This is a genomic window from Nocardioides sp. Z21_20, assembly GCF_059766585.1.
Genome location: NZ_JCBAJX010000016.1, coordinates 1 through 57,319 on the forward strand (window position 1 = coordinate 1; position 57,319 = coordinate 57,319).

Consider the following 57,319-nt stretch of genomic DNA (forward strand, 5'->3'; position numbering starts at 1 on the left):
ATCCGCTGGGCATAGACGTCGACAATGAACGCGACGTAGGTGAACCCCGCCCACGTCCTCACATAGGTGAAATCGGTGACCCACGTGCGGTTGGGGGCCGCGGCGGTGAAGTCCCGGTCGAGCAGGTCCCCGGCGCGGGTGCCGTCCTTGGCCGGGATCGTGGTCCGCACTCCCTTGTCACGCCTGACCCCGAACAGGCCCAGCGTGCGCATCGCGCGGTCAACGCTGCCGGCCGAGGCGTCGGGCAGCGCGTTGCGACGCAGGTAGGCGGTCATCTTGCGGCGCCCGTAGAGCCCTTCGGGGCTCAGTTTGCGCACCACGACACCCTCGGCGTCGATCTTGGTGGTCCAGGCGATGTCACGCACCGCGTGGACGACCCGGGCATCGGTGATGGTCCGCGCCGCAACGGCGCGTCCTGAGTACTTCCACGCTCGATAGGTCCGCGCGGCGATCTGGCAGCCCTGCTCGCGCAGGACCCGACAGATCGACTCGACCGCGTGGCCGCGGCTCTCATGGTGTCGACGAAGCCCATGATCAGCGGTTGCGGGGGTCGAGTTCCCGGACGAAGAAAGTTGTAGCCCCGCGGAGAATCTCGACGTCCTCGCGCAGCCGGCGGTTCTCGGCCTTCAGCGCCTTGATCTCAGCCAGCTCCTCGCTGGTCGGGCCCTGGCGGCGGCCACCGTCGATGTCGGCCTGGAGCGCCCAGCGGCGCACCGACTCCTTGCCGACCCGAGCTGCTTGGCCACAGCCGCTGCCGCGGCAGTCAGCGAGGAGTACTCGCCGCGATGGTCATTGACCAGCCGCACCGCTCTGGCCTTCAACTCATCATCGATCTTCTTCGGCATGGTGCTCATCCTCCTGGACTCAAACAGGAGCGGCATCAAACTTGGGGCGCTTCAACTCGGCGAAACCGGCCTGATGGACTCCTCCATCGTCACAATGATGCACGGCGTCCGCGGCTTCTTCCGGTTCGCACACATCGACGGTCTGATCACTACCGACCCGGCCGTCTACGCACGCCTTCCCAAGGTCCAACACGACGAGTCCCGCACCCAGGGACTCGACCGACTCGAACTCATCCGCTTCCTCCAAGTCGCCCAGCCCCTCACGGTGCACCACGGGGCGCTCGCATTCCTCCTCGGCATCAACGCCCTGCGCGCATCCGAAGCCGCCGCGGTACGCATCGAGGACTACGCGGAAACGCTGCGGGAACACCGAGTCCTGCACCTGGTCGGCAAGGGCAACAAGCCCGCCACCATGCCAATCACGATCCCCCACGCACGACCGAGCACTACGACCGTGCCCGCGGAAACCTCGACCGACACGGCGTCCACTTCCTCACCGCCTACGTCGCTGGAGTGTGAACGTCCTGCGTCCCGTGCGCCCAGAAGGATATGTGCCCCTTTCCGAGGGAAGACAAGGCTTTGTCGCTGACACGTCGCGACGTTTCCTCGTTTCCCCCCGGCGATTCAGGCCATTCGACTTCAGGACGCGATGTAGGCCAGCATTGCCCCATGGCAGCCGGCGCGACGATGCACACGTTCGAGATCGAGCTGGCCGACATGGATCGGGGCGTCTACGAGCAGTTCACGCTTCGGGCGGCGCGGCATCCGTCAGAAACCGATGCGTACCTCGTGACGCGTGTGCTCGCCTACTGCCTCGAATACGAAGAGGGCATCGCGTTCAGCGAGGGGATCTCGGCGGCCGCCGACCCGGCGGTGCTCGTGCGCGACCTAAGCGGGAAGCTGCTGGCCTGGATCGAGGTTGGGGCGCCCGAAGCCGCGCGCCTTCACGCGGGCAGCAAGGCTGCTGAGCGCACGACCATCTACACGCACCGCGACCACACCAGGGTGCTGGCGCAGTGGGCGGGCGCGAAAATACATCGCGCAAGCGAGATCGTCCTGCACAACTTTGATCCCGGGTTCATCGATTCCGCCGTGGACGCGATCGAGCGCCGCAACGCGCTCACGCTCTCTGTTACCGAGCGGCAGCTCTACCTCGAACTAAATGGCGTGCACCTTTCGTCGGCGGTCCACGATCATCCGATCAGTTAGTGGCGCGGGCTCCCCTGGCTGGCGGCCCCGCTGTTGCCGAGCAGCACTTCATCGGTGCCAGCAGGGCACGCCCACTCCGCCGCGAAAGCGCTATCGCGCGCTGCCCTCCTAGTACCGCCGACGCCGCTTCAAACGCACATTGTGTACCGCAGCTGCCGGGCAAGGCAGCGGGCGGCATTGGTCGCTTTTGTCAGTCAGGTTCCGTGTTGCGGCTGGCCCCGGGGTCCTCTTCTGGTTCGAACGAGTTGGGTTCACCCATCGTCAGTTCGATGCCCTCCCCGCCACCCTCACCGTCCAGCGGGTCGCGCTCGGCGTCGTCCTGATCTTCGGGCGTCTGGGACTCCGATCCTTCAGCAGGCTGCTTGCTCATAGCTTCACCATCTCCTTTGTGCCTGATAAGACGCTCGCGCCGACCGACCTGCACGTCAAGTCCTACGGCGGAACGACGCACCATTGGCCTAGGCAGGGACTAACAGTGCCGCGAAACCTCCGACCGCCGGCGAGTCGTTCGGAGGGCCTCGCACTGGTTGCCAGTGCGTCCTGTCGCCGCGAGTCGGACGTGCGGATCTGCCGATGAGCGTGCCCTCTGCCAGGCACCCTTCGTCACGCCTTACCGGCAGACACGAACCGGCTCGTTGTCAGAAGCGGGCACGAATACGACGCGCTGTCCCAGCGCCTCGAAGACTGCGCGGTCCGCCGACTCCATCGTCAGCACTCCCGCTTGATGAGGGTCACCCCACTCAGCCGGTGGACCGCTCCCCTCCTGGTTGTAAAGCGGAGGACTGGCGTGCCACCAGCGCCCGTCGATACGGACGTTCTCGACCCCACAGTGCGTGTAAACGCTGATGAACGACGTGGCGCTGGGCTCATCGGTGGACGCTGGTGCCGTCGTCGGCGTGCTGCTGATGCAGCCGGTTGAAAGCACCGCAGAGATGAGCACGGCGGCGTAGCGAATGCAGTGCGTCGGTCTGCCCACGACCTTTCGACGCATCCGCTGCACTGACGGTTCCCGTTCTCTTGACCGACAACGCCGGTATGTTGCGCTCTTTAGCTCCCCGGAACCAGCGCTTCGTCCCAGTGCTCGCGCTCGGCCGGCGGAGAGAGCCGGACGCTCGCGTACAGGTCACGTCCCTCCCCCGCACCTCCATGTCCGCAGCGGGGCACACGCCAGATCTCCGGTAGCGGCAGGCTGGCCCGTACCTCGAATCCTCCGGACTCGCCAGGCCCGGCGGACAGCTCGCCGCCGACGGCCTGCGCCCGGCCTGTCATCCCGGCGATCCCGAAGCCGGCCGATGTCACGATCGAGTCCGGTCGCGCAGGCCCGTGATCGACGACCGCGATCCGCAGCCGGTGGCCGTCCTGGTCGAGTCGGACGGTCGCGTGCTTGGCCATCGAGTGTCGAATGACATTGGTCAACGACTCCTGAATGATCCGATAGGCCGCCTCGGCCATGTGGCACGCAGCTCATGGAGCGTGGCTAGGCTCGTGTCCGACAGGCTGGGTGTTGCTCAGCCCCAGGCACTCTGCTAAGCCGTTCAGATGACGGAGGGCAAGGGTCCGCGGCGAGAAACGGTCGAGCTGCGGGTCCACGGAGTCCACGGCACCTCCCCCGCAGCGATGCTCGGTCTCGACATGGGCGAGGTGCGCCAGGTCGCCGGCGACAACCTGACCGGCGTGTACCGGTCGAGGAGCGGGGAGATTCCCTACCGCACGCTGGAGGGTCTGCCGGTCGCGGTCGAGGCGTACTCCTGGGGCACGCTCAGCTCCGGCGTACGAGGCTTCCTCGGCTGGGTCCAGCGGGCGCTGTGGCTGTTGTTGCTGCCGTTCGCGCTGGCGAATCTGGCGTACTGGGCACGGCTCCAGCTCGCGTCGTGCGGGCGGACGGCGCTGTGGAGCGCTCGACTGACCCGGCTCGGCGGGCTGCTGCTCACGGCGTTCATGGTGTTGATCCCCGCCATGATCGGCGTCGACTTCATCGCGTGGCAGTGCTACCGCGGCGACAGCCCCGGTTGCGAGACGCTGCCCGGCGCACTCGACTGGATGGCCGACCTGTCGGCCACCCAACGCCTCGCCGTCGGCAGCGTGCTTCCGCTCCTCTTCGTCGCGGGGCTGTGGTTCCTCTCCCGACAGTCGCTGCTGCGCTACGAGGAGGTCACGTTCGGCGGCCGGGAGCCGCTGGACCGGACGCTGGTGTTGCGACACCCCAGGCTCTGGAACGGCAAGCTCCGCACGCAGCAGCTGCAGCGGATCCACCTCACCGTGGCCCTGGCGACCGTGGTGGCGTTCTCGGGCGGTCACGTCGTCAGCCACCAAGTGGGCGGTGGGGGCCTGCTCGACGCCACGTTCCTGATCGCGCTCGTTCTGGCCGGACTCGCGACCGGGTGGGCGATGACGCTGCACCCTGACGACGTCGAGTACGACGGCCGTGCTCTGGCGGGACGACGAGCTCGACCGGACGGGTACGCCGGATGGCACCGGCGGGTGCCCGGCGTACTGCTGGGCGCGATGTGCACGGCCGTCGCAGCCCACCTCGGGTTGCTGTGGATGCACTCCGGCGACGTGAACCAGCAGGTCGATTACGTCGGCGACAACACCTGGTTCATCGGCGTCTTCGTCTCCCTCACCGCCGTGCACCTGGCGCTGTTCACCAGCGAACGGATGTCGCCACGGTGGTGCATCGTCACCGTGCTCGTGGTCGTCCTCCTAGCCGCCGGCGCGATGACCAGCCACCTCGGTCACCTCGACGCGCTCCCCGGAGCGGCGACGGCCTGGCGGGTCGCCGGAATCGTGGCTGCCGGGGTGCTCGTCGTCGTCTTGGGGGTCTGGCAGGTCAGGAACGGTCGTAGACACCGGCAGGAGGCCTGGAACGGCGCGGGCGCCTCGGTGATGCTGGCGGCGGCGGCGTGGGTCGCCTTGCTGTTCACGACCGGCATCGTGACTGCCGCGGCGGACTACCTCAACGGCGCGGACCACGGCGTCGACGACCTGGTCTCGCGACTCGGCGACTCCTCGACCTCCATCGCCACCGAGGCGGTCATGCAGTCCGGCGATGGCTCGACCCTCGCGCTGACGGGCGACGTCGTCGTACGCGACGCGGTGATCACGCTCGAGGGAGGGCAACCGGTGATCCGCTCCGGAACCGTGGAGTCAGAGCGGATCTTCGACGTCGACGAAGAGGCGGTGGCCGATCTCGACGGTGTGGCCCTGCAGAAGGGGCGCACCCGACTCGAGGAGGGCGTGCTCATCCTCGACTCCGACAGGTTGCGGATCGAGGACTCCTGCGTGCGGTTGACCGACCAGAGCCCGTGCTCAGCGGAGTCGCGCAGGTTCCTCGTCGGCGGCCTGCTCGAGCTGGCCGACGTCGAACCCGAAGGCGCGACCGGCGGCGAGGCGCGGATCCGCATCGCCAGTGAGGACTCGGTGGAGCTGCGCCCGTCGTCCGCGCCTGCGGTGCCACTCGTCGTACCGCAGGTCCTGATCTGGTCACCGCTGGCGCAGACCGCGTGGCTGGTCGCGATCCTCGGCTGGATGCTGATCGCGGTGTGGTCCTTCCGTCGCAGCCATCCGGCCATCGACGAGCTGGTCGAGCAGGAGATCCCGCCCGGCTACCGGTCCGAGTGTCGCAAGGCTCGCCGTCGCGCGGCGTTCGCCCACCGCGCCGAGCGGCTCCTCGACGTCATCGGTGCGATCACCTCGGTGCTCGCGATCAGCCTCATCGTCGTGTCCGCGGGAGGGAACAAGGCGCCCTGGGAGATCTGGGAGGTCCTCGCTCCCCTAGCCACCCTCGGCATGTACGTCGCCCTCGCGCTCGGCGCCGGGCTGGTGCTGCTGGCCTCACGGGTCCGTACGTCGGAGGGGACGCGCAAGCGGGTCGGGGTGCTGTGGGACCTCACCACCTTCTGGCCACGGGCGGCCCATCCGCTGGCACCGCCCTGCTACGCCGAACGGGTGGTCCACGAACTGCGCACGCGGGTGGACTGGGCGCTGCACTACGACAAGGACGGGACGGACCTCCGGGCCGGCAACCAGGTCGTCCTGTCCGGTCACTCGCAGGGCTCGGTCATCGTCTGCGCCGTGCTCAGCCGGCTCCCCAGCGCCGACCTGAGACGGACTCGGGTGATCACCTATGGCAGCCAGATCCGCGCGCTCTACGGACGGGTCTTTCCTGCGGTCTTCGGTCCAGACCAGATCGGCTACGAACCGACGCCGAGGATGACACGTCTGACCTGCGCCTGGCCGGACGCGCCGGTCACGACCTCCGACGCTTCGTCCCCGCCCTGGGAAGCAAAGCCGGAGAGCCTCGCGGGCCGCCTGCACACCGCCGGCGGTGCCTGGGTGAACCTGTTCCGCCGCTCCGATCCCCTCGGCTTCCGGGTCTTCAGCGATGTGGACCGGCCGCCCGACACCTATGTCCGCGAAGTGCCCGACGTGATCGTCGGAGATGCCGGACCGACGGTGAACACCCACAGCGGCTATCAGCACACACTCGCCTACCGCGAGGTCGTCGCGGCATGGACCGGAGAGCCCGTCCAGACCGACCCCGTCGAGACCACGCGCATTCCGCCTCTGCCAGTCTGAGCAGTCAGCTTCGTTTGGTGCTACCAGCGCTGAGCCACCGGGCTCTACTCCCGGACCCGGCCGGTCTCATACCCCCACATCGCGACCTCCACCCGGTTACGGGCGCCGAGCTTGGCCATGAGGCTGCCGATGTGGGTCTTCACCGTGCTGAGGCTGATGTGGAGCTCGGCGGCGATCTCGGCGTTCGTGCGACCCCGCGCGATGGTGAGCAGCACCTGCTCCTCACGTTCGGTGAGCGGGTCCAGGGGCTGGGCGGGAGGAGCTGCCCGACCCGTGCCCGCGAACGTCGACAGCAACCGGCGGGTGATGCTGGGCGAGATCAGCGTGTCGCCTCGGGTGGCCGCCCGGATCGCCTCACCGAGCAGCTCGGGTCCGGCGTCCTTCAGCAGGAAGCCGGTGGCCCCGGCCGACAGCGCGCCGTGCACGTACTCGTCCAGGTCGAAGGTGGTGATCACGACGACCGCGACCGGGTCCTGGACGCCCGGCCCGGCCAGCAGGCGGGTCGCCTCGACCCCGTCGAGGACGGGCATCCGGATGTCCATCAGGCACACGTCGGGACGGAGCTCGCGGGCCAGTCGCACCGCCTCCTGCCCGTCGCGTGCCTCTCCCACGACCTCGATGCCGTCCAGGGTGCCGAGGATCAGTCGCAGTCCGGTCCGCACGAGATCCTGGTCGTCGGCGACCAGCACCCGGATGCTCACGCCGACACCTGCCGCGGCAGTGTCGCGCTGACGGCCCAGCCGCGACCGGGGCAGGGACCTGCCCGGCACGCGCCACCCAGGAGCAGTGCGCGTTCCACCATCCCGGTCAGCCCGAACCCCGCTTCCGGGGCGGGGTCGGCTGCGCCCGGATCACCGTCGTCACGGACGACGAGGCTGACCGTCGACTCGTCGCCGACGATGCGCACGTCGATCAGGCTGGCGTTCCGGGCATGCCGCAGGGCATTGGTGACCGCCTCCTGGGCGATCCGGAAGACGGCGGCGTCGATCGCCGCCGGGAGGACGAGGTCGCCCGTGACCCTGACCTCCACCCGCGCCCCGGCAGGCGAGGTCCCGGACAGCCGCTCGAGGTCGGCGACACCGGGCTGCGGGGCGTAGTCGGCGGGCGCCTCGTTGCGCAGTACCCGGACCATCGCCCGCATCTCCGCGAGCGTGCGCGACGCCTCCACCTCGATCACCTCCAGTGCCTCGAGCGGCGACGACGGGCTGGTCGCCGCCAGGGCGCGCCCTGCCTGGGCCTGGACGGCGATGGCAGAGACGTGGTGGGCCACCGTGTCGTGCAACTCGCGCGCCAACAGGACCCGCTCCTCAGCCTTCACCTGCTCGAGCCCCCTTTCCCGGGCGCCGTGCTGCGAACGCACGGCCCAGCCCAGGGCGAACGCGCACATCAGGACCGCGACCCCGCCGATCGCGTCGGCCGTCCCGGTCCAGTTGGTGAAGAGCGCCATGGTGGCCGTGGCCAGGATGAGCGCCATTCCCGCCGCCGCCTCTCGGCCGGACCCCCACCGGAAGAGTGAGTAGGGCAGCAGCAGGAGGTAGACCATCGTGTTCATGTCGAGCGCCGGTGCATCAACCGCCATCAGCGCGATGTCGACGACCGCGGTCACGCCGAAGGCGGTCGCGACCACTGCGAGCGGGTGGGTACGCCTCCATAGCAGCAGCGGCGCCAGCCCGACCGCCATCACCACCGACAGCCCTCGGAGCGGCAGGTCCTCACGCAGGACACCCTCCAGTACCCCGGAGACCGTCACGACCGCCAGCAGCGCCCAGTCCCGCCATACCCGGACGGGTGGGGCCGAGGGCCGAGGTTCCTCCAGCAGGGACCGCAGTGGATTGCTCACCCCCTCAGCGTAGGGAAACAGCGCCGCCCCGGGACCGGCCGAAAGTCTGACCCGGCCCCCCGCCCCCCGGCCGAAGGCATGACGGGCTCGGAGCCTCACGGCCGATGCCCGGCGGGCAAGAGCGCCGTCACGGTGGAGTCAGGTCCTGCGCACCCGGTGCAGGCCGACACAGGAGGCCACCATGTCCAGCGCACCCGAACGCGAGGGTTGAGCCGATGATCACTGTCGAGTCCCTGACCCGGAGGTATGGCGGCTTCACCGCCGTCGACGACGTCTCCTTCACCGCCCAGCACGGCCGCGTGACCGGGTTCCTCGGTCCCAACGGCGCCGGCAAGTCCACCGCGATGCGCGTGATGGTCGGTCTGACCGTCCCGACCTCGGGCTCCGCGACCATCAACGGAGAACGCTTCGCCGACCTCCCCAACCCCGGCCTGCAGGTGGGCGTCCTGCTGGACGCCTCCGCGCAGCACGCCGGTCGCACCGGCCGCGAGATCCTCGCGGTCGCCGCCGCCACGATGGGCCTGCCCGGCTCTCGCGTCGACGAGATGCTGGAGCTGGTGAGCCTGACCCCCGCCGAGGCCAAGCGCCGGGTGCGCAACTACTCGCTCGGCATGCGCCAGCGGCTCGGTATCGCCACGGCACTCCTCGGAGACCCCGAGGTGCTGATCCTCGACGAGCCCGCCAACGGACTCGACCCCGCCGGGATCCGGTGGATGCGCGACCTGCTGACGGGCTTCGCCAGCCGGGGCGGCACGGTGCTGCTGTCCTCACACCTGCTCCACGAGATCGAGGTCATCGCCGATGACCTGGTCGTCATCGGCAACAGCAAGATCGTCGCGTCCGGCAGTAAGGAAGAGCTCCTCGCCGCGGCCGGGACGCTCGCCCGCTCGACGTCACCGCGCGACCTCGCTCACGCGCTCGAGCAGGCCGGGATCCCCACCACGCTCGCCGGGGACGGCTCGGTCCGCACCGATGCCGACCCCGCCCGGGTCGGGGCCGTGGCCCTGACCGCCGGCATCGCCCTCACCGAGCTCCGCAGCGCCGAGGGCGCCGGGCTCGAAGACATGTTCCTGTCGCTCACTGCCGACAGCCAACGCGAAGGAGTTGCGCCATGACCGCCACGATCGTCCCGCCGGCCACCACCACCGAGGCCGCACCGGTCCGCCGGACCGCCCGTCCCATCCCGACCACTCGGCTAGTCAAGGTCGAGCTGCGCAAGATGTTCAACACCCGCTCGGGATTCTGGATGCTCCTCAGCATCGGCGTCCTGTCGGTCATCGCGACCGGGGCGGTGATCATCTTCGCTCCCGACAGCGCCGTCACCTACGAGAGCTTCGCGACCGCGATCGGCTTCCCCATGTCGGTGATCCTGCCGATGATCGCGATCCTGGCCGTCACCAGTGAGTGGAGCCAGCGCAGTGGTCTCACCACGTTCGCCCTGGTGCCGAGCCGCGGACGGGTGATCGGCGCCAAGGCGGTCGCGGCCGTCCTGGTGGGCCTCGGCTCGATGGCCGTCGCCTTCGCGGTGGGCGCCGTCGGCAACCTGGCCGGCTCTGCGCTCGCCGGCGTCGACACCGTCTGGGACGTGTCGCTGTCCACCGCACCCCAGATTGTGCTCGGCAACCTGGTCGGGATGGCGATCGGCTTCACGCTCGGCGTGGTGCTGAGGGCCTCGGCCGCGGCGATCGTCGGGTATTTCGTGGTCTCGCTCGTGCTGCCCGGCATCCTGGCGCTGCTCGCGTCGGTGCGGGAATGGTTCCTGGACCTGCAGCCGTGGATCGACTGGAACTACACGCAGGTGGAACTCTTCGAGGGCGCCACGAACACCGGCGAGGAGTGGGCGATGCTCGGCTCGACCACGATGATCTGGATTGTTGTTCCCCTCATCGTCGGGCTGCTCTCCCTGCGCCGTTCCGAGGTCAAGTAGTCACGCACCTGCCTACCGCATTTGCCGGATTGACCTAGGCACGCAAGCAGGCGTTCCGTGGAAAGGCTGGGGGGTTGGGCCCACGCGGTTCAGCTCCGGTGGACGCCGAGGAGTGGAGCTGGACATGCCCGTCAACCCGCATCTGGCCGGCAGGCCATCGCCCATTCATCGGCGCTGCGTCGCTGTGATCGCGGCGATGGCCGTCTTCGCAGCGACCGCCTTCGCCGTCGCACCCGCGACGGCGGGTCCCCAGGGCGGTGACGACGGATCCGGCAGCCCAGGCGCCGCCGGATCCGGAGATCCGTACTTCCCGCTCGACGGGAACGGTGGCTACGACGTCAAGCACTACGACCTGCGCCTGGCCTACCGACCCAGCAGCGACGTCCTCGCGGGCGTCGCCACCTTCCGTGCTCGAGCGACCCAGGACCTCTCCCGCTTCAACCTCGACCTCGTCGGACTGCACATCCAGAGCCTGCGCGTCGACGGCAAACGAGCCGGCTGGTCCCGCGACGAGCACGAGCTGCGCATCACCCCGGCCTCCGACCTGAGGCACGGCGAGAGGTTCGTGGTGCGCATCGAGTACTCCGGGGTGCCCCAGCCCTTCGACGAGCCCGGACTCGGGCTCTCCGGCTTCTTCGCCACCGACGACGGGTTCATCGTGGCGGGGCAGCCGCACGGCGCAGCAGGGTGGTTCCCGGTCAACGACCACCCGAGCGACCGCGCGGCCTACACCTTCCACGTCACGGTGCCGGAAGGGCTCGAAGCCGTCGCCAACGGCCGCTTGGTCGACCGCGACCGACACCACAGGTGGACGACCTGGACCTGGGACGCACCCGACCCGATGGCGAGCTACCTGGTGACCGTCGACGTCGGACAGTTCGACCTCGACGGCTACGTCGAGGACGGCATCCGCTACCTCGACGCCGTCGACCCGGACCTCTACACCCCGACCACACCGACAACCGGCAGCCGGCTGGCGATCTCCCAAGCGGCGGACTCGGCGTACAAGCGCCTTGCCCGGACCGTGACCGTCCCCGCCGCCGGCGGCACCCTGAGCTTCGTCGCGCACCGGCAGACCGAGCCCACCTGGGACTTCTTCCTGGTCGAGGCGCGCCCGGTGAGCAGTACCGCGTGGACGACCCTCGCCGACGAGACCGGCCACACCACGCAGGACACCGGCGCCGACTGCGTCGGCCTGGTCGCCCTGCACCCGTTCCTGGGCGAGCACTACCTGACCGCCGACGAGGAGACGGGGACCTGCGCCACGACCGGCCCGACCGGCGAGTGGAACGCCGCGAGCGGCATGTCGTTCGGCCCCGAGGAGTGGGAGGTGGACCTCTCCCGGTTCGCCGGACAGCAGATCGAGCTCTCCTTGACCTACCTCGGTGACAGCGCCGTCAGCCTCGGCGGTGTCACCGTCGACGACGTCGAGACCTCGTGGGGCGAGGGCGCCACCTCGTTCGAGACCGGACTCGACGGATGGACGGTCCCGGGCCCGCCCGCGGGCAGCCCGGGCAACGAGAACGACTGGATCGTGGGCACCCAGGCCGAAGCGCCCGGCCCGATCGGGGACGTCATCGACGCCTCGCTGGCGCGACAGCCGGAGATCATCGACTTCCTGTCCGGCTACTTCGGTCCGTACCCATGGCGCGACGCCGGAGCGATCGTGGACGACATCCAGGGCCTCGGGTTCGCCCTCGAGACCCAGACCCGACCCATCTACGCCTTCGACTTCTTCACCGACGCCGTCTCCGGCGACGCGGTCGTCGTCCACGAGCTCGCACACCAGTGGTACGGAGACAGCCTCACCCTTCGCCGCTGGCGCGACATCTGGCTCAACGAGGGCTTCGCCACGTACGCCGAGTGGTTGTGGTCCGAGGGCGAGGGGCTCGGCACCGCGCAGGAGACCTTCGACTTCTTCTACAACGACTTCATCCCGCCCGAGGACCCCGGGTGGCAGATCGCCATCGGGGACCCGGGAGCCGACCAGATCTTCGAGTTCCCGGTCTACTTCCGAGGCGCCATGACGCTACACCAGCTGCGACTGGCAGTCGGGGACGAGGACTTCTTCCGCATCCTGCGAGCCTGGGCAGGGTCGCAGCGCGGTGAGCTCGTCCGGACCGAGACGTTCATCCGTCTCGCTGAGCGGATCTCGGGCGAGCAGCTGGACGACCTATTCGAAGCCTGGTTGTACACCCCGGGCCGCCCCGCCCTGCCGGACGCCGCCGTGACCGAGCGTAAGGGGAACGGCGGTGTGCCACCGGCCGCGCGGGCGACGCTACGGATCGCGCAGGCGGAGGTCGGCGAACGACGCTGAACTGAGCAGGTTCGCGCTCGGCGCGCGAGTAGCCGCTTGCCGCCGTCGATCTTCTTGGGGGAAGCAAAGTAGTTCGCCGACTCCCGGCCAGACCGTCGGCTAACTCCGCGGCGCTCGTATGCCCCTACTGCTTGGAGCCTTCGATCGAGGCGGTGACGGGTTCGGGGGCGACGAGGATGCAGACGACGCCGCTGTCCTCGCTGAAGGACAGCTCGTTGCCCGGGGAGAAGTACAGCACCTCCAAGGATGACGTGTGCTCCGGGATGCCGACGTAGCCGGAGAACCGTTCCAGGCATCCAGCTGCACTGATCTGGTCCACTTCCTCCCGGGTCGTCCACTGGCCATCGAGATCGAAGTTGGCGTACACCTCGGCATCGTGTGGCTCGGAACACGGGAGGATGGGAACAGTCAGTTGCTCGTCACCGTTTGCTACGGGTGCGGGGAGGCAGTCGCCGACGCGCAAGCCGGTGATCGTGGTTCGGCCGCCGTCGGTGACCCGCCCGTCATCGTCACGCTCGGCGCCTGCGACAAGGAGCAGCGTGCCGACAATGATGCCGACGAACACCCAGGCGCCCACGACGCACAGGGCGGCCACGGCCATGCCCTTGCCGTGATCGCGGCCGTCCCTTGACCGCGAAATGACCTGAGCCGCGAGGATCACGGCGATGATCCAGGTGATGACGGAGGGGAAGCATGCCAGTCCCAGGGCCCAGCCTGCCCGCGTCTTCGACGGCCTATCCTGGTTGCCGCTCGGCGGGGGCGCGTAGCTCGGGAAGGGCGAAACCGGATAGGGCTCGTAGGGAGGGTGGCTCACTGCCCTAACAGTAGGTAGTGCACCACGGTAGCGTTTGTGTTTTCCAAGTAAGCCTGCCTGTGAGTGTGCGGCTCTTCCCGTGACCCCGCCTGCCGCTCGGCACATCCGTCGTAGAGGCGAACCAGTCGATTCTTCCTCCGCCAGCGTCCCGGCATGCCGTGGGGCGGATGCGGGTCGGGCTGATCTCCCGAGCTGCGGGGCATGCGGCGCAGCCATTCCGCCCTTCACCTGCCAGCCGGCGCCGCGCTTCCGTGCCCCATTAGCGACGCCAACTATGGGGTCAGCAACCGGATGATCTCCCGTGCCGGAGCCCCGCGGATGCCGGTGTACCCGGTCCCCGCCCACAGGTGGGCCGCCTGAGCGTCGCCGGCCGCCAGAGCCGCCGCGCGCAGTGGTGCGGTGAGGTGGTGCAGGTGCGGGTAGCCGGCCGGTGCGTCGCGGTGCTCGCGCATGAACCGGTTGCTCAGGCCCCTGGCCCATCGGCCGGTGAAGGCGCGGGTCGGCTCGGTGTGGGTGAACGTCGGGTCGACCAGGGCTGCGCGATGGACCGGATGGGTGCCCGCTTCGTCGGCCAGCAACAAGGCCGTGCCCACCTGGGCGGCCACCGCACCGCGTCGCCTCACCACCTCGACGTCCGACGCATCGCTGAGCCCACCCGCCGCCACCACCGGGGCGTCCACTTGAGGAACGATGGCGGCCAGCAGCTCCACGAGGTCGGTGCGGGCGTCCGGCTCGGCCTCGAGGTCCCAGACGCCTCGGTGCCCGCCCGCCTCCGGCCCCTGGACGCAGAGAGCGTCAGCACCGCGCTGCACCGCTGCACGCGCCTCCGCGACCGTCGTCACGGTGACGGTCGAGTGAATCCCCCGCTCAGCCAAGCGCCCAAACACCTGGACGCTCGGGCAGCCGAAGGTGAACGAGACCGCGTCGGGGCGCAGGTCCAGCACCAGCCCCAGCTTCGCGTCCCACCCGTCGTCGTCCCAGCGCGGGTCGCCCAGACTCACCCCGCGCCGGGCGGCCTCGGGCAGCAACGAACGACGGTACGCGTCCAGCGCGTCGGGAAGCGCGTCGTACGGCTCGACGACGAACAGGTTGAGGCCGACCGGTCCTGACGTCGCCCGGCGCATCTCCTCGACCTCGGACGCCACCTTGGCGGCCGGCTTGTAGCCCGCGGCCAGATACCCCAGACCACCGGCCTCACAGACCTCGGCGGCGAGCGCCGGTCCCGAGGCTCCTCCGGCCATCGGCGCGCCCACGACGGGGACCCGCAGGTCCCGAGGGTCGAACATGGCCCCAGGCTAGCCCCGCCGCTCAGGCGTGCGGAGCGAAGCGGTAGCCCATCCCGGGCTCGGTCACGAACAGGGTGGGCCGGGCCAGATCGGGCTCGAGCTTGCGCCGGATGCTGGCGATGTGGACGCGCAGGTAGTTGGTCTGCCGCTCGAAGCTGGGGCCCCACACCGCCTGCAGCAGCTCGCCCTGACGCACCAGGCGTCCGCGTCGGCGCACCAGGTGCTCCACGATCTTCCACTCGGTCGGGGTGAGGTGGATCTCCGCGCCGTCGCGCGCCGCCCGCGAGTCGCCGATGTCGAGGACCAGGTCCCCCACCTGGACGCACAGCGCCGGCTCCTCACCGCCCGAGCGTCGGGTGACGGCCCGGATCCGGGCCAGCAGCTCCTCTATCGAGAACGGCTTGGTGATGAAGTCGTCGGCGCCGAGGTCGAGCGCCTCCACCTTGTCGTCGGAGCCGGTGCGCGCCGAGACCACGATCACCGGCACCTGCGTGAACGCGCGAAGCCGGCGCAGGACCGTGATGCCGTCGAGGTCCGGCAGCCCGAGGTCGAGCAGGATGACGTCAGGCATCCGCTCGTCGACGATCTGGAGCGCCGAGCGCCCGTCGCCGGCCGTCTCCACGTCGTAGTCGCGCGCCCGCAGGTTGATCGAGAGCGTGCGGAGGATGGCCGGGTCGTCGTCGACCACCAGCGCGATCGTCATGGCTGTTCCCTGTCTGCTGTCTGGAGCTCGACGACGAAGGTGAGCCCTCCGCCGGGTGTCTCCTCGGTGCTGATGGTGCCGCCCATCGCCTCGACGAAGCCACGGGCCACGGCGAGTCCCAGACCCACGCCGTCCTGGTTCGGCACGTCGCCGAGCCGCTGGAAGGGCGCGAACAGCCGGGTGTGGTCCCGGTCGCGGACCCCGGGGCCGCTGTCCGCGACCCGCAGGGTGACCACCGCGGCGCCCCGGGCGGAGTCGACCCGGATCCGCGCCGTGCGGGGTGTGTACTTCAGGGCGTTCTCGCACACGTTGGCCACGACCCGGTCGAGCAGGCCGGGGTCGGCCAGGACGTCGGTCTCCTCGTCGATGTCGACCTCGATCCGGTCGCCCCCGTCCAGCGCGCGGATCGCGTTGCACGCCACCGAGGCCAACGGCACGGCCGTCAGCGAGACCTGCAGGGTGCCGGTGTTGATCCGGCTCATGTCCAGCAGGTTCGCCACCAACGCGGTCAGCCGGTCGGTGGACTCCTCGATGGTCTCCAGCAGATCCGCCTCGTCCTGCGCCGACCACACCACCTCGGCGCTGCGCAGGCTCGACACGGCGGCCTTGACGGCGGCCAGCGGCGAGCGCAGATCGTGCGAGACCGCCGCCAGCAGGGCGGTCCGGGTCCGGTCCGTCTCGGCGAGCCGGTGCCGCTCGATCTCGGCGGCGCCCGCGCGGCGCCGTTCGTCCATCACCTTGGCGTAGGCGGCGTAGGCGTGCAGCAGGCCGCGGTCGGTGGCGGAGAGCGGGGTGCCCTCGAGGACCAGGGTGGTCCGCTCGTCGACCGCCGCGGCCAGGTCGGCGCGCTGGGAGGAGGTGGAGGCCGTGCCGTGGCTGGCGACCACCTCCTCAACGCCGTTCTCGGCGCGCCGCAGCACCGAGGCCCCGCGGGCGCCGAACACCTCGCACGCCGAGGCGAGCAGCCCCTCCAGGTCGTCGCTGGCGTTGAGCAGGCTGTGCGACAGCACGGTGAGCGCGTCGGCCTCCGCACGCGCCTTCGTCGCCTGGGCGGTACGCCGCGCCGCGGTGTCGACGACGGTCGCCACCGCGATGCCCACCACGACGAAGAGCACGATCGCGAACCCGTTCTCCGCGTCGTCGATGCTCATCGTGCGCAGCGGAGGCGTGAAGAGCAGGTTCAGCAGCAGCCCGCTGCCCAGCGCCGAGACCACCGCCGGCAGCAGTCCGCCGATCAGCGCGGTGGCCACCACCACCACCATCAGCGCCATCGCCTCGGTGGGCAGGCCGTGCAGGTCCTCGGTCCAGATCAGCAGCAGGCTGACCAGGATCGGCGCCAGCACCCCGAAGGCGAACCCCAGCCCACGACGGCCCGGGCTCAGGGCCTCGGGCGGGCGCCACCGGGTGCCGGCGCGCGCGTAGTCGTGGGTGACGATGTGGATGTCGATGTCCCCCGCACCGGCGATCACCCGCTCCCCGACGCCCGGGCGCAGCAGCGTCGAGAGCCGTCCGCGGCGACTCGCGCCGACGATGAGCTGGGTGGCGTTCTCGGCGCGGGCGAAGTCGAGGATCGCCTCGGCCGGGTCGTCGCCCACGACGGTGTGCAGCGTGCCCCCCAATTCCTCGGCCTTGCCCCGCAGCCGGCCCAGCTCGTCGGGCGACACCGTCGTCAGGCCGTCGTTGCGGGTCACGTACAGGGCCCGCCACTGGGTGCCCGAGCCACGTGAGGCGATCCGCGCTGCGCGCCTCATCAGCGTCGCCGACTCGGGTCCGCCGGTGACCGGCACGACCAGCCGCTCGCGGGCCGCCCAGCTGCTGTCGATGCGATGCTCGCTGCGGTAGCGGTCCAGGCCCTCCTCGACCCGGTCGGCCAGCCAGAGCAGCGCCAGCTCGCGCAGCGCCGTCAGGTTCCCCTCCCGGAAGTACTGCGCCTGGGCCGCGTCCACCTTGTCCGCGGAGTAGATGTTGCCGTGCGCCATCCGCCGCCGCAGTGCCTGCGGACTCATGTCGACCAGCTCGATCTGGTCGGCGGAGCGGACCACCCGGTCCGGGACCGTCTCGCGCTGGCGCACCCCGGTGATGGCCTCGGTGACGTCGTTGAGGGACTCCAGGTGCTGGATGTTGACGGTGGTGACCACCTCGATCCCCGCGTCACGGAGGGCCTCGACGTCCTGCCAGCGCTTCTCGAAGGTGCTGCCCGGGACGTTGCTGTGCGCCAGCTCGTCCACGAGCACCACCGCGGGGTCGCGCGCCAGCACGGCCTCCAGGTCCATCTCCTCCTGGCAGGTGCCCCGGTAGGAGATCCGGCGCCGGGGCACCACCTCGAGGCCGACGAGCTGCTCCTCGGTGTGCACCCGGCCATGGGTCTCGACGTAGCCGACCACGACGTCGCGCCCGCGCTGGAGCCTGCGCTGACCCTCGTCGAGCATGGCGAAGGTCTTGCCGACGCCGGGGGCGGCGCCGAGGTAGACCCGCAGCCTCCCGCGTTCCATGCGGACAGTCTCCACGCCGGTCTCCGCCACGCCGCCCCCGCCTCCCTAGGAGGTCCGCCGGTGCACGGCCAGGTTCAGGTCGAGCACGTTGACCCCGGCCTCGCCGAGGAAGCCCAGCACCCGCTCGGCGGTGCTGTCCGCGATGAGCTCGCGCAGGGTCTCCTCGCTCACCCCGGTCGCGCGCGCGACCCGCGGCACCTGCAGGGCGGCGTACTCCGGGGAGATGTGCGGGTCGAGGCCGGAGCCGGAGGCGGTCAGGGCGTCCGGGGGCACCTCGGACTCCTCGACGGACTCCGTCTGCGCGACCGTGGTGCGTCGCTCCTCGATCAGCGCGAGCAGATCGGGGCTGGAGGGGCCCAGGTTGCTGGGCGCCGAGGCCAGGCTGTCGTAGCCCCCCGCCGAGGGCCGGGAGTGGAACCACGCCTCCCCCTCGAAGCTCTGGCCCAGGAGCCGTGAGCCGACGACCATGCCGTCGTGGTGGACCGGTTGGCCGGTGGCGCGCTCACCCAGGAGCTGACCCACGCCCCAGACCGCGAGGGGGTAGCCGACGCCGAGGACGACGGTGAGCACGAGCAGGGCGCGCAGTCCGGCGAGGGACTGGCGGAGAAGGTCTGTGAGCATGGTGATCAGCCGATCCCGGGGATGGTGGAGACGATGAGGTCGAGGAGCTTGATGCCGAGGAACGGCACCACGACGCCGCCGACACCGAAGACGGTGACGTTGCGCCGCAGGACGCTGGTGGCCGAGGCCGCCCGGAACCGCACCCCGCGCAGGGCGAGCGGGATGAGCGCGACGATGATCAGCGCGTTGAAGATCACCGCGGAGAGGATCGCCGACTGCGGCGTGGCCAGGCCCATCACGTTGAGCGCGTCCAGCGAGGGGTAGGCGGCCGCGAACATAGCCGGGATGATCGCGAAGTACTTCGCGACGTCGTTGGCGATCGAGAAGGTGGTCAGCGCTCCGCGGGTGATCAGCAGCTGCTTGCCGATCTCCACGATGTCGATCAGCTTGGTCGGGTCGGAGTCGAGGTCGACCATGTTGCCGGCCTCCTTGGCGGCGGCGGTGCCGCTGTTCATCGCCACCCCGACGTCGGCCGCGGCCAGCGCGGGCGCGTCGTTGGTGCCGTCGCCGGTCATCGCGACCAGCCGGCCCCCTTGCTGCTCACGGCGGATGTAGCCCAGCTTGTCCTCCGGCGTCGCCTCGGCCAGGAAGTCGTCGACCCCCGCCTCGTCGGCGATCGCGCGGGCCGTGAGGGCGTTGTCGCCGGTGACCATCACCGTGCGGATGCCCATCGCGCGCAGCTCGGCGAACCGCTCGGTCATCCCCTCCTTGACCACGTCCTTGAGGTGGACGACACCGAGCACCCGGGCCGGGCCGTCGTCCCGTACGGCGGAGGGGTCCTTGACCGCGATCACCAGCGGGGTGCCGCCCTGGCGCGAGATCTCCTCGATGCCGTCGAGCACCTCGGTCGGCGGGTTGCCCCCGCCCCAGGCGGCGACCGCCGAGGTCGCGCCCTTGCGGATCTCGGCACCGTCGGCCAGGTCGACACCCGACATCCGGGTCTGGGCGGTGAACTCCACGAAGGCGGCCCCGGCGGGCAGGTCGCGGTCGTCGGCGCCCTGGGCCAGGGCCAGCTCCACGATCGAGCGCCCCTCCGGGGTCTGGTCGGCCAGGCTGGAGAGCCGGGCGGTGTCGCGCAGCTCGGTCTCGCTCACGCCGGGGGCCGGGAGGAACCGGCTCGCGCGGCGGTTGCCGTAGGTGATGGTGCCGGTCTTGTCGAGCAGCAGCGTGCTCACGTCGCCGGCCGCCTCCACGGCCCGCCCCGACATCGCCAGCACGTTGACGCGCACCAGGCGGTCCATGCCGGCGATGCCGATGGCCGAGAGCAGCGCCCCGATGGTGGTGGGGATCAGGCATACCAGCAGCGCGACGAGCACCACCACGTCCTGGGGTGCACCGGCGTACGCCGCCATCGGGGCCAAGGTGGCCACCGCGGCGAGGAACACCAGGGTCAGGCTGATCAGCAGGATCGAGAGGGCGACCTCGTTGGGCGTCCTGCGCCGCGACGTCCCCTCGACCAGCGCGATCATCTTGTCGAGGAAGGTCTCCCCCGCGGCGGCGGTGATCCGGACCACGATCCGGTCGGAGAGCACCTTGGTCCCGCCGGTGACCGCGCTCCGGTCGCCTCCGGCCTCCCGGATCACCGGCGCGGACTCGCCGGTGATCGCGGACTCGTCGACCGAGGCGATGCCCTCCACGATCTCGCCGTCGCCGGGGATCACCTCCCCGGCCTCGACCACCACCCGGTCGCCGACCGCGAGCTGGGTGCCCGGCACCCGGCTCTCGTCGCCCGCCGCATCCAGCCTCCGGGCGATCGTGTCGCTGCGGGCCGCGCGCAGCGAGGCCGCCTGGGCCTTGCCGCGCCCTTCGGCGACCGCCTCGGCGAGGTTGCCGAAGATCACGGTCAGCCACAGCCAGGCGGCCAGGCTGATCACGAAGACGCCCGGGTCGCCGAAGGCGGCCACGGTGGTGATCACCGAGCCGATCCAGACCAGGAACATCACCGGGGAGCGCCACAGGTGGCGCGGGTCGAGCTTGCGCAGCGCCTCGGGGAGCTGTTCGAAACCCTGGGCGGCGAGCGTGCGCAGCGAGAGTCCCGCGGTGGGACGGCGGGCGGGGGGCGGCGCCGGTGCGACCGGCGGGGTGGACGTGATGGTGCTCATGCGAGTGCCTCTGCGATAGGTCCGAGGGAAAGGGCGGGGAAGTAGGTCAGGCCGGTCACGATCACGATCACGCCCACCAGGAGCGCCACGAACATGGGTCGGTGCGTGGGCAGCGTGCCGGCGGTCGCGGGGATCCGCGGCTGCTCGGCCAGCGAGCCGGCCAGCAGCAGGACCAGGACGATCGGGATCAGCCGGCCCAGCAGCATGGCCAGGGCCAGGGTGATCTGGAAGAAGTCCGAGGTGACGGTGAGGCCGCCGAAGGCGCTGCCGTTGTTGTTGGCCGCCGAGGTGTAGGCGTAGAGCACCTCGCTGAACCCGTGCCCGCCCGCGTTGCCCATCGCGTCCACGGTGGAGCCGCGGGCCATCGCGATCCCGGTGCCGACCAGGACCAGGGTGGGCGTGGTCAGGGTGTACAGCGCGACGTAGGTCATCTGCCGCGACCCGATCTTCTTGCCCAGCAGCTCAGGGGTCCGCCCGACCAGGAGGCCGGCGATGAAGACCGTGACGATGGCCATCACCAGGATCCCGTAGATGCCGGAGCCGACGCCGCCGGGCGTGATCTCGCCGAGCATCATGTTGACCAGCACTCCCCCGCCGCCGACGGGCGTGAAGGAGTCGTGCGCGGCGTTCACCGCGCCGGTCGACGTACCGGTGGAGACCATGCCGAACAGGGCCGTGGCCCACTCGCCGAAGCGCGTCTCCTTGCCCTCCATCGCGGCGCCGGCCGCCTGTGCCGCCTGGGAGCGCGCGCCGGACTCGGCAGCCGTGACGAGGGTGAGGGACAGCGCCATCAGGATCCCCATCGCGCCGAGCACGGCCAGCCCCTGGCGGCGGTTGTCCAGCATCGTGCCGAGCGTGCGGGTCAGGCTGATCGGTATGACGAGCATCAGGAAGATCTCGAGCAGGTTGGTGAATCCGTTCGGGTTCTCCATCGGGTGCGCGGAGTTGGCGTTGAAGAAGCCGCCGCCGTTCGTGCCCAACTCCTTGATGGCCTCCTGGCTGGCGACCGGGCCGCCGGTGAGCACCTGGCCGTGGCCCGCGAGCGTGTCCATGCCCGTGTCGGTGAAGGTCTGCACCACTCCCCCGGCCATCAGCAGGACGGCCGCGAGGAACGCCATCGGCAGCAGGATCCGCAGCGTCCCGCGGGTCAGGTCGACCCAGAAGTTGCCCAGGTCCCCGCTGCGGACCCGGACGAACCCTCGGATCAGCGCGACGGCGATCGCCATCCCCACCGCCGCCGACAGGAAGTTCTGTACCGCGAGACCTGCCATCTGGGCCGTGAAGCCCAGCGTCGACTCGCCGCCGTAGGACTGCCAGTTGGTGTTGGCGACGAACGACACCGCGGTGTTGAACGCCATCGAGAGACCCATGCCGTCCAGGTCACGGTCCAGAGGAAGGTGGGACTGACCCATCAGGATCGCCATCAGCGCCAGGACGCCGACCAGGGAGAACCCGACCACGCTCAGCGCGTAGGCCTTGGGGCTCTGCCCCGTCTGCGGGTTCACCCCGCTGAGCCGGTAGACCAGCGCCTCGACGCGTAGGTGGGAGGTGCCCGTATAGACGCGAGCCATGTAGTCGCCCAGCGGCGCGTACACCGCGGCGAGCAGGAGAGCCAGGGCCGCGATCTGCAGCAGCCCGGCGACGGTGTCGGACACTAGAAACGCTCCGGGAGGATCAGGGCCACGAGCAGATAGACCGCTACGCCGACGACCGCCAGGACGAGAAGACCGCTTTCCACATTCATGTCGCCCAGCCAAGACCGTCGCCGGCGAGGCACCCGCGATCTTGACGCCGACTTAACGGCGCTTGACGCGATCTTGTCTGCGCCCTGTTCCGCAGCCGTGTGCGGGAGTAGCGTCCGAACCGGCTGAGCCGTTCGGGCGGGGCCGGGCGAGGGGAGCTGGCGATGGCGGACTCGTTGCTCTCGCGCAGCTGGCAGTACCTGGCGGTGCGGGGCGTGGCCGGCGTGGTCTTCGGGGTGCTGGCGATGGCGGCACCGCTGACCACGGTGATCGCCCTGGCGCTGCTGTGGGGGATCTGGGCCCTCTTCGACGGCGTCGGCGCGCTGGCCCAGGCCTTCCGCTCACACCGGGGCGCGGGGCGATGGACGCTGGTCCTCACCGGCGTGGTGTCCCTGCTGGCCGCGTTCTTCGCGATCGTGCGGCCCGGGCTGTCCGCGGAGGCGCTGACCTGGGTCCTGGGGATCTGGCTGGTGGCGCGCGGGCTCCTGGAGGTCACGCTGGCGGTGGTCGACCGGGTCGAGTCGCGATGGGGGATGATCCTGGGTGGCCTGGTCGACGTCGTGCTCGGCGTGCTGTTCATGGCCAACCCCGGCCTCGGTGCGGTCAGCATCGCGCTGGTGCTGGGCCTGACCGCGCTCGTGTGGGGGGTCGTGCTGTGTGCGCTGGCGTTCTGGGTCTACCGCGCGGCCAGGAGGGTCGGCTAGGGCTCCTCGCCGTGAGCCGCCAGGAGACCGGCCCTGACCAGCATCCGCTCGACCCGTTCCCGTTCGAGGTCCCGTGCCGTACCGGGCCGCAGCGACTCCAGGTGCTGGTCCAGCTCGAGGGCCCGGCAGTCGGCGACCAGGATCTCGTCGTACGCCTCGAGCCAGCCGCGCCTGCGGGCCACCGGCATCCCCGGCGGAGCGTGGCGGAGGGCGTCCCGGAGGCGCTGGGTGTCAGCGGCGAGCCGTTCGACCGGGGGGCCGGGCGGTGGCACGGGCGTCACCGGGCGGCCGTCGAGCCACCGACCGAGACGACGGGCACGTGCGACGTAGACGCTCCAGGAGGGAATCACCCAGAGCGCACCCAGTACGGCGGCGACCAGGCCGACCTTGATCAACAGGCCAACGTCCACCTTTCGATGATCACCCCGGGCACTGGCCCAGACAAGATCCCGCGGGGCCGGTGACCGGTCAGCCCGCGCCGCCGAGGATCTCCGCCACGGCCGAGTCCACGTCCTCGGCCGTCGTCCAGCGGCCCAGCGAGAGACGCACCGCGCTCAGTGCGCGCCGCGGCTCGACGCCCATCGCGCTCAGCACGGGCGAGGGCTCGTGACGGCCGCTGTGACAGGCGGACCCGGTCGACGCCGCGAGGCGCGGCGCGGCCGCGAGGAGCTCGTGCCCGACGACGCCCTCGAGGCTGACGTTGAGCGTGTTGGGCAGGCGCTCGGCCACGGGCCCGTTCAGCCGGACCTCGCCGGGCCAGCGGCTCTGCAGACCTTCCTGCATCCGGTCGCGCAGCGCCGCCAGCCGCTGCGGCCCCCTGGCGGCCACGTCGTCGGCGGCGAGCCTGGCCGCCGCACCGAGGGCGGCGATCAGCGCGACGCTCTCGGTCCCTGCGCGCCGGCCGCCCTCCTGCCCCCCGCCGTACCCGATCGGCTCGAGGTCCAGACCGGCGCGCACGTAGAGCGCCGCGATGCCCTTCGGCGCGTACATCTTGTGGCCCACGACGGTGAGCAGGTCGACGTCGAGGGCGTGCACGTCGAGCGGGATCTTCCCGGCTGCCTGAGCGGCGTCGCAGTGCAGCAGGGCGCCGTGGGCGTGCGCGACGGCCGCCAGCTCCGCGATCGGCTGGAGCGCGCCTGTCTCGTTGTTGGCGGCCATCACCGAGACGACGGTCCGCGCGCCCGCCGTTGTCCGGGACCCGGGGTCGGCGAGCATCCGCTCGAGGAGCGCCGGGTCGACCAGGCCCTGCGGCGTCACCGGCAGCACGCTGACGCGGGTGCCGTGCAGGCGTGCCAGCGCCTCGCCGGCGCCCAGCACCGACGGGTGCTCGGTGGCCTGGGTGACGACGTGCGAGCGGGGCGAGGACGGCGACAGCACGCTGCCCCGCAGCGCGAGCAGGTTCGCCTCAGAACCCGACCCGGTGAAGACGACGTCACCGCCACGCGCACCGTCGCGGCGGGCCCCGAGGAGCCCAGCGACGTCGAGTCGGGCCTGCTCGACGACCCGGAGCGGCTCGCGACCGAACGCGTGCGCGCTCGACGGGTTGCCGAACGCGTGGGTCAGGTAGGGCAACGCGGCCTCGAGCACCCGGGGGTCGACCGGGGTGGTCGCGTTGTAGTCGAGATAGACGGGGCCTGTCCGCAGACCCTCCGGCACGCCCGGCGGCTCGGCGCGCGAGCGATCGACGGGCTTCGTGGCAGGTTCCCGCTGCGGCATCGGCCCAGCGTAGTCGCCGCCTAAGCCCCGTCTCGGCTGTCGCGGAACACCGCCTCCCGGCCTTCGCGGCGGGCCAGGGCCGCCTCCTCGAAGTTGTCGGTAAGCAGCCGCAGATGGAGCTGGCTGGACCACGGCCACCTGTGGCACCTGCCCCACGACCCGGACGGTGCGCGGCACCTTGTAGCCCGAGAGCCGGGACCGCAGGTGGCGCCGGACGTCGTCGACGTCGAGGTCGATGCCCTGGCGCGGCGCGAGCAGGGCGGCGACCTGCTGCCCGAAGCGGGGATCGGGCAACCCCAGCACCAGGGCGTCGAAGCCATGCCGACACCCTGGGCGCGCCTGTGACCCACGTCACCACCGCGCCCTGCGAGACCGGCGCGGCTCAGCCGCCTGCGGCACCCACCGGCCGCTGCTCGCACATCCGCCGCACAGCGGCACGCGACAGCTTGCCGGTGGCCGTCAGCGGCAGGTCGTCGAGGATGACGTAGTCGCTTGGCACCTTGTACGGCGTGAGCCGCTGGCGCACGTGCGCGGCCAGCTCCGCGTCGCTGGGGGGCTCGCCCACCGCGACCACGCAACCGAGGAGCCGCTGGCCCGAGCGGGCGTCGCGCACCCCGACCACGGCGACGTCGGCGACACCGGGATGCTCGCGCAGCGCGGCCTCCACCTCGCGGGGATCGACGTTGAAGCCCGAGACGATGATGGTGTCGTTGGCCCGCCCGGCAATCGCGATTCGTCCCGCGGCGTCGAGCTCGCCGAGGTCGCCGGTGTCGAACCAGCCTCCCGGGAGCAGGTCGTGGCCGGGCCCGTAGGGGCGGGCGACGTGGAAACCGCGGACCTGGACGTGGCCGCGCACGCCCGCGGGCACCGCGCCGCCGAGCTCGTCACAGACCCGCACCTCGGTGTCCGGCAGCGGCACCATCCACGCCAGCCGGCCATCCGGTGCGCGTGGGATCGCCCCCAGCGCGACGGTCCCGCAGGTCTCGGTCATCCCGTAGCCGGTGGCCACCCGCGGAATGCCGAGCTGCTCCGCGAGCCGAGCCATGTCGGGGGCGGACACCTCGGTGCTACCGACGATCGCGACCCGGGTGTGCGGTGCCGGCGTGCCGAGGTCGAGGCCGGCGAGGTCGTGGTAGATCGTGGGCGGCCCGGCGAGCACGGTGATCCGCTCCTCGCGCAGCAGCCTCGTCAGCCGCACCGCGTCGTAGTCGGGCAGCAGCCGGACGGCTGCGCCGGCCATCATCGCCACCAGCAGGATCCCGTTGAACCCGAAGGAGTGCGTCAGCGGCACGGTGGCGAGCCACACGTCGTCGTCGGTGGCGTCGAGCACGCGCGCGACGTGCGCGTAGACCCGCAGCAGCTGCTCGTGGCTCATCGGCACCGCCTTGACCTCACCGGAGGTGCCCGAGCTGCACAGCACGAGCGCCGGGCCCGCGGCGTCGTCCGGCCCGCCCGGGGCTTGGCCGCGCTCAGCGGGCAGGGCTTCGGCGGGCAGGGCGTCGGCGGGCAGGGCGTCGAGCTCCGCGAACGTGACCGCGCCCGCGGGGGGTGCCAGCGACTCGTCGATGAGCACCAGCCGCGGCGCGAGCTCGCCCAGCAGGCGCTGGCGCTCGACGTCCGGCACGCGGTGCCCCAGCGGTACGACGGTCGCCCCGGCCCGCAGCACGCCGAACGCGGCGCTGACCCAGGCGGTGCGGTTGGGGCCCTGGACCACCACCCGATCACCCGCCACGACGCCCCGCTCACCGAGGAACCGGGCGACGGCACGAGCGCGACCGGCCAGCTCGGCGTAGGTCAGCGTGGTCGCGTCGTCGCGCACCGCGATGCTGTCGGGATGCGTGCGCGCGCGCAGCTCGCACAGCTCACTCAGCGTGCGGACCTCACCCTGGGTGATCATGCTCCGCATCAAAGCAAAGTGATCTGCTGCTTGCCCAGGTCCTCCCACCCATCGAAATCGCCGCGCACCCGCGGTGCTCAGGCCAGCGCACCTCCGTCGACGACGAACTCCGCACCGGTCGTGTAGGCGCTGGCGTCGCTGGCCAGGAAGGCCACCATCGCGGCGACCTCGTCCGGCGTACCTCGCCGCGGGATCGGCAGGTGCGAGAGGTCCATCGTGCTGCCGGCGATCATCGGCGTGTCGACCGAGCCCGGGCACACGCAGTTGACGCGGATCCCGCGTGGGCCGAGCTCGCGCGCGGCGGACCGGCTCGCCCCGCGCAGCCCCCACTTGGAGGCCGCGTACGGCAGCGCGCCGGCGTGCCCGCGCATCCCCGAGATCGACGCCACGTTCACGATCGCCGAGCCCGGTGGCATCAACGGCACCACGGCCTGCATGCCGAGCATCGGTCCCAGCAGGTTCACCTCGAGCACGGAGCGCAGGTCCTGCTCCGGCCAGGTGGTCAGGTCGCCGGTGCGGTAGATGCCGGCGTTGTTGACGAGCACGTCGAGACGACCGTGTTGGGCACGGACGGCCCCCACCACCCGGTCCCAGTCGGCGCCCGAGGACGTGTCGTGCTGGTGGTGGGTGGCCGCGCCCCCGAGCCGCTCGGCCAGGGCCCCGGCCTCGTCACCGAGCACGTCGGTGAGCACCACGAGGGCCCCGAGCTCGGCGAAGAGCGCGGCCTCGGCGGCACCCTGCCCCCGGGCCGCGCCGGTCACCAGCGCGACCTTGCCGGCCAGGTCGACGACGGGGCCGCTCATGAGCCCAGCACGAAGCCGACGTAGCCGCCGTCGCGCGACTCGTCGCAGAGCCCGCCGTAAGCGGCGAAGCCGCCGAGATAGGGCATGAACCCACGCGGCTTGCCCTCGACGTTCGCGCCCATGTACCAGGACTTCGCCTCCACGAAGAGCGTGGCGGAGGCGACCTCGTCGACGTGCGCCGTCCACGCCTCGGCCGCGTCGAGACGCGCCTCGACCTGGGTGTGCCCCTGCTCCTCGCAGTGCCGGAGCAGATCGACGACCCAGTTCACCTGCTGCTCCCCGGCCAGCACCATGTTGCTCAGCACCGAGGGGCTGCCGACGCCGGCCAGGTTGAACAGGTTCGGGAAGCCCGGCACGCAGAGACCGAGGTAGGTCACCGGCCCGTCGGACCAGGCCTCGGTGATCCGCTCGCCGCGCGGCCCGACGAGGTCGATCCGGGTCATCGCGCCGGTCATCGCGTCGAAGCCGGTGGCCAGCACCAGCACGTCGAGCGGGTGGAAGTCCGAGGCGGTCCGCACGCCCCCCGCTTCGATGACCTCGAAGGGGTCGCGGCGCAGGTTGACCAGCTCCACGTTGTCGCGGTTGTAGGTCTCGTAGTAGTTCGTGTCGGTGCAGATCCGCTTCGTCCCGATCGGGTGGTCGGTGGGCACCAGGTCGTCGGCGACGCGCGGGTCGCGGACGATCTCGCGGATCCGCTCCTCGGCGTAGACGCGGGCGAGGTCGTTGATCTTCGGGTCGATGGACTGCCGGGGGAACGCCTTGCCGAACAGCACGCCACCGCGCTGCCAGTAGTCCGCCAGCACGTCGCGGCGAGCCTCCTCGGACATCGCGAAGGGGTCCTCGGGGTGGCTCGTGTGGGGCGAGCCCGCCGGCCCGGCCCATGACAGCCGCCGGCGCTCGGGGTAGGCGAGCATCGCCTGCTCCCACTCCTCGTCGGACAGCGCACGGTTGAAGGCCGGGACCGAGAAGTTGGGGCTGCGCTGGAAGACCGTGAGGTGCGTGGCCTGCTCGGCGAGCAGGGGGATGCACTGGACCCCCGACGAGCCGGTGCCGATCACGCCGACGCGCTGACCGCTGACGTCGACCTCCTCGTCCGGCCAGCTCGAGGTCCGCAGGATCGTGCCCGCGAAGTCGGCGAGCCCGGGGATGGCGGGGTCAACCGGCGCCGAGAGGCTGCCGGTCCCCAGCACGAGGTACCGGGCGCGCAGCTCTTCACCGGCGTCGGTGGTGACCACCCAGCGCGACTCGTCCTCGTCGAAGCGGCCACCCACGACCCGGGTGTCGAAGCGGTAGTGCTGGCGCAGGTCGAAGCGGTCCGCGACGTGCTGGAGGTAGCGCAGGATCTCCGGCTGGGTGGCGTAGCGCTCGCTCCAACGCCAGCTGCGCTGCAGCTCCTCGTCGAAGGAGTAGGAGTAGTCGAGGCTCTCGACGTCGCAGCGGGCACCCGGGTAACGGTTCCACCACCAGGTGCCGCCCACCTCGGGTGCGGCCTCCACTCCGGCGACGCTCCACCCCTCCTGGTTCGCCCGGTGGACGGCGTACAGGCCCGAGAAGCCGGCGCCCACCACCAGGACGTCGACGGTTGTGCTGGTCATGCGTTCTCCTTCGTTGTGCCCGGGGCGCCGAGCAGGCGTCGTACGTCGTGCCACAGCAGGTCGCGGGCAGCGGCCGCGGCCCCGAACGGGCCGATGGTGGCGAAACCGTGGAACAGATCGGGGAAGTGCCGGTGCCGCACGGGCACCCCGGCGTCGCGCAGCAGCGCGGCGTAGCGGTGCCCCTCGCTGGAGAGGGGGTCGCGCCCGGCGGTGAGCACCACGGCCGGGGCGAGTCCGGCGTGGCTGGCGGCCCGGGTCGGCACCACGTGCTCCGGCGGGGCCGGCGGCTGCGTCGTGGCGGGATCCCCGCCGAGGTACTGACGCCAGTACCACTGCATCGCCGCGCGGGTGTTGAAGTGGCCGCTCGCGTAGCGCCGGTAGCTCTCCGAGTCGAAGTCGGGCTCGATCACGGGGTAGAGCAGGACCTGTCCGGCCAGCGGTAGGTCCTCGCGGCCGCGTGCCCGCAGCGCGGTGACCGCGGCGAGGTTGCCGCCGGCGCTGTCCCCGGCGACCACGATCCGCTGCGGGTCGACGCCGAGGCGCTCGGCGCAGGCGTGCACCCATTCCAGCGCGGCGAGGGCGTCGTCCGCCGCCGCGGGCGCCGGATGCTCGGGCGCCAGCCGGTAGTCCACCGAGACGACCACGGCGTCGACGCCTCGGGCCAGCGCGCGACAGAAGCCGTCGTGGCTCTCGATGCTGCAGAACACGAAGCCGCCGCCGTGCAGGAACACCACGCCGGGCCGGTCACTCGCCTCTCCGTGCGGGTGGTAGACCCGCACGCGGAGCTCCCCCGCGCCGGTCGCGACGAGATGGTCCTCGACCGCGCGGACGTCGTCGAGGTTCGTCGGTGGCACCGCGCGCGCCGCCACCGCGGCGCGCGCCTCGGGGCCGCTCATCAGGTGTACGGGTGGGAAGCCGTTCTCGAGGGTGGCGAGCAGCCCCGCCACCTCGCCTCCCAGGGCGTCGTCCAGCACGGTCACCGAGGCCTCCTGCCTGTTTTGGTCCGAACTATTCCTAACCAAAATACTGTGTGACCACAAGAGGTGAAGCCCACACCGACATATGTCGAAGGAGAACATGCCGGGTAGAGCGCACCGTTAGGCTCGTGGTATGACGAGTGACGTCCCCGAGACCCCGCTTCCCGACCTGCGCCCGACCAGCTGGGCCGTCCTGGGCATGCTGTCCTTCGGCGAGGAGCTCTCCGGCTACGACCTGAAGAAGTGGGCCGACTGGAGCCTCCGCTTCTTCTACTGGGCGCCGTCGTACAGCCAGATCTACGGCGAGCTCCGCAAGCTGGAGGACTACGGCTTCGCCATTTCCCGGGTGGTCAACAAGGACGACGTGCGCGGCAAGCGGCTCTACCGGATCACCCCCGAGGGTGAGCGGGCGGTGGCGCGCTGGGCCGCGGAGGCGCCGGTGGAGCCGGTGGTGCTCAAGCACGGGGTGATGCTGCGCATGTGGCTCGGCCACGCCAGCGACCCGGCCCTGCTGCGCTCGATGCTCGAGGAGCACCGCAACCAGACCGAGAAGATGCGGGTCCGGGCCGAGGTGGACGCCGAGGGCGCGCGCGAGGAGCCGGGCTGGGCGTTCCCCGAGATGGTGCTGCGCTGGTCGGAGCGCTACTACGCCGACGAGCGCGACCGCGCCGACGAGATGCTCGCCGAGCTCGACGACGCGGTCGCCAAGCTCAAGCGCTCTCCGGGCGGCCAGAGCTCGGCACGTCGTTCGTCTCAGGAGCTGCGCTCGCACAAGGCGTGAGCCTCTCGCCCAGCGTGGCGGCGAGGTCGGCGTGGTGGCAGGCGACGAAGTGCCCCGGCCCCGCCTCCTGCAGCTGGGGCTCCTGGGTGGCGCACACCTCGGTGGCGAGGGGGCACCGGGTGCGGAACCGGCATCCGCTGGGGGGATCCAGCGGCGAGGGGAGCTCCGCGGAGCGGGTCTTCTCGGCCACCCCGTCGGCGTCGATGACCGCGCCCGGCAGGTGCGCCTCGGGCACCGAGTCGAGCAGCAGCTGGGTGTAGGGGTGCCGCGCATGCAGCGCGAGACGTCCGGACGGGACGATCTCGCAGACCTTGCCGAGGTACATCACCATGATCCGGTCGCTGATGTTCTTCACCACCGCCAGGTCGTGGGCGATGAAGACCATGCTGAGCCGATAGCGCTCCTTGGTGTCCTCGAGCAGGTTCAGGATCTGCGCCTGGACCGAGACATCGAGGCTGGAGACCGGCTCGTCGCAGATCAGCACCTGCGGGTCCAGCATCAGCGCCCGCGCGATGCACACCCGTTGGCACTGGCCGCCGGAGAGCTCGTGCGGCCGGCGGTCCCAGACCACGTCCGGGTCCAGCCCGACGGAGCTGAGCACCTCCCGGATCTGGGCGTCCTCGACCTTCTGACCCCGGATCCGCGGGCCCTCGGCGACGAGGTCCTTGACCTTGCGCCGCGGGTTCAGCGAGGAGACCGGGTCCTGGAAGATCATCTGCATCCCCGCGCGACGCTTGCGCAACTGGTTGCCCGAGCTGGCGGTGAGGGTGTCCCCACCGAGGCGGACCTCACCGCTGGTCGGCGCCGGCAGCTGCATCAGGGCCCGGCCGGTGCTCGACTTGCCACAGCCGGACTCGCCGAGGATGCCGAGCGTCTCCCCGTCGACGAGGTCGAAGCTGATCCCCGAGACGGCGTGCACGATGTCACCGCCATTCGCCGGGAACTCCACGACGAGCTCGGAGACGCTGAGGACCCTCTCCTCGGGCGGGCGCAGGTGGATGCGACCGGATCCGGCCATCAGCTCTCTCCAGACTCGTTGACGGGGTGGTAGCAGGCATGCAGGTGTCGGACGGGGGGTGAGTCCCCGAGGTCGACGGTGGTGCCGAGCGCGGGGCCCCCGGCCGGCCGCAGCGCGGGAACCGCCTGGAGGCAGTCCTCGCGGGCGTGGCGGCAGCGCGCGGCGAACCGACACCCGCTCGGCGGGCGCACCATGTCCGGCGGGGCGCCGTCGATGGCCTCCAGCCGCAGGTGCGGCGCCTGCTCCAGTCGCGGGATGGCGGCGAGCAGCGCCTCGGTGTAGGGGTGCTGGGGGGCGTCGAAGAGGTCGCGCGCGTCGGCGGTCTCGACCACCCGGCCGGCGTACATCACCGCGACCCGGTCGGTGCGGCCCGCCACCACGCCGAGGTTGTGGCTGATCAGGATCAGCGCCATCCCGAGCTCGCGGCGCAACCGGTCCAGGAGGTCGAGGATCTGGCGCTGGACGGTGACGTCGAGCGCGGTGGTGGGCTCGTCGGCGATGAGCAGCTTCGGGTCGTTGGCCAGGGCCATCGCGATCACCACGCGCTGGCGCATGCCGCCGGACATCTCGTGCGGGTACTGGTCGATGCGCCTGGCCGCGTCGGGGATGCCGACCAGGTCGAGCAGCTCCAGCGCGCGCACCCGGGCCTGCTTCCGGTTCAGGCCGCGGTGCTTGCGCAGGGTCTCGGTGAGATGCGTGCCGATCTTCTTGACCGGGTTGAGCGCCGTCATCGGGTCCTGGAAGACCATCCCGATGGAGGCGCCCCACAGCTCGCGCAGGGCGCGGGTCGGCATCTTCTGGACGTCGCGCCCGTCGAAGTGCACGGACCCGGTCACGGTCATGTCCGGGCCGCTGGTGTGCAGGCCCATGATCGTGCGGCCCAGCACCGACTTGCCCGAGCCGGACTCCCCGACGATGCCGAGGGCCTCTCCGGGCGCGAGCGTGAGCGAGACGCCGTCGACGGCCTTGAGGTTGCCGCGGGCGGTCCGGATCACCGTGCGCAGGTCATCGACCACGAGCAACGGCGCCGCGGCGGCGGGCGGGCGCTCGTCGATGAGCAGGGAAGTGTCAGTCATCGGGGCTCCTAGAGCTTCGCCGAGCGCGGGTCGAAGCGCTTGCGCGCCTTCTCACCGAGCGCGTTGAAGGCGAACACGGTCAGGAACAGCACGGTGCCGGGGACCAGCACGATGTGCGGGTGCTCCTCGAAGACCCGCCCCTCGCCCTCGGCGATCATGTTGCCCCAGGAGGGTGCGGGTGCCTGGATGCCGAGACCCAAGAAGCTCAGCGACGCCTCGGCGACGATCAGCACCGAGATGATCACCATGCCGTACGACGCCAGCGGCAGCAGCACGTTGGGCAGCAGCTCGCGGAACATCACCCGGGCGTTCGAGGCGCCCATCGACTTGCCGGCCAGCACGAACTCGCGCTGGGCGAAGGCCATCGTGCTCGCGCGGGCCATCCGGATCATGCTCGGCAGGGCGAGCAGCGAGAGGCCCAGCGCGATGTTGCGCAGCGTCGGGTCGAGGACCTTGGCCAGCGCGATCAGCAGGATCAGCGGCGGAACGGCGAGCAGGGAGTTGGTGAAGACGCCGACCACCCGGTCGATGCTCCCGCGGAAGTAGCCGGCCACGATGCCGATCGAGCCACCGACGACGATGCCGATCAGCACCGCGCCGATGGAGACGACCAGAGAGGCTCGGGCGCCGTAGAGGGTGCGGGCGAGCAGGTCGAGGCCGAAGTTGTTGGTGCCCAGCGGGAACTGGCTGAGCAGGTCGGGCCGCGCCAGCGCCGGGTCGAGCATGGTGGTGGCGATGTCCTCGTGCTCGCCCAACGGCAGCAACGGCGCCGCCACCGCAGCCGCGACGAGCAGCACCAGCCACACCAGGCACAGCCAGAGGGTCAGGTCGAAGGACGAGCCGAAGCGCCACCGGCCCAGCTCCGCGGCCCCGAAGTAGAGGACCACGAGCGCGACCAGGGCCGCGCCCGCCTGGGTCCACCCGGTGTCCTGCAGGCCCACGATGGCGGCGACCAGGCCGGCGACACCGATCAGGCTCAGCACGATCCCGCGCCAGGGCCGGCCTCGGTCGGTGCCGGGCTCGCCTGGCTCGCCGGGCTCGGTCGCGGACGGCTGCTCGCCGACGGGGAGCGTGGCGAGGTCGAGGGGGGAAACGGCGCGCTCAGACATGGGACCTCCTGACCCGGGGGTCCAGGTAACCGTAGGAAACGTCGATCAGGGCGTTGGTGACGACGTAGATGACCGCGATCAGCAGGACCGCGCCCTGGACCGTGACGTAGTCGCCGGTGTTGGCGGCGCCGATCACCAGCGTGCCCATCCCGGGCAGCGCGAAGAGGTACTCGACGATCACGGTGCTGCCGATGAGCCGGCCGAGGCTGATCCCCATCAGCGTCATCAGCGAGAACGAGGACGGTCGCAGCGCATCGCTGAACAGGACGTGGACGGTGCCCATCCCCTTGGCCTTGGCCGCGAGGATGAAGTCCTCCTGGAGCGTGGTGATCAGGTCGGTGCGCAGGATGCGGGTGAACATCGCGGTCTCCGCGAGCGCGATCGTCAGCGCCGGCAGGAAGGCGTGGTAGAGGTTGTCGCCCAGCCCCTCGGTCGCCCGGGACCACTCCGCCCGGGGGAACCAGCCGAGCCCGTTGGCGAAGATCATGATCACCAGCAGGCCGACCAGGAAGCTGGGGATCGAGAGCACGCCGAAGGTGCCGGCGCTGATGATCCGGTCCACCCGGCCGCCGGCGTTGTAGGCCGACCACATCGCCAGCGGGAGGCTGAAGATCAGCGCCATCCCCATGCCGAGGGCGGCCAGCTCGACGCTGACCGGCATCGCGCTGGCGATCCGCTCGGTCACGTCGTGGTACGGCGGCACCACCGACTGGCCGAGGTCGCCGGTCAGCGCCGACCCCAGCCAGTCGAGGTACCGCACCGGGAGCGGGTCGTTGAGGCCGAGGTCCTCGCGGACCTCCTCATAGGCCTCCGGCGCGTGACCCTCGCCGAGGATCGTCACGGCCGGGTCGGTGTCCATCATCGAGACCAGGGCGAAGGTGCCGAAGCTGACGACGAGCAGGACCGCGACCAGCTCGGTGAGCTGGATCAGCACGCCGCGCAGGCGCCCGCGTCCGCGGCGACGACGCCGCGGGGGCGCAGCCGATGGCGGGGGCGGCGCGGCGCTGGTCGGATCGGATCGCAGCGTGGTGCTCATGAGCCGGCCACCGGGGGGTGGCACTGCAGCAGCATCGATGTGGTTCCTCTCGGGTGACGAGCCGGGGTGGGGGGTGGGCGGCGGGGACACCGGCCGATCAGGGGAAGGTGACGACCACGCGCGTCGCCTGCCCGCGGCGCATCTGGTCGAAGCCCGCGTCGGCCTCCTCCAGGGGGATCCGGCCGGACACCAGGGCGTCCAGCTCCAGGCGCCCCTGCAGGTACAGGTCCGCGAGCACCGGGATGTCGCGGGGGAAGTGGTTGGCGCCCATCAGCAGCCCCCGCACGCCCTTGGCCGAGGTGACCAGCGGCAGGCCGGGCAGCACGAGCTGCTCGCCGACCGGCGGGATGCCCACGACGTTCGCGATCCGGCCGGCACGCAGCATGGCGACCGCCTGCGCCACCGTTGCCTGGCGCCCCACCACGTCGAAGGCGTGGTCCACTCCCCCGGTGAGCTCCTGGACCGCGGCGACGGGGTCGCTCGAGGCGGCGTCGACGACGTGGGTGGCACCGAAGCGCCGGGCCAGCTCCAGCTTCTCGGCGCCGAGGTCGACCGCCACGATCGTGGTGGCACCGGCCAGCCGCGCCCCCTGGACGACGTTCAGCCCGACACCGCCGCAGCCGATCACCGCGACGCTGTCCCCGGGCCGGACCTCAGCCCCGTGCAGCGCCGCGCCGACGCCGGTCAGCACCGCGCAGCCGAGCAGCGCGGCACGGTCGACCGGCAGCTCGGCGGGGACCCGGACCACCGAGTTGCGGTGCAGCACGGTCCGCTCGGCGAGGCCGCCGAGGCCGGCGACCTGACCGACCGGCTCGCCCGCGCGCAGCAGCCGGGGCACGGGTCGCCCGGCTCGGCCCAGGTCGTTGCGACGATCACAGAGGAACGTGCGGCCCGCGCGGCACTCCGCGCAGTGCCCGCAGAACATCGACAGGCAGGCGACCACCCGATCCCCGGGCGCCAGGTCGCCGACCGCGGAGCCGACCCCCTCGATGGTGCCGGCGATCTCGTGGCCGGGCACGGTCGGCATCACCGTCGGCAGCTCGCCGTCGATCATGTGCAGGTCGGAGTGGCACAGTCCGCACGCCTCGACCCGCACGCGGACCTCGTCGGGGGCCAGCCAGTCGTCGAGCTCGAGCTCCTGGATCTCCAGATGGCCCGGGGCCGCGGTGAGGACGGCTGCGCGCACCAGGGTGCGCGTCGCGCCGGGCGTGGCCGCAGCCACGAAGGCGCCGGCGTCGCCATCGGTGGTCGGGTGGGTCGGGTAGGTCGTCACAGCTGAACCGCCTTGATCTCGAAGTACTCGTCCAGTCCGAATCGGCCGCCCTCGCGCCCGTAGCCGGAGTGCTTGTAGCCGCCGAAGGGCGCGGAGATGTTGAACTGGCCGCCGTTGACGGCGACCTGGCCGGTGCGCATCCGGCGGGCCACCGACAGGGCGCGGTCCGCGTCCGCGGACCAGACCGCCCCGGAGAGCCCGTAGTCGGTGGCGTTGGCGACCGCGACGGCCTCCTCCTCGGAGTCGACCGGGATCACGCACAGGACCGGCCCGAAGACCTCCTCGCGGGCGATCCGCAGGTGCGGCGCCACGCGCAGCACGGTCGGGCGCACGTAGTGGCCGCCGGCCGGTGCACCGGGTACCGGCCCGGGCCCGCCCGCGACCAGCACGGCACCCTCGGCGAGGGCGCGCTCCACATGGCCCACCACCCGCTCGCGCTGTGCTGCCGAGGCGACCGGGCCGACGTCCGTCGCCGCGTCGCGCGGGTCGCCGGTCACCAGCCGGTCGACGGCGGCGGCGAGGAACTGCTCGACCTCGGCGAGGCGCGAGCGCGGGACGATCAGCCGGGTCAGCGCGGCGCAGGTCTGTCCGTTGTTGAGCAGGCAGCCCTGCAGGGCGGCGGGCAGTGCCCGCGCGAAGTCGGCGTCGTCGAGGAGGACGCTGGCGGACTTGCCGCCGAGCTCGAGGGTGACCCGGGTGATGCCCGGGGCCGCCAGCTCGGCGATACGGGCACCGGTCCGGGTGGAGCCGGTGAAGCTGACGATCCCGACCCGGGGGTCGGCGACCAGCGGCTCGCCGGCCTCGGTCCCGGTGCCGATCACCAGGTTGGCGACGCCGGCCGGCAGCCCCGCCTCGGCCAGCACCTCGAAGAAGCCGATCGTGGTCAGCGGCGCGACCTCCGAGGGCTTGAGCACCACCGTGCAGCCGGCGGCGAGAGCGGGGACGAGCTTGGTGGCGAGCTGGTAGAGCGGGTAGTTCCAGGCGGTGATGGCCGCGGCCACCCCGATCGGCTCACGCACCACCAGCGAGTTGCCCACGCGCTCCTCGAAGACGTAGGACTCCAGCGCCGAGGCCACGTCGCGCACCGCCGCGGCCACCAGGTGTCCGTGCACCGTGCCGGCCGCGCGGACCGGGGTGCCGACCTCCAGCGCGGCGAGCGCGCCGAACTCGTCGGCACGCTTGGTGACCAGGTCGGCGGTGGCGCGCAACAGCTCGACCCGCTCGGTCACCGTGCTCGCCGACCAGGCGGGCCAGGCCGCGTCGGCGGCGGCGCACGCCCGGTCCACGTCCGTGGCGCCGGCGCCGGCGAAGCGAGCGAGGACGGTTCCGTCCGCGGCGCTGCCGACCTCGATCCCGCCGCCGGACCCCTCGGCCCACTGTCCGTCGACGTACGTCGCGCGCGCCTGCTGCATGCCACTCCCCTCACCTCGTCCGACCCCGAGCCGAACATTTGCTTGCCAGGACGCAATATGTCATCTAGGAATAGTTCAACCTAATACATACGAGCGGTCAAGGGGCAACGCATGGAGACCAGGCAGCGCATCCACATCGACGGGGAGTGGGTCGAGCCGCACGGGACAGAGCACCTCGACCTGGTCGACCCACGCACCGGCGAGGTGCACGCGCGGGTGCGCCTGGCCGACGCCGAGGACGTCGACCGCGCGGTCGCCGGCGCCCGGCGCGTCGTCGACGAGGGCCCGGCCTGGCCCGTCGCCGAGAGGCTGACGGCGCTCCGGGCGCTGCACGAGCGGATCGCCGAGCGCACCGAGGTGTTCGCCGAGACGATGTCGGCCGAGATCGGCTCGCCGGCGGCGTTCGCGCGCCAGGTCCAGGTGGGGATGCCGCTGGCCACCCTGGCCACCACCCTCGACGTGCTGGAGGGCTACGCCTTCGAGGAGCCGCTCGGCGACTCCACCATCGCCCGGGAGCCGATCGGCGTGGTCGCGGCGATCTCGCCGTGGAACTTCCCGCTGCACCAGGCGCTGGCCAAGGTGGGCGCCGCACTTGCCGCCGGGTGCCCGGTGGTGCTCAAGCCCGCCGAGACCACCCCGCTGACGGCGTACCTGCTCGTGGAGGCCGCGCGCGACGCCGGTGTGCCGCCCGGGTGGCTGCAGCTGCTGCCCGGTCGCGGGGACGTGGTCGGCGCCGCGCTGGCCGAGCACGCCGGGGTGGACATGGTCTCGTTCACCGGCTCCACCGCCGTCGGGCGCTCGATCCAGCGCGCGGCCGCGGGCACCGTGAAGCGGGTGGCCCTCGAGCTCGGCGGGAAGTCACCGAGCGTCCTGCTCGACGACCTGGACGACGAGGCGTTCGCGAGCGCGGTGCGCACCAGCGTCGGCTTCTGCATGATGAACACCGGGCAGACCTGCGCGGCCTGGACCCGCCTGGTCGTGCCCGAGGAGCGGTACGACGACGCGGTCACCCTGGCGAGCGAGACGGCCCGGGCCTTCGTCCCCGGGGAGAACCTGGGCCCGCTCGCCTCCGCGGCGCAGTGGGAGCGGGTGGTGGGCCACCTCGCGCGCGCCGTCGAGGAGGGGGCGGAGGTCGTCCACGGCGATCCCGCGCCCGACCGTCCGGCGCGCGGGTTCCACCTCGGCCCGGTCGTGCTCGGCCGGGTCACCCCCGAGATGGCGGTGGCCCGCGAGGAGGTCTTCGGGCCCGTGCTCGCGATCCAGGCCCATCGCGGCGACGACGACGCGGTCCGCCTCGCCAACGCCACCGATTACGGACTCTCCGCGGGCGTCTTCGGGGCCGACCCCGAGCGCGCCTTCGCCGTGGCCCGGCGGATCAGGTCCGGGACCGTGCACGTGAACGGCATCAACGGCAACCGGCTGGCCCCGTTCGGCGGCTACAAGCAGTCCGGCCTCGGCCGCGAGTACGGCCGCTTCGGCCTCGAGGAGTTCCTCGAGATCAAGTCGATTCAGCCCCCGCCTCGGGCCTGAGCCCCCACCCCCACGACCCTTCGGAGGATCCATGGCCCTCGACGCCGCCACCACCGCCCTGCTCCAGCAGCTCGCCGCCGCCGGCGGCCCACCCATGCACGAGACCTCCCCCATCGAGGCCCGCGCCCGGATGGCCGGCCTGGCCACCCTCTATCCGCCCGGCCCGGAGCCGGCGCACGCCGAGGACGTCAGCGTGCCCGCCCGGGGCGGCACGCTGACCGCCCGGGTGATCTCTCCCGCCTCCCCGCGCGGGATCCTGCTCTACCTGCACGGCGGCGGCTGGGTGGTCGGCTCGCCCGCCGAGCACGAGTCGCTGGGGCGCGAGCTCGCCCACCGCACCGGGTGCACGGTCGTGCTCGGCGGCTACCGGCTGGCTCCCGAGAGCCCGTGGCCGGCGGCCGTCGAGGACGCCCAGGACCTGCTCGCCTGGGTGAGCCGGCATCGCGGCGACCTCGCCGGCGCCGACGCCCCGCTGGTGATCGCCGGTGACAGCGCCGGAGGCAACCTGGCCACGATCCTGACCCGCCACGCCCGCGACGCCGGCGGGCCCGAGATCGCGCTGCAGGTGCTGGTCTATCCGGTGGTCGACCACGACTTCGACAACGGCTCGTACACCGACCCGGCCAACCAGCTCGCGCTGAACCGCGACACCCTGCGCTGGTTCTGGGACCAGTACGTGCCCGAGGAGCACCGAGACCATCCCGATGTGTCGCCGGCCCGCGCCGAGCGGCTGGCCGGACTGCCGCCCGCGGTGGTGATCACCGCCGAGCACGACGTGCTGCGCGACGAGGGCGAGGCGTACGCCGCGGCGCTGGGCGCGGCCGGGGTGCCGGTGACGTGTCGCCGCTTCCCGGGCCAGATGCACGGCTTCTTCACCATGGTCGGCCTGCTCCCCGCCTCCTTCGAGGCGCTGGACCACGTCGCCGCCGAGATCGACCGGCACCTCGCCGGCAGCCACCCGACCCCGCTCACCGAGGAGCACGCATGAGTGCCACCGCCCCCGTCACCTCCGTCGACGCAGTGGTGGTGGGCGCCGGCTTCGCCGGCCTCTACGCCCTGCACCGCCTGCGCGGTCAGGGCCTGTCGGTGCGGGTGATCGAGGCCGGCTCCGACGTGGGCGGCACCTGGTACTGGAACCGCTACCCGGGTGCGCGCTGCGACATCGAGAGCGTCTTCTACTCCTACAGCTTCGACGCCGACCTGGCCCGGGAGTGGGAGTGGTCCGAGCGCTACGCCGCGCAGCCCGAGATCCTCGCCTACCTGCGCCACGTCGCCGACCGCTTCGACCTGCGCCGCGACATCACCCTGGACACCCGGGTGGTCTCCGCGCACCTCGACGAGCCGGCCGGCCGGTGGCGGGTCACCACCGATGCCGGCGAGGAGCTGTCCGCGTCGTACCTGGTGCTCGCCGTCGGCCTGCTGTCCAGCACCAACCTGCCGCAGATCGAGGGCCGCGACTCGTTCGCGGGGCCGACGTACCACACCGGCGCGTGGCCGCACGAGCCCGTGGACTTCACCGGTCGGCGGGTCGGCGTGATCGGCACCGGGTCCTCCGGCATCCAGCTCATCCCGCTGGTGGCCGATCAGGCCGCGCACGTCACGGTCTTCCAGCGCACGCCCAACTTCAGCCTGCCGGCGAAGAACGGCGCCCCGGACCCGGAAAAGGTGGCGCGGCTGCGCGAGGACCACGCGGCGGTCAAGGAGGAGGTGCGGGGCTCGTCGTACGGCATCCTGCTCGAGCCGCCGACCTGCAGCGCCCTGGAGGTGCCGGAGCAGGAGCGGGAGGCCAAGTACCGCGAGCGGTGGGAGGAGGGCACGCTCACCGGCATCCTGCAGGCGTACAACGACCTGGTCCGCAACGAGGAGTCCAACCACACCGCGGCCGAGTTCGTGCGCCGGCGGATCGCGGAGATCGTCCGCGACCCGCAGGTCGCCGAGGACCTGACGCCGCGCGGCTACGCCTACGGCACCAAGCGTCCCTGCCTGGACACCGGCTACTACGCGACGTTCAACCGCGACGACGTCACGCTGGTGAACCTGCGGCGCACGCCGATCGAGCGGATCACCCCCACCGGGGTCGTCGCCGGGGGCGTGGAGCACGAGCTCGACGACCTCGTCTACGCCACCGGCTACGACGCGATGACCGGGCCGCTGCTGGCGATCGACATCCGCGGGCGCGACGGGCGCACCCTGCGCGAGGCCTGGGCGGACGGACCGCGCAGCTATCTCGGGATCGGGGTGTCGGGCTTCCCGAACATGTTCACCCTGACCGGGCCCGGGAGCCCCTCGGCACTGAGCAACGCGGTGGTCTCGATCGAGCAGCACGTGGAGTGGGTCGCCGATCTGCTGGCCCACCTGCGGGAGGCCGGGACCCCGATGGTCGAGGCGGACGAGCGCGCGGAGAAGGAGTGGACCGAGCACGTCCAGCTCGCCGGCAACGCGACGCTCTACCCCCGCACCGACTCCTGGTACATGGGCGCCAACGTCCCCGGCAAACCGCGCGTCTTCCTGCCCTACATCGGCGGCGTAGGCAACTACCGCACCCACTGCGACCAGGTCGCCCGCGACGGCTACCCCGGCTTCCACCTCACCTAACACCCCAGTCGGCGCAAACTCGCGTCGCCTGGGCCCGAGTCGGCGCGAACTCGCGTCGTACGGGGCGCGAGTCGGCGCGAACTCGCGTCGTACGGGGCGCGAGTCGGCGCGAACTCGCGTCGTACGGGGCTCGAGTCGGCGCGAACTCGCGTCGTACGGGGCTCGAGTCGGCGCCAACTCGCGTCGTACGGGGCCCGAGTCGGCGCCAACTCGCGTCGTACGGGGCCCGAGTCGGCGCGAACTCGCGGGGATGAGGATCCCTCCGGGCGTGACTTCGCGCAGCGTGTGAGCCGCCGCTGGATCCTCGAAGGGCCTGGGGATGCGCGTACGCCGCCCGGACTGGCCACATGAAACCCGCACTTCCCACACGTTCCTTCACGTGGGAAGTGCGGGTTTCATGTGGTGAGCGGGAATCCGACATCCCCGCGACCCCCGCGATCGTCTCCCCTCCCGCCCCCTCCCCCGAGCTTCGGGCGCCTGCCGGGCCTCGGTGTTCACCACACGGCAGGCACTCGTCGTACCCACGCAACAGCACGCCGCCCGGCGGACCTGGACGGTTCGCCGGACGGCGTGCTCATCTCTCTGACTCAAGGCCCCGACGGGCTGCGAGACCGCAGGCCCAGCAGCCCGATTTCGGCGCCACTCGGGGCTGCCGACCGCGAAGTAAAGCCGACTCGGCCCCGAACGACGCGAGCTCACGCCGACTCAGCGGCCGTACGACGCGAACTCACGCCGACTCGGCCCCCGTACGACGCGAACTCACGCCGACTCGGCCGCCGTACGACGCGAACTCACGCCGACTCGGCCCCCGTACGACGCGAACTTGCGCCGACTCGGCCCCCGTACGACGCGAACTTGCGCCGACTCGGCCCCCGTACGACGCGAACTCACGCCGACTCAGCGGCCGTACGACGCGAACTTGCGCCGACTCGGCCCCCGTACGACGCGAACTCACGCCGACTCGGCCGCCGTACGACGCGAGCTCACGCCGACTCGGCCCCCGTACGACGCGAACTCACGCCGACTCGGCCGCCGTACGACGCGAGCTCACGCCGACGGGGTGGGTCAGCTGATCCAGGCCTCGTCGAGGAGGACCATCGAGTTGGCCGCGCCCTTGACGCCGTGCACGTCGTCGTTCCAGGCGGTGAGCTCGGCCATCGGCATCCAGGCCAGGAACGGGACGCTCTCGTTCCACGCCTGCTGGATCTTGACCATCGCCGCCTGCTGGGCGGCCTCGTCGGCCGCACCCTGGAACTCCTCCAGCGCCGCGTCCATCTCCGGGCTGGTCGGCATCCCGTAGGTCTGGGTGCCGGTGCTGTGCAGCGACGCGAAGAGCTTCGAGAAGGGGTCGCCCTCGCGGTAGTTGATGCCCCAGCCGGCGAGGTCATAGTCCCGCTCGACAGCCAGCTTGTTGATCAGGTCGGTGACGGTCGGGACCATCTCGATCTCGACCTCGAAGCCGACGGCCTCCAGGGCCGCCTTGACGACCTGACCGGTGTCGCGCGACGCCGAGGTGTTCGAGTCGAGGTAGGTGATCTTGCCGTCGTAGCCCTCGGCCTTCGCCTCGTCGAGCAGCTTCTTGGCGCCCTCGGGATCGGGCTCGACGCCCTCCATCTCCTCGGAGAACCAGCGGGAGTAGTCGGGGAAGAGCAGCGTGCTGGCCATGCCGTGCCCGTCGTAGACGCGCTGGCGCACCATGTCGGGCGCGATCGCCATCTGGATGGCCTTGCGCACCCGGACATCGGAGCCGGGCCGGTCCTCGGCGCCGTTGATCAGCGTGGTGTCGCTGACGGCGACCAGGTTGGCGTAGCCACGGTGGCCGTCCTTGAGCACCCCGTCGACGACGTCGGGGTCGCGGAAGAACGCCATGTCAACGCTGCCGCTGTCGAAGGAGTCCTGGACCGTCGTCTGCTCACCCAGGTAGACGAAGCGCAGCTCGTCGAGGTTCGGGCGGCCGTTCCAGTACTTCTCGTTGGCCGCGAGCTTCATCTCCTCGCCGGCGCGCTGGTGCACGAACGTGAACGGACCGGCACCGACCGGCTTGAAGCCCTCGCCGACCGCGCCGGACGCCTCGCCGACGATCATGCCGGGGCCGGAGGCGAGCATCGCCGGGAACATCGCCCACGGCTTGTTCAGCGAGTAGACGACGGTCTTGTCGTCGGTGGCCTCGACGCCGGTGACGTTGCTCTTCCACAGCGCCGCCTCGGGAGCGGGCGCCGCGGCGTACCGCTCCTGGCTGGCCTTGACGGCGGCCGCGTCGAGCGGAGTGCCGTCGGAGAAGCTCACCTCGTCACGCAGGGTCAGGGTCCACTCGGTGTGGTCGCCGTTGGGCTCGATGGACTCGGCGAGCTGCGGGACGAAGTCCTTCGCCTCGGTGTCGTAGCGCAGCAGCACGTCGTAGATGGCCGCCATCTCGGTGCCACCGGTGGTCACCGCGGCGATCGTCACCGCCGGGTCGAGGCTGCGCGGCTCGGAGTAGATGGCATAGCTCAGCTCTCCGCCGGCCTTGGGCTCGCCAGCCGAGTCCTCGTCTCCCACCATGCCCTCGGTGTACTCGAACTCACCGCCGGAGGCGCCGCCGCCACCGCCGCTGCCGTCCCCGTCCGTGTCCTCGCCGCCGCCGCAGCCGACCAGCAGCATCATCGCCGCCACCAGCACCGCAGCGGGCCGCAGCACGCTTCTGCCTCGCTTCATCGCTTTCCTCCAAGTCGAGGAGCCCCAACGGGAAGGGGCACCACACCTGGACTATATCGGTTAGGCATACTCCGGGGAAGCATGTGGCAACCAGATACTTCCCCGGTTTCCTGCCCCGGTCAGGAGGGGCTCGGTCGGCCTCCGCGCACCAGCCGGCCGGGCAGCTCCCCGGTGGCTTCCCCGTCGACATAGGTCTCCACGCCCGAGACGAACGTGTGCCGATACCCGTCGGCGCGCTGCAGCAGGCGCCGCCCGCCGGCCGGGAGGTCGTGGTGCATCTCCGGCTTGTGCAGGTGCAGCCCGTCCAGGTCGACCACCAGCAGGTCGGCCTTGTGCCCGGGCACCAGCAGGCCGCGGTCGAGCAGCCCGACCGCCTCCGCCGTGGCCCGCGCCTGGCGCGCGACCATCAGCTCGATCGGGAACGTCTCCCGGTCGCGCACCCAGTGCTGCAGCAGCGTGGTCGGGAACGAGCCGTCGCAGATTGTGCCGACGTGCGCCCCGCCGTCGGAGAGTCCGGGGATCGTGAACTCGTGCCCGAGCATCTCCGCGCAGCCGTCGAGCGATCCGTCGACGTAGTTGGTGAACGGCAGGTAGAACATCCCGCGGCCGTCGTCGGAGATGAGGATCTCGTAGGCCAGCTCGAGCGGGGTGATGCCGCGCGCGGCCGCCCGGTTGGCGATCGTGGACGCCGGGTCGGGCTCGTAGTTCGGCGGGTCGGTGAGCTCGAACATGATCTCGAAGCGGTCCAGCAGGGCGCCGCCGATGAGGTTCGAGGCGTCGACGATCCCCAGCTCCAGGATCTCCGCGCGCAGCGCCGGCTCGCGCATCGCCCGGGCCTGCTCCGCCGGCGGCAGGTGCGAGATCCGCAGCCACGCCGGATTCGCCGCGAACGGGTTCAGCGTGCAGTCCAGACCCATCAGGATGCCGATCCCGCGCGCCGCGACCTGCGCGCGCAGCCGGTGCCCCTGGGCGTTGGCGCGGTCCAGGAAGGCGAGGGCCTTGCGGAAGCGGTCGGGGTACGACGGGCTCTGCGCCAGCGAGAACGACATCGGCCGGCCCGCCGCCGCCGCCATCGCGGTGATCAGGTCGAAGTCGGTCTCGATGGTGTCGTCGTCCCAGTCGGTGACCAGCTGCAGGACGCCCTGCCCGGTCGCGCCGACGGCCCGCGAGATGGCCACCAGCTCGTCGCGCCCCGCGGCGTACGACGGGGTCAGCTCGCCGGCACGGGTCTTGTGGTTGAGGGTCCGCGAGGTGGTGAAGCCGAGCGCGCCGGCCTCGATCGCCTCGGCGGCCAGCTTCGCCATCAGCACCACCTCCTCGTCGGTGGCCTGGGCGTGCGCGGCGGCCCGGTCCCCCATCGCCCGCACCCGCAGCGCCGCGTGAGGCACCTGGGCGGCGAAGTCGAGGTCGTGGGGACGGCGCTCCAGGGCGTCGAGGTACTCGGGGAAGGACTGCCAGTCCCAGGCCAGGCCCTCGGTGAGCGCGACGCCGGGGATGTCCTCGACGCCCTCCATCAGCGCGATCAGCCGCGCGTGGTCCGCCGGCACGGCCGGGGCGAAGCCCACGCCGCAGTTGCCCATCACCACGGTGGTGACGCCGTGCCACGACGACGGCTGCAGCCGGCTGTCCCAGGTCGCCTGACCGTCGTAGTGGGTGTGCACGTCGACGAAGCCCGGCAGCACCAGCGCGCCGTCCGCGGCGACCTCGCGGTGCCCGCGGCCCGAGACCCGGCCGACCTCGACCACCACCCCGTCGCGCACCGCCACATCCGCGGACCGCGGCTGCGCACCCGTTCCGTCCACGACGGTGCCCCCTCGCACCACCAGGTCATGCTCAGCCATCGTCGTCACCCTTCGCTCGGTAGTGCAGCAGCGTGATGCCGCTGTCGGGGTCGTCGTGGAAGACCGGGACCACGCGCATGCCCACCCGCAGGTCGCCGGGGTTCACCTCGACCAGCTCGGTGCTCACCCGCGGGCCCTCGTCCCACTCGACGACGGCCAGCACCTGCGGTACGGCGTCGGCCCACGGCGGCGCCGTCGGTCGGTGCGCGACGGTGAAGGTGTGCAGCGTCCCGTGGCCCGAGATCTCGCGCCACTCCAGGTCGTCGGCGAGGGTGCCGGGCGCCAGCAGCCGGGGGTAGAACACCCACTGGCCCCCCGAGGGGGAGAACTGGATCCGGATCCGGTGCTCGCGCAGCGCGTCCCAGTACGGCTGGGAGACCGGGGTCGGCTCCGGCAGCGGCCGGGCCTCTATCGCGGTGACGGTCTCGGTCATCTCACTCCCCCTGCAGGAGCAGGGCGACCTGCTCGCTCATGATGCCGCCGTTGCCGGTGACGAAGGCCGTGTCACAGTCGGCGACCTGGGCCTGCTCGGCGCGTCCCATCAGCTGGCGCGCGGCGTCGACGACGTGGTGCATGCCGCCGGCCATCCCGGCTTGGCCGAAGGACAGCTGCCCGCCCGCGGTGTTGACCGGGAAGTCGCCGCGGAAGGTCAGATCGCGCTCGGTCACCCACTGCATGCCGGTGCCCTTGGGACAGAAGCCCGCGTCCTCCAGGCTCATCAGCACGGTGATCGTGTAGCAGTCGTAGATCGACGCCATGTCGACGTCGGCGCGGTCCAGCCCGGCCATCGCGAAGGCCCGGTCCGCGGCCCGCGCGATCGGCGTGCGCACCAGGTCCTCGGCGTACGTCGGGGTCTTGAAGGCGACGTGCTCGCCGAAGCCGGTGATCCGCACCGGGCGGTGCCGCGAGCGCCGCGCCAGGTCGGCGTTGCCGACCAGCACCGCGGCTCCGCCCTGCACCCGCATGACGACCTCGAGCATGTGGATCGGGTCCGCGATGACCGGGCTGGCCAGCACGTCCTCGACGCTGAGCGGCTTCCCGTGGAAGACGGCGTCGGGGTGCGCGCACGCGTTGGTGCGCTGGTCCACGGCGATCTTCGCGGTGGCGCGCGGGTCGTAGCCGAACTCCGCGGCGTAGCGCTGGGCGATCTGGGCGTACGGCGCGTTCTGCCCGACGTTGCCGTACGGGATCTCGAACTCGGCCTGGGGCGAGCCGTACTTGCCGCTGGACGCGCCGTACCAAAGCGGCGCGCCGGGCGGCGACGTACGCGCGGACCGCGGCAGCATCATCGACCCCGGCACCACGCACAGCACCGCCTCGCAGATGCCGAGCTCGACGGCCGCCGCGGCACGCCAGACCATGCCCGCCGCCGTCGCCCCGCCGAGGTCGACGCGCTCGCCGAAGTCCAGCGGCACGCCCAGGTACTCCGAGAGCGTCGCGGGCGCGAACATCTCGGACTCCTGCACGCCGTGGGTGACCAGGCCGTTGACCACCGAGGCCGGCAGGCCGGCGTCGTCCAGGACGAGCTTGGCCAGTCGCGCGTACTGGTCGAGGGTGAACATCGCCGGACCGCTCTGCTTCTTCTCCGCCGGCAGCTCGGCGATCCCGAGGATCGCGGCCTCGCCGCGCAGGCCGCTCACCCGGCACTCCCCCGCAGCGGCAGGGAGACGGTCGCGCTGCCGGGCATCAGCACGTCCTCGCCGCGACGCCCGGCGATCTCGAGCTCCACCAGCCCGCGCCCGTCCTCGACTCGGGTCGCGGTGACCCGGCCGCCGAAGGACAGCTGCTGGCCGGGGAACGCGACGGCGCGGTTCTGCGCCGCGAACGACACCAGTCGGCCGGCGCCGCCGATCCAGTCGGTCACCGCCCGGGCCAGCAGCGCGGACTGCAGCGGGCCCTGGACCAGGACGTCGTCGTAGCCCTCGCGCTCGCGCGCCCACTGCTTGTCGTAGTGGATGCGGTGGCCGTTGTAGGTGGCGGCGCTGAACAGGAACATCTGCGTCTCGTCGACGACCACCTCCAGGCTCGGGAGCTCCTGCCCGACGGCGACGTCCTCGAAGCACAGCTGCGCGGTCCTCACGCTCGGGCTCTCCTGCTGGCTCACGGCGGTGCTCCTCACGGGCGGGCGATCATCGACGTGGTGGCCTCGGCCACCAGCCGGTCGCGCTGGTCGGTGTACGTCGTGCGCCAGGTGACGAGCACGAACGGGCCGCTGCGGCCCTGCTTCTGCACGATCGACTCCACCCGGCGCTCCATCGTGAGCACGTCGCCGTGGCCGCAGGAGCGGTGGAACGTGGTGCTCTCGCCGCCGGCCATCCGGCGCGGAGCGTCGGGGAACGCCAGGTCTCCCGACGAGGCGCCCGAGGAGCCGTCGGCGCGCAGCCGGTCCATCGCGGTGACGCCGAGGACGGCGTACTGCAGGTACAGCGGCGGCGCGACGACGTCGTCGTAGCCGTGCGCGCGGGCGTGGTCCGGGTCGAACCAGAGCGGGTTGTCCTCGCCCACCGAGACCGCCCAGCGCTGCCAGTCGCGTCGGACGACCTCCCCGGTGGCACGGGCGACCACCTCACCCACCTGGGCGGCGGCCGCGGCCGGCACCAGGTCCGGCACGGGTTCCTGCGTCTGCTGGGTCATCTCATTCCCTCTCCGGCCGCTCAGGCCAGCTGGTGGTCGGTCACGAGGCCGCGCGCCACCAGGTCGTCGTACTGCTCCCGGGACCAGCCCAGGACGGTCAGGTACACGTGCTCGTTGTCCTCGCCGAAGCCCGGCACGGGCCGGCCGAACGCGAGGTCGAGGTCGTCGCTGCGCCACGGGTGCCCGGGGTAGCGGTGGGTGCCGATCGCGGGGTGGCTGCGCTCGCGCCACCAGCCGCGGGCCTCGAGGTGGGCGTCGTCGAGCAGCTGCGGCTCGCTCACCACCTCCGCGGCCGGCACGCCGGCGCGCTGCAGGGCCGCGACGACGTCGTCGGCCTCCCGCCCGGCGCACCACTCGCCCAGCGCGGCGCGGATGCCGGCGCTGTGAGCGCGGCGTACGGCGCCGTCGGCGTCGGCGCCCGGCAGCCGGGGGTCGCCGCCGAAGCCGGACACCGAGAGCAGGCCGCGCCAGTCCCGGTCGTCGCGGATCGTGACCGCCACCCAGCGGTCCTCCCCGGCCACGCGCAGCACGTCCTGGACCGCCCACGGGTCGGCGTTGCCGAGCACCGGCGGGTCCCGGTGGTTGAGCTGGTGGTCGAGGAAGAGCTCGCCGACCTCGGCCATCACGTTCTCGGCCTGGGCGAACTCGACCAGTCCCCCGCGCCCGGTCGCCTCCCGGTCCCACAGCGCGGCCAGGACGGCGAACCCGACGCCGGCCGGCGCGGCCTCGTCCATGTGGTAGTTCTCGCCGGCCGAGTCGGGGTCCTCGCCCTCGTAGCCGTCCATCGCGGCGATGCCGACCAGGCTGTTGAAGTTGGGCCCGTAGCCCAGGTAGTCGCTCATCGGCCCGCTCATGCCCAGCGGCGGCATCCGCACCACGACCAGGCGCGGGTTCAGCTCGAGCAGCCGCTCGTGGCCGAGTCCGAGCTTCTCCAGCACCCCGTTGGAGTTGTTCTCGACCAGCACGTCGCTGACCGCGACCAGGTCGAGGAAGGCGCGGTGACCCTCGGGGGTGTCGAGGTTCATGCACGCCGAGAGCTTGTTGCGCGCGTGCCAGTTGAACAGCGCGGAGCGGTCGTAGGGGCGCTCGCCGGGGTCCTTGTCGGGGTAGGTGCCCCCGTGGTAGCCGGTCTTCTCGAAGGACTCCTTGGTCACCTTCGCCGACACCTGGCGGCTGAGCCGGTCGTTGCCCTCCACCCGGATCACCTCCGCGCCGAGGTCGCCCAGCAGCGCGGTCGCGCCGGGGCCCGACCAGACGACCGTCAGGTCGATCACCCGGATCCCGGCCAGCGGCCGGTCGTCGGAATCGATGCTCATGCGGGCACCTCCAGGGTTGCCTCGTGGCGCACCTGGGCGCCGTGCTGATCCAGCAGCGGGGCGGTGGCCCGCAGCGCGTAGCCCCGCTCCATCCGCCACGGCGGCCCGGCGTACTCCAGCAGGCCGGCCCGGGGGTGCTCGGCGGCCACGAAGGCGCCGCGCTCGCGGAAGTGCGGGTGCGCGAGCACCTCGGAGACCGACAGGTACGCCGTGACCGGGATGCGCCGGGCCTCGGCCGCCTCCATCACCGCGATCTTGGGCCGCGCCGCGATCCACCCGGCGACGTAGGCCAGGAAGTCCGCGCGGTCGTCGCCGGCCACCGTCTGGCGGTCCAGGAACCGCTCGCGGAAGACGGCGTCGTCGGCGCCGACCAGGTGCACGAAGCGGTTCCAGAACGCCTGGTTGGTCACGTAGACCATCACGAACCCGTCGGCCGCCCGGAACGGCCCGGTGAAGGTGGCGCCGTGCCGGTGCGGGCTGCGCGCGCCGCGGGGGGCGGTGATGCCGGAGTAGGACGCCGAGAGCAGGTACGACGCGCGCCGGTCGGCGCCGGCCAGCAGCACCTCCTGCCCGGAGACGTCGATCGTCGCGCCGCGGCCGGTGCGCCGCGCGCCCAGCACCGCGGCGAGCGTGGCCTGCCCGGCGCTGCGCCCGACGGTGTAGTGCTCGAGCAGCCCGGGCTTGCGCAGCGGCTCGCGCTCGGCCTGCCCGGTGGCGTGCATCGGGCCGCCGGCCGCCTGCAGCACCAGGCCGCTGGCCTCGTGGTCGCGGCGCGGGCCGGTCTGGCCGAACGCGCTGATCCGGGTCACCACCAGCCGCGGGTTGGCCGCGCGCAGCACGTCGGGGCCGAGCCCGAGCCGCTCGAGGTGGCCGGGTCGGAACGACTCGACCACGGCGTGGGCTCCGCGGACCAGGCCGAGCAGCACCTCGCGGTCGGCGGCGTCGTGCAGGTCCAGCGCGACCGAGCGCTTGTTGGTGTTCAGGTGCAGGAACAGCGCGCTGCGCTCGGGGTCGGGTCGGTCGTCGGGGAACGGGCCCCACCGGCGGGTGAGGCTGCCCTCGCCCAGCTTCTCGACCTTGACCACGTCGGCGCCGAAGTCGGCGAACAGCTTGGTCGCGTACTCGCCGGCGACCCAGCGGGACAGGTCCAGGATCCGCATCCCGGAGAGCACCTGGTCAGTCAAGGCCGTTCGCCTCCTCGAGCCAGCGGCCGGCGACGTCCGTGCCACCGCCGAGGGAGCCGAGCAGGCGGGCCCGCTCGGACCACAGGTGCAGGTCGGTCTCGACGACGTAGCCCATGCCGCCGTGCAGCTGGTGGGCATCGAGCGTGGTTCGCCGGTACGCGGAGGCGGCGTGCACCACCGCCACCGCCGTCTCCCGCAGCGCCGGCCGGCCGCGGCCGTGCCAGAAGACCGCGCTGCGCGCCGCCAGCCGGGCGCCCTGCACCGCGATGTGCATGTCGGCGACCAGGTGCTGGGCGGCCTGGAACGACGCGATCGGGCGACCGAACTGCTCGCGGCCCCGGGTGTGCGCCACGGTCCGCTCCAGCACGGCACCGGCGCCGGCGGCCATGTCCACGCACTGCAGGGCGCGGACCAGCAGGGCGGCCCGGCGCACCTCCTCGGGCCGCAGCCCCGCGTCGTCGGGTCCGGTGAGGACGTCGGGGGCCGCCACCGCCACGTGGTCGAGGTCGAGCTGGTGGAGGCGGTCGCCGTCGCTGGTCGGCAGCGAGGTCACCGAGACCCCGGCGGCCCGCGGGTCCAGCAGGAGACCGACGAGGCGATCCGGCTCGCCGTACGTGGTGAGCGTGGCGGTGGCCAGCACGCAGTGCGCGAGGTCGGCGTCCAGGACGTGGTCGAGGCGACCGCTCACCTCGACGGAACCGTCGGCGAGCAGCTCGGCCCGCAGGGTCGGACGCACCTCGGCGGCGTCGTACGGGCTGGCCAGCGCCACCGTGCCCCGCAGCTCGCCGCGGCACAGGCCGGGCAGCACCCGCCCGCGCTGCTCCGCGGATCCGAGTGCGGTCACCGCGAGCCCGAGGTGCAGCGTGCTGAGCACGATCGTGGGGCACAGCGCCCGGCCGGCCTCGGCGAAGACGACGGCCAGGTCGTCGAGCGTCCCACCGGCGCCGCCGACGTCGTCGGCGAAGGGCAGGGCGAGCACCTCCGCGCCGACCAGGGCCGACCAGAGCTTCTCGGGGAAGCGCTCCGGGCCCGGCCCGCGCAGGCCGCGGACCAGCTCCGGTGGGCAGTGGGTGGTGAACAGGTCACGCAGGCTGGTCGCGAGATCGCGCTCCTGGGTGGTGACGACGAGCTTCACGGCGTTCCTCTCAGCGTCCGTAGGACGGCATGGCGTGGCCTCGCTGGGCGATGACGTCGCGCAGCACCTCGTTGGTGCCGGCGCCGAAGCGCAGCAGCGGGGCGATGCGGTAGAGCCGCTCGAAGCGACCGTCGTCGGGGGCGGCCGCGGTGCGGTGCCCGAGCAGCCCGTCGGGACCCAGCAGGTCGAGGGCGACCTCGGCGATGCGCTGGCGCAGCTCGCTGGTGAAGATCTTCTCGGTGCTCACCTCGATGCTCGGGATCACGCCGTCGTCGAGCAGGGACGCGGCCTCGAAGCCCATCAGCGTGGCCACCTCGACGTCCGCGTCGAGCTGGGCGAGCCGGCGGCGCACCGCAGGATCGTGCGCGGGCACCCGCCCGTCGCGGCGCGGGCGTCGCGCCAGCTCGACCAGGTCGTCGACCGCGCGCCGCAGGTCACCGGCGTTGGTGAGCGCGCCGCGCTCGAGGTCGAGCGCGCCGGTGATGTAGCGCCAGCCCCGGTTCGCCTCCCCGATCAGGTTCGTCGCGGGCACCCGGACGTCGTCGAAGAAGGCCTCATTGGTGCGGTAGCCCGACCACGCGGTCAGCGGCCGGATGCTCACCCCGGGGTGGTCGATGGGCACGATGACCACCGAGATGCCCCGGTGCTTCGGGGCGTCGGGGTCGGTGCGCACGCACAGCCACTCGTGCGTGGAGCGCTGGGCGCCGCTGTTCCAGGTCTTGGCCCCGTTGATCACCCACTCGCCGTCCTCCAGCGTCCCCTCCAGCACCGCCCGGGTGCGCAGGCTGGCCAGGTCGGTGCCGGCCCCCGGCTCGGAGTAGCCGACCGCGCAGACCATCTCGCCGCGGGCGATCGCGGGGAGGAACTCGGCCTTGTTGCGCTCGGTGCCGTGGCGCATGATCATCGGCGCCACCGAGGTCACGGTGAGGTCCGGGCCCGGGACGCCCCAGTACTCGAACTCGCTGACCAGCAGGTGCTGGTAGATGGGCCCCAGCCCGAGGCCGCCGTGCTCGACCGGCCAGTTGAGCCCGAACCAGCCCTTCTCGCCGATCTTGCGGCGGAACGCGGCGAGCTCGCCGTCGCGCTTCTCGAGGTCGTGCTCCGCAAGCTCTGCACGCAGAGCCGCGGTGACATTCGCGCGGAGGAAGGCCCGCACCTCGTCGCGCCACGCGCGCTGGCCGGCATCGAGCTCGAAGTCCACCGCAGCCCCTCTCGTCAGTACGTTCTGAACTATGTCTAATCGGCATATACAGTCAATGGCAGCGGGGAGGTGGTGTCAAACATCGATCCCAGATCCGAGACAGGCGACCAGGCGGGCGCCGCGTCGCCGAGCACAGAGAAAGGGAGGGACGGCCATGCCCCTTGCCCACGAGCGCGTCGCAGCGTCTGACCAGATGGATACGGAGGTCCCGCGCACCTCGGTGGTCGCCCGGGTCACCCGGATCCTCGACGTGTTCGGCCAGACCCCGGGACCACTGCTGCTCGAGGAGGTCGCCGCGATCGCCGGGCTGCCCCGATCGACCACGTTCCGGATCATGACCCAGCTCGTCGAGCAGCACTGGCTCGAGCACGGGCAGCGCGGCTACCGGCTCGGCCCACGCGCGCTGGGAGCTGCCAGCCCCCTCCAGCGAGGCGAGCGGACGTACGGCCGGCTGCGACAGGCCGCAGCCAACGAGCTCAACGACCTGCACCTCGCCACCGGCGCGGTCGTGCACCTCGGGGTGCTCGAGGGGGGCCTGCTGCTGTACCTGGACAAGCTCGGGGGCGCCGCGCTGCACTCGGTGCCCTCCCAGGTCGGCGGCCAGGTCCCCGCCGACACCACGCCCATGGGCCGGGCGATGCTGGCGACCCTGAGCCCCGAACAGGTCGACGCCCTGGCCCTGACCACGGCGGACCGCCCGCGGCGGGGGGCACTGGACCGGGTGGACCTGCACGCGCGCCTGCACGCCTGCCGTCGGCGAGCCGGGCTCGACGTGGTGCGCTGGCCCGGGACACGGGGCATCGTGGCGCTGGGGGCCCCCGTGCACGGCAGCAACGGGCTGGTCGCGGCGATCGGCGTGGCCGCGCGGGGCGAGCGGCTGATCCCCGAGACGCTGGCGCCCGTCCTGCTCGCCGCCTCCCGTCGCCTCACCTGCGAGCTGGGCGGTACTCCCCGCTCCGGGCGTCGGCGGACCCCAGGCCGGTAGCCGGCCGGGCGCTCACGGGAGGTAGCCGGTGTGCACGACCGGCTCCGGGCGATCCACCCGCACGGCCAGGCGAAGCCCGGCCAGCAACGCGTTGCGCAGCTCCCGGGGGTCGACGACGTCGTCGTATGTGGCGCTCGCGGCGAGCCGCCACGGTCCGGCGGCCTCGTTGGCGACCAGCGCCTCGCGGGTCTGGGGGTCGGCCCCCGAGGTGGCACCGCCGACCGCGGCCGGGATGCCACCGAGCATCGCCCCCGGGAAGGCAAGCGACAGGGTCTGTCCGCCGAACGCGTTCTGGCCCATCACCGAGCTGCCGAACCCGAACGCCTTGCGCACGGTGACGTGCAGCTTCGGGACCCGGGCCCGGTGCTGCGCGGCGTACATCCGGGCTCCCGACCGCAGGATGCCGGCGCGCTCGGAGGCGCTGCCGGCCAGGACCCCGGGGTTGTCGGCCAGCTGCACCAGCGGGAGGTGGAAGGCCGCCGCCCGCTCGACGAAGCGAGCGCCCTTCTCCGCCGCGGCAACGTCGATCGCCCCGGCCAGCACGTCCGGCTGGTTCGCGAGTACGGCGACCGGCCGGCCGCCCAGCCGGGCCAGTGCCGTGATCAGCGACCGCCCGTGCCGGGCCTGGACCTCGAGCAGTGACCCGGCGTCGACGAGCTCCTCGAGCAGCAGTCGCATGTCGTAGGGGCGACGCGGGTCCGGTGGCACCACGTCGAGGACCCGGTCCAGCAGCCGCTCGCCGGTGTCCGGCCCGGCACTGGTCGGCGGATGCTGCCACGCGTTCGAGGGCAGGTACGACAACCAGCGCCGTACGGCGTGCAGGGCGCTGCGCGCATCGGGTGCCACCTCGTGGACCAGCCCGCTGGCCTGCGCGTGCACCTCGGCACCGCCCAGCTCCTCCTTGGTGACCACCTCGCCGAGCGATGCCCGCACCAGCGGCGGGCCCGCGGTGAACAGCGACCCCTCGCCCTCCACCAGCACCACGTGGTCGGCGAGTGGCGCCGCCAGGGCGCCGTGCCCGGCGGAGGGGCCGGCGACCACCACGGCGGTCGGGACCAGTCCGGCCAGCTCGACCAGTGCCTGCAGGTCGTTGGGGGCCGGGCGGTGGACCGCGAGGGCGTTGGTCGCGCGGTGGCCGGCGCCGGCGAGGACCAGCACCAGCGGCACCCGCTCCTGCCGGGCCAGCGCTGCCAGCCGGGCGCGCTTCGTCGCCCCGGCGGTGCCGATCGAGCCTCCGGCCACGGTGAAGTCCTCGACGCCGAGGAGCACCGGTCGGCCGTCCACCAGCCCGGAGCCGGCGACGAACGCGTCCGCCGGCACGGTGCCGTCGCCGGCCAGCAGGCCGAGCTCGGCGAAGCTGCCCGCGTCGAGCAGCTCGGCCACCATGGCCCGGGCGTCGAGGCGGCCCGCGGCCCGGGTCTTCGCCAGCTTCTCCGGACCGCCCATCGTCCGCGCCGCGGCGCGGCGTCGTTCCAGGTCAGCCAGCAGCGGCGCCCAGTCCTCCCGGTGTCCGGTCATCGCGCTCACCTGACCTGGACCGAACGCCGCATCACCTTGCCGGTGGCGTTACGCGGCAGCGACTCCGACGTCAGCGTCCAGCGGGTGGGGACCTTGTAGCGCGCGATCAGCGCCTGCACGTGCGCGCGCAGCTCTTCCGCGCTCGCGGTGGCGCCCGGCTCGAGCACGACCACGGCGGCGACCTCCTCGCCCAGGTCGGCGTGCGGGACGCCCAGCACGATGCTCTCGCGCACGTCGGGGTGGGTGTCCAGGGCGTTCTCCACCTCGGCCGGGTAGACGTTCTCGGCGCCACGCAGGATCAGGTCGGAGCGTCGGCTGGCGATGCGCAGCCGGCCGTCGTGCATCGAGCCCAGGTCGCCGGTGCGCAGGAACCCGTCCGGCGTGGTCGCCGCGGCGCTCGCCTCCGGGTCGCGCCAGTAGCCGATCATCACCAGCGGTCCGCGCAGGCAGATCTCGCCCTCCACCCCGTCCGGCACCCGCCGGTCCTCGGCGTCGCGCACCTCGACCTCCATGGTCGGTACCGGTCGCCCGACCGTGTCGGGATCGGCGGCGAGGTCGGCGGCGCCGGCCAGGGTGGCCGCGCTCGAGGACTCGGTCAGCCCGTACGTCGTACCCAGGGCGCGTCCGGCGAGGGGCAGCACCTCGCGCACCCGCTGCTTCAGCGTCGGCGCCGACGGCGCGCTGTTGACGGTGAAGGTCCGCAGCGAGGACAGGTCGTAGTCGTCGAGGCCGTGCCGCTCGGCGTGCTCGACCAGCCGACTGGCCATCGTCGGCACCGCGCCCCAGTTCGTGACCCGCTCGGCCTCCACCAGC

Annotated in this window: 48 protein-coding genes and 1 pseudogene (1 of these 49 cut by a window edge); 13 read left to right on the top strand and 36 right to left on the bottom strand. The window is 72.1% G+C overall.

From position 1 onward, the window contains the following. Positions 1–845 (bottom strand): annotated as a pseudogene (locus AC6EH9_RS17920) (transposase family protein); the annotation flags it as partial. Between AC6EH9_RS17920 and AC6EH9_RS17925 the strand changes: the two are divergent. Beyond that, entirely contained in the window at positions 793–1,434 is a 642-nt protein-coding gene (locus tag AC6EH9_RS17925) for a site-specific integrase (RefSeq protein ID WP_498425111.1), read from the top strand. The pseudogene AC6EH9_RS17920 and the gene AC6EH9_RS17925 sit on opposite strands and share 53 nt — an antisense overlap. An 80-nt stretch (positions 1,435–1,514) precedes the next feature. Further along, a complete protein-coding gene (locus AC6EH9_RS17930; protein ID WP_498425039.1) occupies positions 1,515–2,054 on the top strand; it encodes a YaeQ family protein in 540 nt (179 codons plus the stop codon). Positions 2,055–2,244: 190 nt separating this feature from the next. Here the strand turns inward: AC6EH9_RS17930 and AC6EH9_RS17935 are convergent, their stop codons facing one another. Then, a complete protein-coding gene (locus AC6EH9_RS17935; RefSeq protein ID WP_498424942.1) occupies positions 2,245–2,424 on the bottom strand; it encodes a hypothetical protein in 180 nt (59 codons plus the stop codon). 677 nt (positions 2,425–3,101) lie between these two features. Continuing rightward, positions 3,102–3,506, bottom strand: coding sequence for a sensor histidine kinase (locus AC6EH9_RS17940; protein ID WP_498425040.1), 405 nt, complete (start codon positions 3,504–3,506; stop codon positions 3,102–3,104). Between the two features lie 87 nt (positions 3,507–3,593). Here AC6EH9_RS17940 and AC6EH9_RS17945 point away from each other — a divergent pair, with 87 nt between their 5' ends. Further along, entirely contained in the window at positions 3,594–6,632 is a 3,039-nt protein-coding gene (locus tag AC6EH9_RS17945) for a hypothetical protein (RefSeq protein WP_498425041.1), read from the top strand. A 44-nt stretch (positions 6,633–6,676) separates the two neighbouring features. On the opposite strand, the gene AC6EH9_RS17950 is transcribed toward AC6EH9_RS17945, so the two are convergent. Together AC6EH9_RS17950 and AC6EH9_RS17955 are read right to left on the bottom strand one after the other, a co-directional pair. Beyond that, on the bottom strand, positions 6,677–7,333 hold the full coding sequence (locus tag AC6EH9_RS17950) for a response regulator (protein ID WP_498425042.1): 657 nt from the start codon (positions 7,331–7,333) through the stop codon (positions 6,677–6,679). After that, positions 7,330–8,472 (bottom strand): sensor histidine kinase, encoded by a 1,143-nt coding sequence (locus tag AC6EH9_RS17955; protein WP_498425043.1) that lies wholly within the window; start codon positions 8,470–8,472, stop codon positions 7,330–7,332. The genes AC6EH9_RS17950 and AC6EH9_RS17955 overlap by 4 nt, the downstream gene beginning before the upstream one ends. Before the next feature lie 215 nt (positions 8,473–8,687). Here AC6EH9_RS17955 and AC6EH9_RS17960 point away from each other — a divergent pair, with 215 nt between their 5' ends. The 3 genes from AC6EH9_RS17960 to AC6EH9_RS17970 all read left to right on the top strand — a co-directional run bounded on the left by AC6EH9_RS17960 (position 8,688) and on the right by AC6EH9_RS17970 (position 12,716). Continuing rightward, entirely contained in the window at positions 8,688–9,587 is a 900-nt protein-coding gene (locus AC6EH9_RS17960; RefSeq protein ID WP_498425044.1) for an ABC transporter ATP-binding protein, read from the top strand. Then, positions 9,584–10,399 (top strand): ABC-2 transporter permease, encoded by an 816-nt coding sequence (locus AC6EH9_RS17965; protein WP_498425045.1) that lies wholly within the window; start codon positions 9,584–9,586, stop codon positions 10,397–10,399. The genes AC6EH9_RS17960 and AC6EH9_RS17965 overlap by 4 nt, the downstream gene beginning before the upstream one ends. Before the next feature lie 196 nt (positions 10,400–10,595). Continuing rightward, a complete protein-coding gene (locus AC6EH9_RS17970) occupies positions 10,596–12,716 on the top strand; it encodes a M1 family metallopeptidase (protein WP_498425046.1) in 2,121 nt (706 codons plus the stop codon). 124 nt (positions 12,717–12,840) lie between these two features. Here AC6EH9_RS17970 and AC6EH9_RS17975 read toward each other — a convergent pair whose 3' ends face one another. The 7 genes from AC6EH9_RS17975 to kdpA form a co-directional block, all read right to left on the bottom strand. Next, positions 12,841–13,530, bottom strand: coding sequence for a septum formation family protein (locus AC6EH9_RS17975; RefSeq protein ID WP_498425047.1), 690 nt, complete (start codon positions 13,528–13,530; stop codon positions 12,841–12,843). Positions 13,531–13,802: 272 nt separating this feature from the next. Further along, positions 13,803–14,816 (bottom strand): nitronate monooxygenase, encoded by a 1,014-nt coding sequence (locus AC6EH9_RS17980; RefSeq protein WP_498425048.1) that lies wholly within the window; start codon positions 14,814–14,816, stop codon positions 13,803–13,805. 22 nt (positions 14,817–14,838) lie between these two features. Continuing rightward, positions 14,839–15,519 (bottom strand): response regulator transcription factor, encoded by a 681-nt coding sequence (locus AC6EH9_RS17985; RefSeq protein ID WP_498425049.1) that lies wholly within the window; start codon positions 15,517–15,519, stop codon positions 14,839–14,841. Next, positions 15,516–18,011 (bottom strand): ATP-binding protein, encoded by a 2,496-nt coding sequence (locus AC6EH9_RS17990; RefSeq protein ID WP_498425050.1) that lies wholly within the window; start codon positions 18,009–18,011, stop codon positions 15,516–15,518. Before AC6EH9_RS17990 ends, AC6EH9_RS17985 begins: the two co-directional genes overlap by 4 nt. Before the next feature lie 45 nt (positions 18,012–18,056). Continuing rightward, complete coding sequence (gene kdpC / locus AC6EH9_RS17995) at positions 18,057–18,632, bottom strand: potassium-transporting ATPase subunit KdpC (RefSeq protein ID WP_498425051.1); 576 nt, start codon at positions 18,630–18,632, stop codon at positions 18,057–18,059. 5 nt (positions 18,633–18,637) lie between these two features. Further along, the gene (kdpB, locus tag AC6EH9_RS18000; RefSeq protein WP_498425052.1) at positions 18,638–20,734 is read right to left on the bottom strand and encodes a potassium-transporting ATPase subunit KdpB; all 2,097 of its coding nucleotides are present in this window, start codon (positions 20,732–20,734) and stop codon (positions 18,638–18,640) included. Further along, entirely contained in the window at positions 20,731–22,389 is a 1,659-nt protein-coding gene (gene kdpA / locus AC6EH9_RS18005) for a potassium-transporting ATPase subunit KdpA (protein WP_498425053.1), read from the bottom strand. The genes kdpB and kdpA overlap by 4 nt, the downstream gene beginning before the upstream one ends. A 251-nt stretch (positions 22,390–22,640) precedes the next feature. Here kdpA and AC6EH9_RS18010 point away from each other — a divergent pair, with 251 nt between their 5' ends. Then, positions 22,641–23,180, top strand: a complete 540-nt coding sequence (locus AC6EH9_RS18010; protein WP_498425054.1) for an HdeD family acid-resistance protein — start codon at positions 22,641–22,643, stop codon at positions 23,178–23,180. Here AC6EH9_RS18010 and AC6EH9_RS18015 read toward each other — a convergent pair. Beyond that, positions 23,177–23,590 carry a hypothetical protein gene (locus tag AC6EH9_RS18015; protein WP_498425055.1) on the bottom strand — a complete coding sequence of 138 codons (414 nt, stop codon included), beginning with the start codon at positions 23,588–23,590 and terminating at the stop codon, positions 23,177–23,179. The two genes, AC6EH9_RS18010 and AC6EH9_RS18015, sit on opposite strands and share 4 nt — an antisense overlap. Positions 23,591–23,648: 58 nt before the next feature. Beyond that, on the bottom strand, positions 23,649–25,154 hold the full coding sequence (locus tag AC6EH9_RS18020; RefSeq protein ID WP_498425105.1) for a cysteine desulfurase family protein: 1,506 nt from the start codon (positions 25,152–25,154) through the stop codon (positions 23,649–23,651). Here AC6EH9_RS18020 and AC6EH9_RS18025 point away from each other — a divergent pair. After that, positions 25,101–25,241: a hypothetical protein gene (locus tag AC6EH9_RS18025; protein WP_498425112.1), complete on the top strand. Its 141-nt coding sequence runs from the start codon at positions 25,101–25,103 to the stop codon at positions 25,239–25,241. The genes AC6EH9_RS18020 and AC6EH9_RS18025 overlap by 54 nt on opposite strands. A 37-nt stretch (positions 25,242–25,278) precedes the next feature. On the opposite strand, the gene AC6EH9_RS18030 is transcribed toward AC6EH9_RS18025, so the two are convergent. The 4 genes from AC6EH9_RS18030 to AC6EH9_RS18045 all read right to left on the bottom strand — a co-directional run bounded on the left by AC6EH9_RS18030 (position 25,279) and on the right by AC6EH9_RS18045 (position 30,171). Then, positions 25,279–26,793 carry a class I adenylate-forming enzyme family protein gene (locus AC6EH9_RS18030; protein WP_498425056.1) on the bottom strand — a complete coding sequence of 505 codons (1,515 nt, stop codon included), beginning with the start codon at positions 26,791–26,793 and terminating at the stop codon, positions 25,279–25,281. 77 nt (positions 26,794–26,870) lie between these two features. Further along, positions 26,871–27,596 (bottom strand): SDR family NAD(P)-dependent oxidoreductase, encoded by a 726-nt coding sequence (locus tag AC6EH9_RS18035; RefSeq protein WP_498425057.1) that lies wholly within the window; start codon positions 27,594–27,596, stop codon positions 26,871–26,873. After that, a complete protein-coding gene (locus AC6EH9_RS18040) occupies positions 27,593–29,191 on the bottom strand; it encodes a flavin-containing monooxygenase (RefSeq protein WP_498425058.1) in 1,599 nt (532 codons plus the stop codon). Before AC6EH9_RS18040 ends, AC6EH9_RS18035 begins: the two co-directional genes overlap by 4 nt. Further along, positions 29,188–30,171 carry an alpha/beta hydrolase gene (locus AC6EH9_RS18045; RefSeq protein ID WP_498425059.1) on the bottom strand — a complete coding sequence of 328 codons (984 nt, stop codon included), beginning with the start codon at positions 30,169–30,171 and terminating at the stop codon, positions 29,188–29,190. The genes AC6EH9_RS18040 and AC6EH9_RS18045 overlap by 4 nt, the downstream gene beginning before the upstream one ends. A gap of 130 nt (positions 30,172–30,301) precedes the next feature. On the opposite strand from AC6EH9_RS18045, the gene AC6EH9_RS18050 reads away from it, so the two are divergent. Next, positions 30,302–30,949 (top strand): PadR family transcriptional regulator, encoded by a 648-nt coding sequence (locus tag AC6EH9_RS18050; protein WP_498425060.1) that lies wholly within the window; start codon positions 30,302–30,304, stop codon positions 30,947–30,949. On the opposite strand, the gene AC6EH9_RS18055 is transcribed toward AC6EH9_RS18050, so the two are convergent. The 6 genes from AC6EH9_RS18055 to AC6EH9_RS18080 form a co-directional block, all read right to left on the bottom strand. Further along, positions 30,879–31,967: an ABC transporter ATP-binding protein gene (locus AC6EH9_RS18055; RefSeq protein ID WP_498425061.1), complete on the bottom strand. Its 1,089-nt coding sequence runs from the start codon at positions 31,965–31,967 to the stop codon at positions 30,879–30,881. The genes AC6EH9_RS18050 and AC6EH9_RS18055 overlap by 71 nt on opposite strands. Continuing rightward, the gene (locus tag AC6EH9_RS18060; protein ID WP_498425062.1) at positions 31,967–33,043 is read right to left on the bottom strand and encodes an ABC transporter ATP-binding protein; all 1,077 of its coding nucleotides are present in this window, start codon (positions 33,041–33,043) and stop codon (positions 31,967–31,969) included. The genes AC6EH9_RS18055 and AC6EH9_RS18060 overlap by 1 nt, the downstream gene beginning before the upstream one ends. Positions 33,044–33,051: 8 nt before the next feature. After that, positions 33,052–34,152: an ABC transporter permease gene (locus AC6EH9_RS18065; protein WP_498425063.1), complete on the bottom strand. Its 1,101-nt coding sequence runs from the start codon at positions 34,150–34,152 to the stop codon at positions 33,052–33,054. Next, complete coding sequence (locus AC6EH9_RS18070) at positions 34,145–35,086, bottom strand: ABC transporter permease (RefSeq protein WP_498425064.1); 942 nt, start codon at positions 35,084–35,086, stop codon at positions 34,145–34,147. Before AC6EH9_RS18070 ends, AC6EH9_RS18065 begins: the two co-directional genes overlap by 8 nt. A gap of 199 nt (positions 35,087–35,285) precedes the next feature. Further along, positions 35,286–36,461, bottom strand: a complete 1,176-nt coding sequence (locus AC6EH9_RS18075) for a Zn-dependent alcohol dehydrogenase (RefSeq protein WP_498425065.1) — start codon at positions 36,459–36,461, stop codon at positions 35,286–35,288. Continuing rightward, positions 36,458–37,873 (bottom strand): aldehyde dehydrogenase family protein, encoded by a 1,416-nt coding sequence (locus tag AC6EH9_RS18080; RefSeq protein WP_498425066.1) that lies wholly within the window; start codon positions 37,871–37,873, stop codon positions 36,458–36,460. Before AC6EH9_RS18080 ends, AC6EH9_RS18075 begins: the two co-directional genes overlap by 4 nt. 111 nt (positions 37,874–37,984) lie before the next feature. Here AC6EH9_RS18080 and AC6EH9_RS18085 point away from each other — a divergent pair, with 111 nt between their 5' ends. Genes AC6EH9_RS18085 through AC6EH9_RS18095 form a run of 3 tightly spaced genes read left to right on the top strand, consistent with a single transcriptional unit; the run spans position 37,985 to position 41,998 of the window. Beyond that, positions 37,985–39,403 (top strand): aldehyde dehydrogenase family protein, encoded by a 1,419-nt coding sequence (locus tag AC6EH9_RS18085; protein WP_498425067.1) that lies wholly within the window; start codon positions 37,985–37,987, stop codon positions 39,401–39,403. Positions 39,404–39,434: 31 nt separating this feature from the next. After that, positions 39,435–40,391: an alpha/beta hydrolase gene (locus AC6EH9_RS18090; RefSeq protein WP_498425068.1), complete on the top strand. Its 957-nt coding sequence runs from the start codon at positions 39,435–39,437 to the stop codon at positions 40,389–40,391. Next, positions 40,388–41,998: a flavin-containing monooxygenase gene (locus AC6EH9_RS18095; protein WP_498425069.1), complete on the top strand. Its 1,611-nt coding sequence runs from the start codon at positions 40,388–40,390 to the stop codon at positions 41,996–41,998. Before AC6EH9_RS18090 ends, AC6EH9_RS18095 begins: the two co-directional genes overlap by 4 nt. Positions 41,999–43,063: 1,065 nt before the next feature. Here the strand turns inward: AC6EH9_RS18095 and AC6EH9_RS18100 are convergent. The 10 genes from AC6EH9_RS18100 to AC6EH9_RS18145 form a co-directional block, all read right to left on the bottom strand. Further along, positions 43,064–44,692, bottom strand: a complete 1,629-nt coding sequence (locus AC6EH9_RS18100) for an ABC transporter substrate-binding protein (protein ID WP_498425070.1) — start codon at positions 44,690–44,692, stop codon at positions 43,064–43,066. A 119-nt stretch (positions 44,693–44,811) separates the two neighbouring features. Beyond that, a complete protein-coding gene (locus AC6EH9_RS18105; protein ID WP_498425071.1) occupies positions 44,812–46,533 on the bottom strand; it encodes an N-acyl-D-amino-acid deacylase family protein in 1,722 nt (573 codons plus the stop codon). Beyond that, entirely contained in the window at positions 46,526–46,966 is a 441-nt protein-coding gene (locus AC6EH9_RS18110; protein WP_498425072.1) for a Zn-ribbon domain-containing OB-fold protein, read from the bottom strand. The genes AC6EH9_RS18105 and AC6EH9_RS18110 overlap by 8 nt, the downstream gene beginning before the upstream one ends. 1 nt (position 46,967) lies before the next feature. Beyond that, the gene (locus tag AC6EH9_RS18115) at positions 46,968–48,173 is read right to left on the bottom strand and encodes a thiolase family protein (RefSeq protein ID WP_498425073.1); all 1,206 of its coding nucleotides are present in this window, start codon (positions 48,171–48,173) and stop codon (positions 46,968–46,970) included. Then, positions 48,170–48,637 (bottom strand): MaoC family dehydratase, encoded by a 468-nt coding sequence (locus AC6EH9_RS18120; RefSeq protein ID WP_498425074.1) that lies wholly within the window; start codon positions 48,635–48,637, stop codon positions 48,170–48,172. Before AC6EH9_RS18120 ends, AC6EH9_RS18115 begins: the two co-directional genes overlap by 4 nt. 11 nt (positions 48,638–48,648) lie before the next feature. Further along, positions 48,649–49,167: an FAS1-like dehydratase domain-containing protein gene (locus AC6EH9_RS18125; RefSeq protein ID WP_498425075.1), complete on the bottom strand. Its 519-nt coding sequence runs from the start codon at positions 49,165–49,167 to the stop codon at positions 48,649–48,651. A 20-nt stretch (positions 49,168–49,187) separates the two neighbouring features. Beyond that, the gene (locus tag AC6EH9_RS18130) at positions 49,188–50,483 is read right to left on the bottom strand and encodes a CaiB/BaiF CoA transferase family protein (protein WP_498425076.1); all 1,296 of its coding nucleotides are present in this window, start codon (positions 50,481–50,483) and stop codon (positions 49,188–49,190) included. Further along, positions 50,480–51,667, bottom strand: a complete 1,188-nt coding sequence (locus AC6EH9_RS18135) for a CaiB/BaiF CoA transferase family protein (RefSeq protein ID WP_498425077.1) — start codon at positions 51,665–51,667, stop codon at positions 50,480–50,482. Before AC6EH9_RS18135 ends, AC6EH9_RS18130 begins: the two co-directional genes overlap by 4 nt. Next, entirely contained in the window at positions 51,660–52,802 is a 1,143-nt protein-coding gene (locus AC6EH9_RS18140) for an acyl-CoA dehydrogenase family protein (protein WP_498425078.1), read from the bottom strand. Before AC6EH9_RS18140 ends, AC6EH9_RS18135 begins: the two co-directional genes overlap by 8 nt. Before the next feature lie 10 nt (positions 52,803–52,812). Further along, a complete protein-coding gene (locus AC6EH9_RS18145; protein WP_498425079.1) occupies positions 52,813–54,003 on the bottom strand; it encodes an acyl-CoA dehydrogenase family protein in 1,191 nt (396 codons plus the stop codon). A gap of 193 nt (positions 54,004–54,196) precedes the next feature. Between AC6EH9_RS18145 and AC6EH9_RS18150 the strand changes: the two genes are divergently transcribed. Beyond that, entirely contained in the window at positions 54,197–54,988 is a 792-nt protein-coding gene (locus tag AC6EH9_RS18150) for an IclR family transcriptional regulator (RefSeq protein ID WP_498425080.1), read from the top strand. A gap of 12 nt (positions 54,989–55,000) precedes the next feature. On the opposite strand, the gene AC6EH9_RS18155 is transcribed toward AC6EH9_RS18150, so the two are convergent. Together AC6EH9_RS18155 and casG are read right to left on the bottom strand one after the other, a co-directional pair. Beyond that, the gene (locus AC6EH9_RS18155) at positions 55,001–56,506 is read right to left on the bottom strand and encodes an acyl-CoA carboxylase subunit beta (protein ID WP_498425081.1); all 1,506 of its coding nucleotides are present in this window, start codon (positions 56,504–56,506) and stop codon (positions 55,001–55,003) included. Between the two features lie 5 nt (positions 56,507–56,511). Continuing rightward, positions 56,512–57,319, bottom strand: partial view of a steroid-24-oyl-CoA synthetase gene (gene casG / locus AC6EH9_RS18160; RefSeq protein WP_498425082.1) — the end only. 830 nt of this gene lie beyond the right edge of the window; only the last 808 of its 1,638 coding nucleotides appear in the window; its start codon lies off the right edge, out of view; its stop codon occupies positions 56,512–56,514.

Coding starts and splice junctions, on each gene's coding strand:
- AC6EH9_RS18010 (WP_498425054.1), top strand. CDS start 22,641: ATGGCGGACTCGTTGCTCTCGCGCAGCTGGCAGTACCTGGCGGTGCGG.
- AC6EH9_RS18155 (WP_498425081.1), bottom strand. CDS start 56,506: ATGACCGGACACCGGGAGGACTGGGCGCCGCTGCTGGCTGACCTGGAA.
- kdpC (WP_498425051.1), bottom strand. CDS start 18,632: ATGCTCACAGACCTTCTCCGCCAGTCCCTCGCCGGACTGCGCGCCCTG.
- AC6EH9_RS18055 (WP_498425061.1), bottom strand. CDS start 31,967: ATGGCCGGATCCGGTCGCATCCACCTGCGCCCGCCCGAGGAGAGGGTC.
- AC6EH9_RS18050 (WP_498425060.1), top strand. CDS start 30,302: ATGACGAGTGACGTCCCCGAGACCCCGCTTCCCGACCTGCGCCCGACC.
- AC6EH9_RS17935 (WP_498424942.1), bottom strand. CDS start 2,424: ATGAGCAAGCAGCCTGCTGAAGGATCGGAGTCCCAGACGCCCGAAGAT.
- AC6EH9_RS18085 (WP_498425067.1), top strand. CDS start 37,985: ATGGAGACCAGGCAGCGCATCCACATCGACGGGGAGTGGGTCGAGCCG.
- AC6EH9_RS17985 (WP_498425049.1), bottom strand. CDS start 15,519: ATGACGATCGCGCTGGTGGTCGACGACGACCCGGCCATCCTCCGCACG.
- AC6EH9_RS18080 (WP_498425066.1), bottom strand. CDS start 37,873: ATGCAGCAGGCGCGCGCGACGTACGTCGACGGACAGTGGGCCGAGGGG.
- AC6EH9_RS18110 (WP_498425072.1), bottom strand. CDS start 46,966: ATGACCGAGACCGTCACCGCGATAGAGGCCCGGCCGCTGCCGGAGCCG.
- AC6EH9_RS17990 (WP_498425050.1), bottom strand. CDS start 18,011: ATGGAACGCGGGAGGCTGCGGGTCTACCTCGGCGCCGCCCCCGGCGTC.
- AC6EH9_RS18150 (WP_498425080.1), top strand. CDS start 54,197: ATGGATACGGAGGTCCCGCGCACCTCGGTGGTCGCCCGGGTCACCCGG.
- AC6EH9_RS18095 (WP_498425069.1), top strand. CDS start 40,388: ATGAGTGCCACCGCCCCCGTCACCTCCGTCGACGCAGTGGTGGTGGGC.
- AC6EH9_RS17930 (WP_498425039.1), top strand. CDS start 1,515: ATGGCAGCCGGCGCGACGATGCACACGTTCGAGATCGAGCTGGCCGAC.
- AC6EH9_RS18040 (WP_498425058.1), bottom strand. CDS start 29,191: ATGACCAGCACAACCGTCGACGTCCTGGTGGTGGGCGCCGGCTTCTCG.
- AC6EH9_RS18035 (WP_498425057.1), bottom strand. CDS start 27,596: ATGAGCGGCCCCGTCGTCGACCTGGCCGGCAAGGTCGCGCTGGTGACC.
- AC6EH9_RS18125 (WP_498425075.1), bottom strand. CDS start 49,167: ATGACCCAGCAGACGCAGGAACCCGTGCCGGACCTGGTGCCGGCCGCG.
- AC6EH9_RS17960 (WP_498425044.1), top strand. CDS start 8,688: ATGATCACTGTCGAGTCCCTGACCCGGAGGTATGGCGGCTTCACCGCC.
- AC6EH9_RS18100 (WP_498425070.1), bottom strand. CDS start 44,692: ATGAAGCGAGGCAGAAGCGTGCTGCGGCCCGCTGCGGTGCTGGTGGCG.
- AC6EH9_RS18105 (WP_498425071.1), bottom strand. CDS start 46,533: ATGGCTGAGCATGACCTGGTGGTGCGAGGGGGCACCGTCGTGGACGGA.
- AC6EH9_RS17965 (WP_498425045.1), top strand. CDS start 9,584: ATGACCGCCACGATCGTCCCGCCGGCCACCACCACCGAGGCCGCACCG.
- AC6EH9_RS17945 (WP_498425041.1), top strand. CDS start 3,594: ATGACGGAGGGCAAGGGTCCGCGGCGAGAAACGGTCGAGCTGCGGGTC.
- AC6EH9_RS17970 (WP_498425046.1), top strand. CDS start 10,596: ATGGCCGTCTTCGCAGCGACCGCCTTCGCCGTCGCACCCGCGACGGCG.
- AC6EH9_RS18090 (WP_498425068.1), top strand. CDS start 39,435: ATGGCCCTCGACGCCGCCACCACCGCCCTGCTCCAGCAGCTCGCCGCC.
- AC6EH9_RS18130 (WP_498425076.1), bottom strand. CDS start 50,483: ATGAGCATCGATTCCGACGACCGGCCGCTGGCCGGGATCCGGGTGATC.
- AC6EH9_RS17940 (WP_498425040.1), bottom strand. CDS start 3,506: ATGGCCGAGGCGGCCTATCGGATCATTCAGGAGTCGTTGACCAATGTC.
- AC6EH9_RS18065 (WP_498425063.1), bottom strand. CDS start 34,152: ATGTCTGAGCGCGCCGTTTCCCCCCTCGACCTCGCCACGCTCCCCGTC.
- AC6EH9_RS18030 (WP_498425056.1), bottom strand. CDS start 26,793: ATGATCACCCAGGGTGAGGTCCGCACGCTGAGTGAGCTGTGCGAGCTG.
- AC6EH9_RS17980 (WP_498425048.1), bottom strand. CDS start 14,816: ATGTTCGACCCTCGGGACCTGCGGGTCCCCGTCGTGGGCGCGCCGATG.
- kdpB (WP_498425052.1), bottom strand. CDS start 20,734: ATGAGCACCATCACGTCCACCCCGCCGGTCGCACCGGCGCCGCCCCCC.
- AC6EH9_RS18060 (WP_498425062.1), bottom strand. CDS start 33,043: ATGACTGACACTTCCCTGCTCATCGACGAGCGCCCGCCCGCCGCCGCG.